Here is a 56249-nt window from a genome sequence, read left to right as displayed (position 1 = left end):
CATCAAGATCTGCGGCCTGACGCGCGACGAGGACGTGCGCGCGGCGGTTGACGCTGGCGCTGACGCAATTGGCCTGGTCTTCTACGACAAGAGCCCGCGCCATGTGGATGTGGCGCATGCCGCGGCGCTTGCCGAGCAGGTGCCGCCGTTCGTGTCCGTGGTCGGCCTGTTCGTCAATGCCGATGCCGAGGAAGTGGCCCATGTGGCCGAGCGTGTGCCGTTGACGCTGCTTCAGTTCCACGGTGACGAGACGCCGCAGCAGTGCTCCGACATCGCGCGCCGTTGCCGGCTGCCATACATGCGCGCCGCCCGTGTCCGCCCGGGGCTCGATTTGGTAGAATTCGCCGATCAATATCGTGACGCCTCCGGCCTGTTGCTCGATGCCTTCGTGGAAGGCTATGGCGGTGGCGGCCACGTCTTCGACTGGACCCTGATTCCTGCTCAATGGCAAACGCCCAATCCTGCCAGTCCGCACGCAAACGGCGCTCCTCGCATCGTTTTGAGTGGTGGATTGAACGTGCAAAACGTCGCTGGTGCGATTGAACGCGTGCGGCCCTACGCTGTGGATGTCAGCAGCGGCGTGGAGGCTGCCAAGGGTGTGAAGGACCACGCCCGTATTGCCGCATTCGTGCGCGCCGTTCGCATGGCCGACGCAGGGCGATCCGCAGGGTGATTTTCCCAAGCAGGATTTCCCCGGCCCCCGGTTGCGCCACCCCCGATACCCGCGCGTCACGCCACGATGGCCGTGACGTGCCACCTGAGAGCCTGGACATGTACGACCTGCCCGATTCCCGTGGCCATTTTGGCCCCTATGGCGGTACTTTCGTTTCCGAAACCCTGGTTCATGCACTGGACGAGCTGCGCGAAGCCTATGCGCGGTACCAGAAGGACCCTGACTTCGACGCCGAATACCGCCGCGAGCTGAAGCATTTCGTCGGCCGCCCGTCGCCGATCTACCACGCGCAGCGCTGGAGCGAGACGCTCGGCGGCGCGCAGATCTACTTCAAGCGCGAAGACCTGAACCACACCGGCGCCCACAAGATCAACAACGTGATCGGGCAGGCGTTGCTTGCCAAGCGCATGGGCAAGAAGCGCGTGATTGCCGAGACCGGCGCGGGCCAGCACGGCGTGGCCACGGCCACGATCGCCGCGCGCTTCGGCATGGAGTGCGTGGTCTACATGGGTGCCGAGGACGTGCGCCGCCAGGCTGCCAACGTCTATCGCATGAAGCTGCTGGGCGCCACCGTGGTGCCCGTGGAAAGCGGCTCGCGCACGCTCAAGGACGCGCTCAATGAAGCGATGCGCGACTGGGTGACCAATGTCGAAACCACGTTCTACATTATCGGCACCGTGGCTGGCCCGCACCCGTACCCGATGATGGTGCGCGATTTCCAGTGCGTGATCGGCGAGGAGGCCAAGGTGCAGATGCCGGAACTGGCCGGCCGCCAGCCCGATGCCGTGATCGCCTGCGTGGGCGGCGGATCGAACGCGATGGGCATCTTCTATCCATACATCGAACACAAGGATGTGCAACTGATCGGTGTGGAAGCGGCCGGCGACGGCCTGGACACGGGCCGCCACGCGGCATCGCTGATCGGCGGCACGCCGGGCGTGCTGCATGGCAACCGCACGTATCTGCTGCAGGACGCCAACGGCCAGATCATCGAGACGCATTCGGTGTCGGCCGGGCTGGACTACCCGGGTGTCGGCCCTGAACACGCATGGCTCAAGGACATGGGCCGCGCGCAGTATGTGCCGATCACCGATGAGGAAGCATTGAAGGCCTTCCACGACTGCTGCCGCATCGAGGGCATCATCCCGGCGCTGGAATCGAGCCATGCGATTGCGTACGCGTGCAAGCTGGCGCCGACGCTGGGCCGCGACAAACTGCTGCTCGTGAACCTGTCCGGTCGTGGTGACAAGGACATGCACACGGTGGCCGAACGCGCGGGGTTGAAGCTCTGATGCGCGCATTGCCTCCCAACACATCGCTGCCCCAGTCCGAAGAAGGCGGGGCAGGTTCCGAACCGTTCGACATCCTCGATACGGCCACGATGCGCCTCTACCAGGAGGACGCGCTGGAAGGGATCAAGCGGATCCCCGACGGCTCGATCGACCTGGTTGTGGCGGACCCGCCCTATGGCCTGGGCAAGGACTACGGCAACGACTCCGACCTGCTGTCGGGCGACGCCTATCTCGAATGGTCCGAGCGCTGGATGGATGCGATCGTGCCAAAGATCGCGCCGCGCGGCACGCTGTACCTGTTCTGCACGTGGCAGTACTCGCCCGAGCTGTTCGTCATGCTCAAGCGGCGCATGACGATGATCAACGAGATTATCTGGGACCGCCGCGTGCCGAGCATGGGCGGCACCACGCGCAAGTTCTCGTCGGTGCACGACAACATCGGCTTCTTCGCCCGTCAGCGCGACTACTACTTCGATCTCGATCCGGTGCGGATTCCGTACGACGCCGAGACCAAGAAGGCCCGTAGCCGTCCACGCTTCGAAGGCAAGAAGTGGCTCGAAGTGGGCTACAACCCGAAGGACCTGTGGAGCGTGCCGCGCATTCACCGTCAGGACCCGGAGCGCGCCGACCATCCGACGCAGAAGCCGCTCGAGATCGTCGAGCGCATGGTGCTGTCGTCCTGCCCGCCGGGCGGCATCGTGCTCGATCCGTTCACGGGTAGCGGTACGACCGCCGTGGCCTGTGTACGGCACGGCCGCCGCTTTGTCGGGTTCGAGATGAATCCGCAATACGCGGGACTGGTGCGCGATCGCGTGACCGCTGCGCAGCCCGTCTACGCGCCGCTCAGGCCCGAAGTGTCCGAAGCGCCTGAAGTTGCCGCCGCCGCCAATGACGATGCCGAAGACGCATCGCCCGTGCAACGCCTTATCTGATTGCCACTGACATGTCCCGTATCCAGAAGACTTTCGCGGCACTGACCGCGCAGCAGAAGAAGGGCCTGATTCCGTTCATCACCGCCGGCGATCCGGCGCCCGGGCTGACCGTCGACCTGATGCACGCACTGGTGGCCGGTGGCGCCGACGTGATCGAACTCGGCGTGCCTTTCTCGGACCCGATGGCCGACGGCCCCGTGATCCAGCGTGCTTCCGAGCGCGCACTGGCGCAGGGTGTATCGCTGACCCAGGTGCTGGGCTGGGTGGCGGAGTTCCGCAAGACCAACGCCACCACGCCCGTGGTGCTGATGGGCTATGCGAACCCGATCGAGCGCATGGGCGAGGAAGCGTTTGCCAAGGCGGCAAGCGCAGCTGGCGTGGACGGCGTGCTGGTGGTCGATTATCCGCCCGAGGAATGCGAGTCCTTCGCCACGCTGATGCGTGCGAACCAGATGGACCCGATCTTCCTGCTGGCGCCCACCTCCACCGACGACCGCATCGAGGCCGTGGCGAAGGTGGCCAGCGGCTACCTGTACTACGTATCGCTCAAGGGCGTGACTGGTTCGGCAACGATCGACCTCGACAGCGTGGCCGCGCGTCTGCCGCTGATCAAGCAGCACGCCAACCTGCCGGTGGGCGTCGGCTTCGGCATTCGCGATGCGCAGACGGCCCGCGCCATTGGCAGCGTGGCCGATGCCGTGGTGATCGGCAGCCGCCTGGTGCAATTGCTGGAAGACGCGCCGCGCGAGAAGGCCGTGGAGTCGCTGCGTGCCTTTATCTCCGAGATCCGCCAGGCACTGGACGCCTGAAATCGTGTCCAACGCCTGACGTGCTGCTGAAAAAAACAGCGCCAATTGTGATCCAAAATGCACAGTTGGCGTGTTTTGCTTAGGCTTGACGTGCCGGGCGTGGTAAATTCGCGGCCTGATTCCCTGCGGTCCCTGTATTCGCCCCTCCCGAAGGAGGCTGGCGCGCGGATCGCAGTTATCCGAAAGGAGCTTTCATGAGCTGGTTGGATAAACTCCTGCCTCCCAAGATTCAACAGACCGACCCGTCCACCCGCAAGGGCATTCCGGAAGGGCTGTGGGTCAAGTGCCCGTCGTGCGAGGCTACGCTGTACCGTACCGACGTCGAGGCAAATCTGCACGTCTGCCCGAAGTGCGACCACCATATGCGCATCGGTTCGCGCGAGCGTCTGGACAAGCTGCTCGACGCCGAAGGCCGCTATGAAATCGGCCAGGAAATCGTGCCGGTGGACGCGCTGAAGTTCAAGGACACCAAAAAGTACCCGGATCGCATCAAGGCCGCCATGGATGACACTGGCGAGACCGATGCAATGGTGGTGATGGGTGGCGCGATCCACACGATCCCCGTGGTCGTGGCCTGCTTCGAATTCGAGTTCATGGGCGGTTCGATGGGCTCGGTGGTGGGCGAGCGTTTCGCGCGTGGCGCCCAGGCGGCGCTGGAGCAGAAGGTGCCGTTCATCTGCGTGACCGCCACGGGCGGTGCGCGCATGCAGGAAAGCCTGCTGTCGCTGATGCAGATGGCCAAGACCACGGCCATGCTCAATCAGCTTTCGAATGCCAAGCTGCCGTTCATCAGCGTGCTGACCGACCCGACGATGGGCGGTGTTTCGGCAAGCTTCGCGTTCCTCGGTGATGTCGTCATCGCCGAACCGAAGGCACTGATCGGCTTTGCCGGCCCGCGCGTGATCGAGCAGACCGTGCGCGAAAAGCTGCCGGAAGGCTTCCAGCGTGCCGAGTTCCTGCTGCAGAAGGGCGCCATCGACATGATCCTCGATCGCCGCAAGTTGCGCGCGGAACTGGCCCAGCTGCTGGCGCTGCTGCAGAAGCAGCCGGCCGACGCGGTGGCCTGACGCGACAGTACGTTTTGCAGGACAATGGCGCGGGTGCCTGATACCCGCGCCATTTTGCTTTTATAGCCTCAACCAGCATGCCCATCTTCCACAATCTCCCCGACTGGCTCGCACATCTGGAAACCGCTCACCCCGTGGGCATCGACATGGGCCTGACGCGCATCACGCGCGTCAAGGAAGCGCTGGGCCTGCGCATCGACGCCGTGGTCTTCACGGTGGGGGGCACGAACGGCAAGGGGTCGACCTGCGCGATCCTCGAACGCATCCTGCTGGAAGCTGGCTACAAGGTGGGCCTGCATACCTCGCCGCACCTGATCACGTTCAACGAACGCGCGCGCATCAATGGCGAGCAGGCCACCGACGCCCAACTGCTGCCGCACTTCGAGGCTGTCGAACGTGCCCGCATGAGCTTTGCGGACCCGGTCAGCCTGACCTACTTCGAATTCACGACGCTAGCGATCATTCACATGTTCGCCGCGGCCGGACTTGACGCGATGATCCTTGAAGTCGGCCTTGGCGGCCGGCTCGATGCGGTCAATGTGATCGATACGGACTGCGCGGTCATCACCAGCGTCGACATCGACCATACCCAGTACCTCGGCGACACCCGCGAGAAGATCGGCTACGAGAAGGCCGGCATCTTCCGGCCACACAAGCCTGCGATCGTGGGCGACCCGGTGCCGCCGCAGTCGCTCATCGACCACGCCGAGGCAATCGGCGCGAACCTGTGGCTCGTGGGCCGCGATTTCCGACACCAGGCCGCTCCGGGCCAGGAACGCCAGCAATGGGACTGGGCCAGTCGCGAGCGCAAGCTGAATGGCCTGGGCTATCCGGCGCTACGCGGGGCCAACCAGTTGCTGAACGCCTCGGCCGCGCTGGCTGCGCTGCAGGCCATGCGCCCGCAGCTGCCCGTGAGCGCGCAGGAAGTGCGCAATGGCCTGGCTTTCGTCGAGTTGCCGGGCCGGTTCCAGGTGCTGCCAGGCCGTCCGGCAGTGATTCTCGATGTCGCCCATAACCCGCACGCCGCGGCCACGCTGGGCCAGAACCTCGAGAACATGGGCTTCTTCCGCTACACCTATGCGGTATTCGGCGCCATGCACGACAAGGACATCGCGGGCGTGCTCGCCCATGTGGCCGACAAGGTCGATCACTGGTGCCTGTGCGACCTGCCAACCGACCGCGCCGCCACGGCTGCGGACCTGCGCGAGAAGCTGGACGCAACCGGCTTCCGCGAGGGCCCGGACAATACCGCGGCGTGCTTTTCCAGCCCGGAAATGGCCTATCGCGATGCTGTCGAGCGAGCCACCGAGGATGATAGAATTCTGGTCTTCGGCTCGTTCTACACAGTGGCCGGCGTGATGGCATATCGTGCCACGCAGGCCAACTGATCCGAAACGGCATCGCACCGAACACCACTCTTTGGGCATCTATGGGTCTGCTTTCGCTGTTCTCGTCCCGCAAGGGCACTGATCCGGCACCCGAACGCGGTCGCCGCACGCGCGCAGAACCGGGCGCCGGTATTGGCGCGTCGCGCCGGCTGGCCGAGGATTACGCCGACGATACCCTCGATCCCGACTTTCCCCAGAAGCAACGTGCACGGCGCCGTCTGATCGGTGCAGTGGTGCTGCTGGCGGCGGCGATCATCGTGTTGCCGATCGTGTTCGAGCACAAGCCGCGCCCTGTCTCGGAAGACGTGGCCGTGAGTGTGGCGAACGGGCAGGGCGCCGCGCAGAAGCCGAAGGTTGAAGCGCGCAAGGCCGCACCGCTGCCGCCGTCCGCCAGCGCCAGCCGCAATGACGCGGCGCTTGATGCGGGCGAGGAAATCGTCAGCGCACCTGCCGCGGATAAATCGGACAAGCCCAAGGCCGACGTGAAGGCTGATGTGAAGGCCGACAGCAAGGCCGACAGCAAGGCTGCCGAGACTAGGGTCGCCGATACCAAGCCGGCTGACAAGGCGGACAAGCCTGCCGCGAACACCAAGTACCTGATTCTGATTGGCGCGTTCGCTTCGGAAGATCGCGCGAAGAACTGGCTGGCCAAGCTCAAGGAGAGCAAGGTGCCCGCCTATGTGGAAAAGAAGATGCTGGCCGATGGCGAGCGGAACCTGCTGCGAGCGGGCCCGTTCACCAGTCGCGAGGCCGCCGATGCGGCGGACAAGAAGGTCAGGTCGATCGGACTGACCTCGAAGATCGTGGAGCAGTAACGGCTCGTGTCGCAGGACGGTAGTCCGCTTCGCCCCCCATCTGACAGGAACGCATCGGACTGGCGCCAGACGCATGGCTTTCACTTTTTTTGATTACGCGGTTGCATTCATCGTTGTGGCTTCGGGCCTGATCGGCGTGTTGCGCGGGCTGGTGCGCGAAGTGCTGGCGCTGGTGGGCTGGGTAGTGGCCTTTGTGCTGGCCTATCACTTTGGCGGCATGGCCGCGCAGTGGATGCCAGCGTCGCTGCCGGGCGGTGAACTGACACGCAGCGCGCTGGGCTTTCTAGCCGTATTCTTCGGAACATGGATCGTTTCGGCGCTTGCCGGAGCGGTGCTGGGCCAGTTGCTTGAATCCACCGGCCTCAAGCCCGCGGACCGCGGCCTTGGGTTGGTGTTCGGGCTGGCGCGAGGCGCGCTGGTCGTGATGCTCGTCGTTGTGCTGGCGGGGCTCACGAAGCTGCCAGAGGAGCCTTTCTGGCGGGACGCAGTGTCGCGCCCCTATGTGATGCAGGCCATGGACGAACTGCGGCACTGGCTGCCGCCGGACCTGGCCAAGTATGTAAAGACGTGAGCGCCTCCGCGCAGGATGCACTCGCGGCGTAGTGAACGCAGATCCCGTTTCCCCATGACGGGAGTGCGCCCCTGAATCAATTGCCTTTCCTGGGAGTTCGGCATGTGCGGTATCGTCGGTGCGGTTTCCACCAGCCCTGTCAACCAACTCATTTATGACAGCCTGCTGCTGTTGCAACACCGCGGACAGGATGCAGCCGGCATCGCCACGGCCAATGGCAGCACCTTCCACATGCACAAGGCCAACGGCCTCGTGCGCGATGTGTTCCGCACGCGCAACATGCGCAGCCTGCCCGGTAACTCGGGTATCGGGCAAGTGCGTTATCCGACGGCCGGCTCCGCTTCGAGCGAGGAAGAGGCCCAGCCGTTCTACGTGAACGCGCCGTACGGCATCATCCTGGCCCACAACGGCAACCTGACCAATTCGGAACAGCTTCGCGAAGAAATGTTCCGTCGCGACCGTCGCCACATCAACACGCATTCGGATTCCGAAGTGCTGCTGAACGTGCTGGCCGATGAACTGCAACGTGGCAGCAACGGCAACGCACTGGACCCCGAGACGATCTTCAAGGCCGTGTCCGGCATGCACCGCCGCGTCAAGGGCGCCTATGCGATCACGGCCCAGATCGCCGGATATGGCCTGCTGGCCGTGCGCGATCCGTTCGGCATTCGCCCGCTGTGCATCGGCAGCGTCGACACGCCGACCGGCAAGGAATACCTGATCGCATCGGAATCGGTGGCCCTGGAAGGCATGGGTTACCGCATGGAGCGGGATGTGGCCCCGGGCGAGGCGATCTTCATCGATCTCGATGGCAAGTTCCACAGCAAGCAGTGCGCCGACAATCCGGTGCTTACGCCGTGCATTTTCGAGTACGTCTACCTGGCGCGTCCGGATTCGTGCATCGATGGCGTGCCCGTCTACGACGCGCGTCTGCGCATGGGCGACTACCTGGCCGAGAAGATCCGCCGCGAAGTGCCGGCAGGCGATATCGACGTGGTCATGCCGATTCCCGATTCAAGCCGTCCGGCTGCCATGCAGGTGGCCAACGCGCTGGGCGTGCCGTACCGCGAGGGCTTCTTCAAGAACCGCTATGTGGGCCGCACGTTCATCATGCCGGGCCAGGCCGTTCGCAAGAAGTCCGTGCGCCAGAAGCTCAACGCGATGGGCGTCGAGTTCAAGGGCAAGAATGTGCTGATCGTCGACGACTCGATCGTGCGTGGCACCACGTCGTTCGAGATCGTGCAAATGGCGCGCGATGCGGGTGCCAAGAAGGTTATCTTCGCCTCGGCCGCGCCGCCGGTGAAGTTCCCGAACGTGTACGGCATCGACATGCCGACGCGCGCAGAACTGGTGGCCCATGGCCGCACCGACGAGGAAGTGGCACGCATGATCGGCGCGGACCAACTCGTGTACCAGGACGTGGAAGCCATGAAGCAGGCCGTGCGCGATATCAACCCGAACCTGCGCGACTTCGATGCATCTTGCTTCGACGGCAAGTACGTCACCGGCGATATCGACGAAGCCTATCTGGATCGCCTTGAGACCGCCCGCAGCCAGGCGGACCGCGAAGGCACCAATGGTGGTGAAACCGAACGTTCGCAGTTGCACCTGCAGCGCTCGGGCGGCAACGAATAACGACAATCTTCGGAAGGCAGCAGAGCACCATGAGCGAACCGTTCAACCCCGATTCCTACGGCATCGATACCCTCGGCGTGCGCGCCGGCACGCTGCGTACCGGCGAGTTCATGGAGCACTCCGAGGCGATGTACCTGACCTCGAGCTTCTGCTTCAACAGCGCCGCCGAGGCCGCGGCGCGCTTTGCCAACTCGGAAGAGGGCTACACCTACTCGCGCTTCACCAACCCGACCGTGTCGATGTTCCAGTCGCGCCTGGCCGCGCTGGAAGGCGCCGAGGCGTGCATGGCCACGGCATCGGGCATGAGCGCGATCCTGTCGGTGGCGCTTGCTGCGCTGCAGGCCGGAGATCATCTGGTCAGCTCGCGCTCGATCTTCGGATCGACGATGACGCTGTTCAACACGATCCTGGGCAAGTTCGGTGTGGAGACGACCTACGTCGACGGCACCGATCTGGCGGCCTGGCGTGCTGCCGTGAGGCCGAACACGAAGCTGTTTTTCCTGGAAACGCCGTCGAACCCGCTGACAGAGGTGTCGGACATCGCTGCGGTCGCCGACATCGCCCACAACGCCGGTGCGTTGTTCGTCGTTGATAACTGCTTCTGCTCGCCGGCCCTGCAGCAGCCGATCAAGTTCGGCGCGGATGTGATCGTGCATTCGGCGACGAAGCATATTGACGGCCAGGGGCGCGTGCTGGGCGGTGCGGTGCTGGGCAAGCACGATTTCATCATGGGCAAGGTGTTCCCGTTCGTGCGCACGGCCGGCCCGACCCTGTCGGCGTTCAACGCCTGGGTGATGCTCAAGGGCATGGAGACGCTGGCGATCCGCATGGAGCGTCATTCGCAAAGCGCGCTGGCCATCGCCGAGTTCCTGGAAGCCCATCCGGCAGTGAACCGCGTGTTCCACCCGGCGCTGAAGTCGCATCCGCAGTACGAGATCGCGCAGCGCCAGCAGAGCGGCGGTGGGGCAATCGTGTCGTTCGAACTGAAGGGCGCAACGCCGGAAGCCATGCGTGAGAATGCCTGGCGTGTGATCGACAATACGAAGCTGTGCTCGATCACCGGCAATCTTGGCGACACGCGCACGACGATCACGCATCCGTACACCACGACGCACGGGCGGGTGGCCCCGGAAGTGAAGGCGGCCGCGGGCATCAGCGAAGGCCTGATCCGTCTGGCCGTCGGCCTGGAATCGGTGGAAGACCTGAAGGCCGATCTGCTGCGCGGCCTGGGGCAGTAAGCCAATGTTTGCTCCCCTCTCCCACGTCGTGGGAGAGGGGAGTCCTCTCACCGCAGCATCCTCTTCCTCAGCAGTACCAGCGCTACCGTCAGCGCCACCACTGCATACACGGCCAGCACGGCAACGTGCAGCACCACATTCTCCACCGGCCGGCCCAGCATCAACGGACGAATCAGTGCCACGGCGTGCGCCAGCGGCAGTACCTGCGTGGCCACCTGTGCGCCCTGGGGCAATTGTTCGAGCGGAAAGAACACGCCCGAGAGCAGCAGCATCGGCGTCATGACCAGCGTCTGGTAGAACATGAAGAAGTCGTAGCTCGGCGCCAGCGCGGTCACGATCATCGCCAGGCTGGCAAACGCGACGCCTGCCAGCACGATGACCGGCAGCGCCCAGAGTGCGCCAGGGAACTGCGCATAGCCGAGTAGACCCGCCACAAGCATGATCGCCACGCCGGACAGTACGGCCTTGCTGGCGGCCCACAGCACCTCGCCCAGTACCACGTCACCGAGTGTCAGCGGCGCGTGCATGATCGCCTCCCAGGTGCGTTGCACATGCATGCGCGAGAACGCCGAGTACATTGACTCGAAGCTGGCTGACATCATGACGCTCGACGCCGTCGTGCCGGCCGCGAGAAACGCGATATACGACACGCCGTGCACATTGCCGACCAGCAGCCCGAGCCCGAGACCCAGGCCGAACAGGTAGATCATCGGATCGGCCAGGTTGCCGATCAGCGACGGAATGGCCAGCTTCTTCCAGACCATGTAGTTGCGATACCAGACCATCATCCAGTTGCGCGCATTGCGTGGCAGCAGCGGCTGGGGATAGTGCTGGTGGGCCTGCGCGGCGCCCGATGCGCTGGCGACGACGGCGTCGGGCCTGCGTGGTGGGTCAAGTTTGGGGTCAAGTTCGGGGTCAAGTTCGCTCATCTCAATCCCTCATCTCGCGGCCGGTCAGTTTGAGGAACACGTCCTCCAGGTTGGCCGGGCGGTGCAGATAGCGCACGCCACCGTTGCCATGCAGCGCCGCCAGCAGTGGCGCAGGCTCACGTACATAGCAGAACAGCGTTTCGCCGCGCATTTCGGTACGCTCGGCCAGCGGCGTCAGTGTGGCGCGCAGCGGGTCGAGTTCGTCGCCGTAGACTTCCACCACATCACAGCCGATCTCGCGGTCGATCAGTTCGTGCGGCTTGCCCTCGGCAATCTTGCGGCCTGCGTCGATCACACACAGATGGTTGCAGAGCCTTTCCGCCTCTTCCATGAAGTGCGTGGTCAGCAGGATCGTCTTGCCGGCGGAAAGCAGCGACTTGAGCCGCTCCCAGATCAGATGGCGGGCCTGCGGATCAAGGCCCGTGGTCGGCTCGTCCATCACCAGCAGGTCGGGATCGTTGATCAGCGCGCGTGCCACGGTCAGGCGCCGGCGCATGCCTCCGGAAAGGTCGCGCACCTGCGCGTCGGCACGGTTCTCCAGTCGCGCAAATTCGAGCAGCTTCGGCACGCGCCGAGAGATTTCGGCGGAGGAAAGGCCGAAATAGCGGCCGAAAATCCGGAGGTTCTCGATCACCGAGAAGTCAGGATCGAGGTTGTCGAACTGCGGCACCACCCCGACGCGCATGCGGGCCTGGGGGGCGCGCTGCGGAATCGGTTCGCCACACAGCATCAGCGTGCCCGATGCAGGGGTGGTCAGGCCAAGCAGCATCCGCAGCGTGGTGGTCTTGCCGGCGCCGTTGGGGCCCAGCAGGCCATAGCACTGGCCCGGCTGGACTTCCAGGTCGAGGTTGTCGACCACTACGTGGTCGCCATAGAGTTTGCGCACGTTGCGCATCTGGAGGATTGCAGTCAAGGCGAGGCCCCGAGGATGCGATATCTGCCATTATGCAGGGCATCGCGCGGCGCATTGTTGGCGAATCGCGGCGAGACAATTCCATTTGCGGCGCCGCGGGCCCGCTGGCGGCGTTGTGGCGTTCGGCGTACGCTTGGCGTTCCGGAAAAAGGGTGATCGCTCATAGGTGGCGCGCGACTGGGCGACAGGGACGAAAAGGGGACGAAAAAGAAAAGGGACGAAAAAAAACCGCCAGCATGCTGGCGGTTTTTTTGGGCAATGCGCGAATCAGTAGAGCTTCTTCGGCAGCATTTGCATGCGCAGACGCTTGCGCAGGCGGGCCTCGGCAGCCTTCTTCTTGCGCTTGCGCTCAGTCGTCGGCTTTTCGTAGGCGGTGCGGCTCTTCAGTTCCACGATCAGGCCAGTCTGCAGAATGGCGCGACGGAAACGACGCATTGCAACTTCAACGGGCTCGCCCGGTTTCAGAACGATCTTAGTCAATTCAGTCCTTCGGAAATTACCGCCAGGGGCGGTGGGTTCATAGGGGGAAACGTGTCACGTCGGGCTCCGGAGCCTTTCGCGACGGTGGTAGTGCACACAGCGGCGAATGCCGTGGTGCGCCCCTAGAACCTGCTGTGGACCGAGATCCGTACTGCCTGTGTCAGGGGTGATGGGCCAAATTTTCCTAGCTAGGTAAAAACTTGGCGGGCTACCTGTTTCCGTGGATATTGCGCAAGAAATACGCCGGTAAGCTTTTACAGGTATACCGGGGATGAGTCAAGTAAATCAGGGCAATCGAACATCATACACCAGGAAATGTGCGCGGGAACCACCAAACTCCGGATTGGCATTACTGCAACAGGCTGCACCATGCCGAGACCAGCAGCACGAGTGCCATGAGGCGATCAAAGCGCTTCATCAGCGCCGGCGAGCGGATGAAGCGGGTGGCGCCTGCGCCGAGGGCCGCCCACGCGCTCATGCATGGTAGTGAGACGACGAAGAAAATGAGCGACAGAAGCATCACTTGATGCGACTTGTCGGTGCCGTGGCCTGCGAAGACGCTCACGACAGCCAATGCCATCATCCAGGTCTTCGGATTCACGAGTTGCAGTCCCGCTGCGCCCATGAAGCCCAGCGGGCGCTTGCTGTCGCCGCTGATCTCCACGCCTGCGGCAGGGCTGCTCCAGATCTGCCACGCAAGCCAGGTGAGCCAGAGTACGCCGGTCCAGGCCATCACGCGCTGCACGAGCGGGTGGGCCACCAGTATGTCGCCGATGCCGATGCCAACGGTCAGGACAAGCAGTGCGGCGCCGCCGCAGCCACCGAGGATGATTGGCAGTGTCGCTACCACGCCGCGGCGCGCGCTGTGGCTCAGCACGATAACGTTGGTCGGGCCGGGCGTGATCGATGCAACGATTGCGAAGAGCAGGAAAGGGACGAGGGGCAGGGTATCAAGCATGTGGCCATTGTTGCGGCCGATGCTTTATGCGTCTGGAAGATTTGAGCAGCGCTTTCGATAGTGCGCGGGCGTCAGGCCATAGGCGCGGCGGAACCAGCGGCCCAGATGGCTCTGATCGGCGAAACCGAGCGCGACAGCGACATCGGCTGGCGTGGCGCCGCGAGCAAGCAGATGGCGCGCGCGGGCCAGTCGCAACTGCACCAGATAGGCATGCGGTGCGAGCCCGAACGCCGCCTTGAACGCGCGTGTCAGGCGATAGCGATCCACGCCGCAGACCGTGGCCAGATCATCGAGCCCAATGTCCTGGTCAAGGTGATCGTGCAGATAGTCGCGTGCGCGCTGTGCCACCAGGGGCAGGCGGGGATCGACACCATGGTTCGCGCGCCAGTGCAGATGCGCGGTCAGTTCGGTTAGCAGCGCATCGAGCGCAGATTGGCGGACGATGCGCAGCTCGGGCTGCTGCAGCACGTTGTATGCGCGGCCGATGGCCGTGATCAACGCGGGATCTTCCCTCAGGGTTTGAGAAAAGCCAGGTTTGCAATGTGCCGGAGCTTCCTCGAACAGCGCGCGCAATTCGCGCTCCATCCATTGCGCATCGAGGTAGAGCATTGAATAGGTGAAACCCTCGGGCGCAACCGCGTAGCCGTCGTGAATCTCGCCCGGTTCAAGTGTGAAGACCTTGCCAGGCGTGCTGCGCTGGATTTCGCGGCGGCAGTGGAATTGCTGGATGCCTTGTTCGGTGTAGCCCACCAGGTAGCTGTCGTGCCAGTGGGGATCATATGCATGACCGGTGAAGTGGGCGCGAATCGTCTCGATGCCTGTGTCGGCATCCTGCTTGAGTTCGATCCAGCTTTGGGGGTTCACTGCGGTTCTACGTTCCGGTTCGGCTGTGGATCATCATATCCGGGGCGGTGCGAACTTTCTGGAACGTTTGTGCGAGGGGGAAGGGGCGCGGGCGCAGAAAAAGAAAAAGGCCGATGCTTTCGCATCGGCCTTCATCTTCTATCGGTTGGCTCCCCGACCTGGGCTCGAACCAGGGACCTACGGATTAACAGTCCGGCGCTCTACCGACTGAGCTATCGGGGAACAGCTGAGAAAGAAATTATAACCAGCTTCTCTTCGTTTCGTCAACAACTTTCTAACGTTTTGTTTTCGTTGGAACTTGTTGCCAGAACTCTGGTTCGCCTCGAAACCGGCCTGCAGCGGGCGTTTCCACCGTTTGCAGCGTTGCCGTGCTCAACAGCGAGGCCGCATTATAGCCAGCTTTTTGATTTACGCAAACAAAAAAACCGCCCGGGGGCGGTTTTTTTGCGTCGGTCTCGGAGATCAGTCGAAAACCGGTGTTTCCACGCCGAGCACCTTGTGCAGCTTCGGCGAAGTCGTCGTGTACTGCATGTGGATCTTCTTATCCGGGAAGATGTACGGCGCAGCGCCGAACGCAGCCAGCGCGGCCTCGTGGAAGCCCGACAGGATCAGCTTCTTCTTGCCCGGGTAGGTGTTGATATCACCCACGGCGAAGATGCCCGGGATGTTCGTTTCGAACTTCTCGGTATCCACCTTGATCTGCTTGCGCTCGAGGTCCAGGCCCCACTCGGCGATCGGGCCAAGCTTCGGCGACAGACCAAAGAACACCAGCACGTCGTCAACGGGCATGCGGCGCGTCACGCCGTCGCCGCCGGTCACCTTGATCCCGGTGAGCACGCCGTCCTTTTCTTCATAGTCGCCGATCTGGCCAACCAGGAATTGCATTTCCATCTGTTCGCACAGTTCGCGCATCTTGGCTACCGATGCCGGGGCAGCGCGGAAGCCGTCGCGACGGTGGATCATCACCACCGACTCGGCCTTGCCGACCAGGTCCAGCGTCCAGTCCAGCGCCGAATCCCCGCCGCCGACGATGACCAGGTTGCGGCCATGGAAGCGGCTCGGCTCCTTGACGCGGTAGAAGAGTTGCTTGCCTTCGAACTTGTCGATGCCTTCCACCTTCAGCGTGCGCGGCTGGAACGAGCCAACGCCGGCAGCAATGAAGATGGTCTTGGTGATGAAGCGGGTTCCGAGCGAGGTTTCGACGAAGAACCGGCCGTCTTCGCGGCGCTCGACGACGCTCACTTCCTGGCCCAGGTGGAACGTCGGCGAGAACGGCTCGATCTGCTTGAGCAGATTGTCGGTCAGTTCCTGGCCCGTGCAGATGGGCACGGCCGGGATGTCATAGATGGGCTTGTCCGGATACAGCTCGACGCATTGGCCGCCCACTACCTTGAGCGAGTCGATCACGTGCGCCTTGATTTCGAGCAGACCCAGTTCAAAGACCTGGAACAGGCCAACCGGGCCAGCGCCCACGATCAGTGCATCGATTTCCAGCGGCTGGCCGCCGGGGTTTCCGCCAGCCTGATGGGTTGCGGCGGCCACGGGATTTGGAATGCTCAAGTCCATATTCGTCCTGATACGTTGTGGGCACGCGGGTGCCCGGCATTGCTGGAAAGCGTGGGGGACAGCTTTCCGTATTTTCTTAGCGCTGCAGGTATTGCAGCTTGTCGGTGGTGTCCTTCCATTCCTCGGCTTCGGCCAGCGGGGCCTTGGTCTTGGTGATGGACGGCCAGTTCCGGGCCAGCTCGGCGTTCAGGTTGATGAACTGCTGCTGATCGCCCGGAACGTCTTCCTCGGCGTAGATCGCGTTGACCGGGCATTCGGCCACGCAGACCGCGCAGTCGATGCATTCGTCGGGGTCGATGGCCAGGAAGTTCGGGCCTTCGCGGAAACAATCGACCGGACACACATCAACGCAGTCGGTGTAGCGGCAACGGATGCAGGATTCGGTGACAACGTGAGTCATTTCGGTTCCAGAAAAACGGATTCGGTCTTCGATGGGGTGGTCCAAGGCCGCATTCTTGCCCGACGTTCTTGCCTGTCACCCGACTTGCGTCAATGCTGACGCATGTCAATCGGGATAACTCGGGGCGAACGGGGGCCGTGGCCTTTCAGAGACCGATATTGTAGCCGAGCCTTCTGGCAAGGATAGCGAGTCTATATAGCTGGGTCAGATAGTTTTCTTATTTCTTTATGTACTTTCGTCGCAATTCGAGTCGCAAACCGGCCTGCAGGGCGATTTCCTTGGCACCCGGGCATCGAAACCTGCACCAAACGGCTACTATTCCCCTGTATTGCCAGTGGCTTTTGGGGAGGCGGTGTGTGCTGCCTCATGCTCTTCCGGAATTCAAACCACGCACCTTTCGAACGGGGTTACACGCCATGCCGGCTCGTTTTTCGAACCGCCTTGCAGTTTGCCTGCTTGCCGCCGTCCTGATACCGCTACCGCTGGTTGCCCAGACACTGGCGCCGGCGGAGGGGCGCGCGGCACCCATGTCAGACAGCGTGGTTTCGCGGCTGGTAGCGTGGCGCGCGCGGACCGATCAACCGGTGATGCTCTCGTCGCTGACGGCGTTCGAATGGGATAGCTTCAGCGTGATCCGCACCGCCGCTGGCGACGCCATGGCCAATTGCAATCGCGAGGGCTTCCTGCCGTGCGCGCCAGACCTTCAGCCGCCACCCGGCACGTTGATCCAGGTGCTGCGCTTCGATCGCGCGGGGCGGCCGGTCTATCAGGAGCGCATCATGGTCGCGTCGGCCAATTTTGCCGATCCGCTGCCGACTTCGGTGCCGCGTGCGCGAGCCACGCTTGTCACGTGTCCGGACGGGCAGGGCCAGCCACGCTGGTGCGTCCAGTCGCAAGACGGGCAGCCGCAACGGCTGCGCTCGCTCGATGGCGGGTGAGCGGCTTCCACAGGCGGCGCGACGGCGCAAGGCCACACGACTGCCACGGCACTTTCGGTTAGCATGATGGCCTGACTTTAGGTACGCCCCGCCTGGTTTCACTATGATCATCCGCACCCTGCTCGACACCGATCTGTACAAGTTCACAATGATGCAGGTGGTGCTGCACTACTTCCCGCAGGCCCAGGTCGAATACCGCTTCAAGTGCCGCAACGCAGGGGTCGACCTGACCCCCTACGTCGACGAGATCCGCGCGGAGATCGCCCAGCTCTGCCAGTTGCGATTCACCGAAGAGGAGCTTGGCTACCTGCGCAGCATGCGCTTCATCAAGAGCGACTTCGTCGATTTTCTCGCGCTGTTCCACCTGAACGAGAAGTACGTGCAGGTCCAGCCGTCGCCCAAGGGCAATGGCGAGATCGACATCATCATCAAGGGGCCGTGGCTCCATACGATCCTGTTCGAGATCCCGCTGCTGGCGATCGTCAACGAGGTGTATTTCCGGCGCACCCACCCCAGCCCCGATCTGCCGGAAGGGCGCCGCCGCCTGGAAGCCAAGCTGGCGCTGCTGAAGGCGCCGCCGTATGCCGATTGCGTGATTGCCGACTACGGGACGCGCCGCCGGTTCTCGCGCGACTGGCAGGAGGAAGTCCTGCTGTCGGCGCGCAATATCCTGGGTCCGCAGCTTGCCGGCACCAGCAATGTCCATTTCGCGCGCCTGCACGGCATGACGCCGCTCGGCACGATGGCGCATGAGTATCTTCAGGCCTGCCAGGCATTGGGGGCGCGCCTGCGCGACTCGCAGGTCTACGCGCTGGAACGGTGGGCGCAGGAGTATCGCGGTGACCTCGGTATCGCGCTGTCCGATACCTACGGCTTCGACGCGTTCCTGCGTGATTTCGATCTGTACTTCTGCAAGCTGTTCGATGGCGTGCGCCACGATTCGGGAGACCCGTTCGAGTGGGGCGAGCGGATGGTCGCGCATTACTCATCGCACAGGGTGGACCCGCGCGGCAAGACGCTGATCTTCAGCGACGCGCTTGATATTCCGAAAGTCATCGAACTCTACGAACGGTTCCGTGGCCGCTGCAAGCTGGCGTTTGGCGTGGGCACCAACCTGACCAACGATCTCGGCTACACGCCGCTGCAGATCGTGATCAAGATGGTGCGATGCAACGGCCAGCCCGTGGCCAAGCTGTCCGATACCCCCGAGAAGACGATGTGCGATGACCCGGGCTACCTGGCGTACCTGCGTCAGGTGTTCACGGTTCAGGCCGCTGCTTAACCATATTCAGCCGCGTGTGCCGCGGCGCTTCCTATTGCTTCCTATAATCGGCCTGTCCAATCAACCGAGACGCATCCAATCGCCATGGAAACCAATGCCGCCCGCGACCGCATCTTCGCCCGTATCCGTGCCGCCCAGGGCAGGGGGAGCAAGGTGACAGATGGTGAACGCGATGCCGTGGCGGACTACCTCGCGCGTCATCCGCAGGGGCCGCAACCGCCCGTGGGCGACGATCTCGCGCAGGCGTTTATCGTGCAGGCGCAGAAACTGGCCTCGACCGTGGATCGCGTGGCTACGATGGCCGATGTGCCGGCCGCCGTGGCAAGTTATGTCGATGGGCTCAAACTCGAACGGCGTGCCGTTGCGTGGACCAGCCTGGGCGACCTGCCATGGACCGCGCAGAATCTGACCGTCGAATGCCGGCCTCCGGTGCGCGATCCGCAGGGCGATCACGACCATGGCGACCTGATCGGCATCACCGGCTGCTTCGTGGCGATTGCCGAGACCGGTTCGCTGATGCTGCTCTCGGGCCCTGACACATTCGCTTCGGCCGCGTTGTTGCCGGAGACCCATATTGCCGTGGTGCCGGTGTCGCGCATCGTGGCCAATCTCGAAGAGGCATTCGCACGCATGCGGGCCGAGCACGGCCAGCTGCCGCGCGCCACCAATATCATCAGCGGCCCGTCTCGCACGGGCGATATCGAGCAGACCATCGTGCTGGGCGCACATGGTCCGTACCGGGTGCACGTGATTCTCGTCGATCAGGCGTGATCGCAGCCAGAAGCGCGACGGAAGGCGCATTTTGAGACCTTTCTCGCTGGGGTTTGCTTTACACTGGCCCCTTCACGAGAAAGGAGAACCCCGCACGATGCGACGTGTCAGCACACTGCTTCCCCAATTCCTGTTTGCGCTGATGGCGCTGTCGCCGGCATTGAGCCACGCGGCGGACTTTGACGGTGCAACGCTCACGCCAATCTGGGGCCTGCCGTTTGCCGGCATTCTGCTGTCGATTGCGCTGTTTCCGCTGATCGCGCCGAAGTTCTGGCACCATCACTACGGCAAGATTGCAGCGGTCTGGGCCGTGCTGTTCCTGGCGCCGTTCGCCATGAAATTTGGCGTGCATGCCGCGGCGGCCAACACCGTGCACGCGATGCTGTCCGAGTACATCCCGTTTATCGTGCTGCTGACCGCGCTCTACGTGGTGGCGGGCGGTATCTGCGTGCGCGGCAATCTGCACGGTACCCCGCGCCTCAACACGGGCATTCTTGCGCTGGGCACGCTGCTCGCCAGCTTCATGGGCACTACCGGCGCGGCGATGCTGCTGATACGCCCGCTGCTGCGCGCCAACGACAATCGCCGCCACGTTGCGCATGTGGTCGTGTTCTTCATCTTCCTGGTTGCCAATGCGGGCGGCGCGCTGACGCCACTCGGTGACCCGCCGCTGTTCCTCGGGTTTCTGAAGGGCGTGGATTTCTTCTGGACCATGCGCAACATCCTGCCCGAGACGATCTTCATGTGGGTAGCGTTGCTGGTGCTGTTCTATCTGGTCGATCGCCATTACTACCTGAACCGCGAAGAGGAGTTGCCGGTCGCCCAGGACCCGACACCCGATTCGGCGGGCATCCGCATCGAAGGCAAGGTGAATTTCGTGCTGCTGCTGGCCGTGATCGGCCTGGTGCTGATGAGCGGACTCTGGAAGCCCGGTATCGCATTCGACGTGATGGGTACCGAGGTGCCGCTGCCCGCGCTAGTGCGTGACGGCCTGCTGATTGTGGTGACGGTGCTGTCGCTGGTCGTCACGCCACATGCGGCGCGTTCCGGGAACGAGTTCAACTGGGAACCGATTCTCGAGGTCGGCAAGCTGTTCGCGGGGATCTTCCTGACAATCATCCCGGTGATCGCCATGCTGAAGGCAGGCACGGATGGCGCCTTTGCCGGCGTGATTCGTGCCGTGAGCGACGGCAATGGCCAGCCGATCGACAGCATGTACTTCTGGGCCACGGGTGTACTGTCATCGTTCCTTGACAACGCGCCGACCTACCTTGTGTTCTTCAACACCGCCGGTGGCGATCCCGCAACGCTGATGACGCGCGACGCCGCGACGCTGGCGGCGATTTCCGCAGGGGCGGTGTTCATGGGTGCCAACACCTATATCGGCAACGCGCCCAACCTGATGGTCAAGGCGATTGCCGAAAGCCGTGGCGTGCGCATGCCGAGCTTCTTCGGCTACATGGCATGGTCATGCGCCGTGCTGGTGCCTCTGTTCCTGGTGATGACGTTCATCTTCTTCCGCGCATAACAGTCATGAAGCCCTCAGTCCTGGTCACCCGTGCGATCTTTCCCGACGTCATCGAGCGGCTTGCACAGTATTTCGATGTCGACGACAACCAGCAGGATCTGGTGCTCGACGGCGCCGCGCTCCGCGCGCGGCTGGCAGGCAAGACCGGGGTGCTGGCAAACGCGGCCGACCGGATCGACGGCGAGTTGATTGCAGCGCTTCCGCAATTGCGCGCCGTCTGCAACATGGCGGTTGGCTACAACAACCTCGACCTGCCGGCGCTGACGGCTGCAGGCGTCGTGGCCACCAACACGCCTGACGTGCTGACCGAAACCACAGCCGACTTTGGCTGGGCGCTGCTGATGGCTACCGCGCGCCGGGTAACCGAAGGCGAGCACTACCTGCGCGCGGGCAAGTGGGAGCGCTGGAGCTACGACATGCTGGTCGGCATGGATATCTGCGGCAGCACGCTGGGCATTCTCGGCATGGGGCGCATCGGCCAGGGGCTGGCCCGGCGCGCGGCGGGCTTCGATATGCAGGTGCTCTATCACAACCGCAGCCAGTTGCCGGCCGATGTCGAGCGCTCGCTCAATGCGCGCTACGTCACGAAGGCGGAGCTGTTGCAGCAATCGGACCATCTCATCCTGGTGTTGCCGTACAGCGCGGAAAGCCACCACACGATCGGCGCTGCGGAGATCGCGCAGATGAAGCCAACCGCGACGCTGATCAATCTGGCGCGCGGGGGCATCGTCGATGATGCGGCGCTTGCGGCGGCGCTCCACGCGCGCAAGATCTTTGCCGCCGGTCTCGACGTCTTCGAAGGCGAGCCAAGCGTGCATCCGGATCTGCTGACCGTGCCGAACATCGTGCTGACGCCGCATATCGCCAGCGCTTCGGAGAAGACGCGTAGGGCGATGGCCAATCTGGCGGCCGACAACCTGATCGCGGCACTCGACGCGGGCCCGCAAGCCGGGAATCCGTCGACCGTAATCAACCCCGAAGTCATGGCGAGTCGCCGCCGCTGACCGTTCCGCTCCCGGTTTATGTCACTGATTTCCGTTCTGACGTTCGCTGCCGCTGTCGCGGCGGTGCTTTTGCTACTGGTGCTGGTGTGGCGCATGCGCGGAGGCTCCTCGGACGATGGGCTGCTGCCGATGCTCGGGAACCTGCGAGACGATGTGCGCGAGGACACCGCGCGTGGGCTGGAGCGGCTTGAACGGGAACTGCGTACGGAAATCGCCGAAAGTGCGCGCGCCAATCGCGGTGAGGCGGGGCAGCAGATGCTGCGCTTCCAGCAGACGTTGTCGACGCATCTGACGAGCATCGCCACGGTGCAACAGCAGCAGCTCGCGCAGTTGTCGGAAGCGAATGACCGACGCATGGCGGAGGTGCGTGCGACGCTTGAACAAAAGCTGCGTGATATCGAGGCCAACAACGCGGCCAAGCTCGAGGAGATGCGCCGCACCGTCGATGAAAAGCTGCACGCCACGCTGGAGCAGCGGCTCGGAGAATCATTCAAGCTGGTGTCGGACCGACTCGAACAGGTGCATCGGGGGCTGGGCGAGATGCAGTCGCTGGCCCAGGGTGTTGGCGACCTCAAGCGCGTGCTGACCAACGTGAAGTCGCGCGGTACGTGGGGCGAGGTTCAGCTTGAGATGCTGCTCGAGCAAATGCTAACGCCCGAGCAATATGGCAAGAATGTTGAAACCGTGCGCAATTCTGGCGCGCGCGTCGAGTTTGCCATCCGGTTGCCGGGGCGTGAGCTGGAAAGCGGGCCCGTCTGGTTGCCGATCGATGCAAAGTTCCCGAAAGAGCAGTACGAACGCCTGATAGACGCGCAGGAGCGCGGCGATCTGGATGGCGCGGCCGGCGCGAGCCGGGAACTGGAAGTGGCGGTACGGCGGGAAGCGCAGACGGTTGCAGAGAAGTACCTCTCGCCGCCCGCCACGACCGATTTCGCGATCCTCTTCCTGCCCACCGAGGGGCTGTACGCCGAAGTGCTGCGCCGCCCGGGGCTGACCGACCTGCTGCAACGCGATTTCCGCGTGACGGTGGCCGGCCCGACCACGCTGACCGCTCTGCTCAACAGCCTGCAGATGGGTTTCCGAACGCTGGCGCTGGAAAAGCGTTCTAGCGAAGTGTGGGAGGTGCTTGGCGCCGTGAAGACCGAGTTCGGCAAGTTCGGCGAAGCTCTGGCCAAAACGCGTGACACGCTGGTGCGCGCGGCACGCAATATCGAACAGGCGGAGGTACGTACCCGGCAAATGGAACGCAAGCTGCGTACCGTGGAGGCATTACCGGGAGATCTTGCGGAGCAGTTGCTGGGGACGGCGGAAAAGCCAACCTTGGAGCCGGCGCCACCTGAGCAGAATCAGGCCGAAGGGCTGTAGTTGGCCTGTTGTAGTTGCCCTGCAATTGGGCCGTATTCGGGTCGTACTCGGGCCGCATTCGGGCCGTACTTGGGCCGCATTTTCCGCTGGATTTGGCCTCTCTCCGGCAAGCGGGGGAGAGGGCAAGCGCATCAACGGCCGGCCACGCATACATTCATGCGCGGCGGCCAAAGTGGCTCAATGCTGGTCTTCAGGGGTCAGTTCGCGCACGTGCACTTCAATCCCGCCAAAACGGGCTGCCACCCAGTTGTATGCCTTGCAGCCGAGCCATAGCAGACCGAAACCGATCAGTGCATTGAGGATCAGGGCCGTGAAGACGGCGATGCCGGGCAGATCACCATAACGGATGAAGGCCACGAACAATCCCATGGCCACGATCGGCACGGAGAAGCAAAGATAGACCAGCACCAGCGCGCGCGCGGTCTTGACGGGGTGGAGGTACGCGATCTCCTGGTTCATGACGACAGACAAGATATTGGGGAATTCGGTTTTTCGTGCTGCAAGTGTAGCGACTGGGGCCTGCGACGCCTAGTCTGCCCTCCTTATGGATGGGCAATTCGGAACGTCGGCCGGGACTTTCGCTGCCGAGTGCGGCACAAAAACGACACCCTGGCCGCCCTGTCGAGCCCTGCCGCGTCGCGCCAAGCTGTTCAGATCAGCCCGTCAAACAGCATCACTTCCACACTGTCGCCCGCGGCCACCGAGCCCTGTTCGTGCGCAAGCACGATGAAGCAGTTGGCTTCGCTCATGGAGCGCAGCACGCCAGACCCCTGCTGGCCCGTGACACGCACTTCAGGAGCGCCGTCGGCGCCTGCGGCAAGGATGCCGCGCTGGTATTCGGTCCGACCCGGCTTCTTGCGAATTGCACTGGCGCTCCGCACGCGCATCAAAGGCAGCGGTGCGACGTTGGCGCCCATCTGCCGGTGCAGCGCCGCGCGGACGAAGTGGTAGAAGGTGACCATCACCGCCACGGGGTTGCCGGGCAGGCCGAAGAGCAGCGCTTCCCGGCCATTCGACGCAATCCGTCCAAATGCCATCGGTCGGCCGGGACGCATCGCAATCTTCCAGAACGTGACGTCGCCAAGCTGGGCCATGATCTGCTTCGTATAGTCGGCTTCGCCAACAGAAACGCCACCCGAGGTGATGATCGCGTCGGCGTTCTCGCAGGCGCTGCGGAATGCGGCCTCCAGCGCGGCCGGATCGTCGCGGACCACTCCCATGTCGATCAGGTCCACGTTCATTCGCCGTAGCATGCCGTGCAATGTGTAGCGATTCGAGTCGTAGACGCAGCCTGGATCCAGCGGCTCGCCGATCGAGCGCAGTTCGTCGCCAGTGGAGAAAAACGCCACGCGCAGGCGACGGCGCACCTTCACTTCTGCCACGCCGAGAGATGCCAGCAGGCCGATGTCGGCCGGCTGCAGGATTCGTCCCGCTGCCAGGGCAGCCTGTCCGCGTGCCAGGTCCTCGCCGCGCAGCCGTCGGTTGTCGCCAGCGCGCACGGCATCGGCCGCAAATCGGATCTGGTTGCCGCCGGCCTGAGTCTGGACAAACTCCTGCGGCACCACCGTATCGCACCCGTCAGGCATGATCGCACCCGTCATGATGCGCACCGCCTGGCCGGACCCTGCCGGAAGGCCGCAGGCACTGCCTGCGTAGGCCGTGCCGATGACATCGAGCAATACGTCGCCTCCGGCACCGGACAGCGCGGCGCTGGAGAACGCATAGCCATCCATTGCCGAGTTGTCGTGTGCAGGTACGTCGATCGATGAAATCACGTCCTCTGCCAGCACGCGCTCCAGCGCCGAGCGGATTGCCAGTTGTTCAACGCCGCGCACGGGCTCGACCACGTCGCCAATGATGGCGTTGGCCTGCTTCACGGGCAACGCGGATGGATCGTAGTCGGACAGGCAGGAGATGACGGATTGCAGAGAAGGCATGGATCGGTCTCGTGGCGCGCTTGGCGGGTCGAAACAGGGAACGCTCGAAAGCGATGGATAGCGACGGCAGGCGACGATAAACAATAAGTGGACGATTCGAAGTCTAACCGGGACGTCCCGCGCCTTCGTGCATGCGTAGTTCGTCGAGCGTATTGATGTTGGCGAATGCGGCCGCGTCGTCGAACAGCACCTCCGCTAACCGATGGCTCGCCGCCCAGGTTTCAATCTTTCGGCCACCACCGTTGAGGTAGGCGATCAGGCTATCGATGGCCGCAGCGGGCATCAGGCAGAACACGGGCTGCGTCTGGCGTTGGCCGTCCGCGTCGATCGTGACCGGAATCGCCAACTCGGCGCCTTCGGTTTCGATCGCCTTGGCCAGGCGCTGGACCAGATCCGTCGGCAGAAAGGGCGAATCGCAAGGCGCGGTAACCATCCAGCCGGTCTGGCACTGCTCGAGCCCGGCCAGCATGCCGGCGAGCGGTCCGGCGAAGTCGGGCACGGAATCGGTAACCACCGGCACGCCGAACGATTCGTAGGCAGCCAGGTTGCGATTCGCATTGATCAGCATCGCGCCTGTCTGCGCGGACAGGCGCATCAGCGTATGCATGGCCATCGGTACGCCGCGCAGCGGCTGCAGGCCCTTGTCGGTGCCGCCCATGCGGCTGCCTCGGCCGCCGGCCAGGATCAGGCCGGTGATGTCGTCGCGTGAAATCATCGAAATCAATGGAAATGCGCGATAGGAAATGCGCGATACCCGTGTAGGTATCAGCCGCCGATATAGGACATCTCGATCTTGTGTTCGGCGCGCGCCGCGCGTACCGCCGGGTCGCTGCGCTGTTCGGAATAGTTGTCGGTGCGGCCTTGCCAAACCTGGGCGATTGCATTGGCAATCTCCAGATCGCTGTGCCCGCCGCGCAGCAGCGCCCGCAGGTCATAGCCCTCGGTGGCAAACAGGCACAGGTAGAGCCGGCCTTCAGTCGACAGGCGGATGCGGCTGCAGTCGCCGCAGAACGCATGCGTAACGCTCGAAATCACGCCGATTTCGCCACTGCCGTCACGATAACGCCAGCGCTCGGCAGTCTCGCCCGAGTAGTTGGCTGCCACGGGTTCCAGCGGGAAGACTTCGTCAATGCGGCGCACGACTTCGGCCGACGGCAAGACCTCGTTCATCTGCCAGTGGTTGCTGGCGCCAACGTCCATGAACTCGATAAAGCGCGTGATGATGCCGGTGCCGCGGAAATGGCGTGCCAGCGGCACGATCTCGGCATCGTTGGTGCCGCGCTTGACCACCATGTTGACCTTGATCGGCGCCAGTCCTACGGCCTGCGCAACCTCGATGCCATGCAGCACGTCGCGCACGGCAAAGTCCACGTCGTTCATCTTGCGGAACGTGGCATCGTCGATCGCATCCAGGCTCACGCTGACGCGTGACAGGCCGGCATCGCGCAACGATTGCGCCTTGCGCGCGAGCAGCGATGCGTTGGTCGTCAGCGTCAGGTCCAGCGGCTTGCCCGATGCGGTCTCGATGCGGGCGAGCATCTCCACCAGGCTCTCGATGTTCTTGCGCAGAAGCGGCTCGCCGCCGGTCAGCCGGATCTTTTCGACGCCCTGCGACACGAAGATGCGCGCTGTGCGCTCAATCTCCTCGAAACTCAGCAGCTCGGAATGGGGTAGGAACGTGTAGTCCTTGTCGAACACTTCCTTCGGCATGCAGTAGACGCAGCGGAAGTTGCAACGGTCGGTGACTGAGATGCGCAGATCGTGCAGCGGGCGGCCTCGCGTATCGGACACGAGTCCGCCCGGCGCGATGAGTTGCGACGGAATGCTCGGCACCATCGATCGGTATCGATGGTCACGCAGGTCGAGAATGGGGATGACAGTATCGGTCATGGCCTGGGGTAGGACGGTGGCCCGCCGGCGTGTTGGCATCCGGAGGCCCTTCTGCTAGCCATTCTAGCCGAGTGGGGCTCGTCGCACGTGGGTGCGACTGCCGTCACGGGATCACAAATCGCCGCGCGCCACAGCGGTACAGTGTGCGGCGTTGCATCAAGTCAAGGCATCCGGCAACGAAAAAGGGACGGCCTCGGCCGTCCCTTCCTTGCTTCGTCAGCGTGCAGCTACCGCGCGGGTATTACTGCTGTTGTTGCTGCTGCGCCATCTCGCGCTGTGCGTTGCCGCCGGTCTCGACGAGGATCATCGGACCTTCGGGCAGCGGCGGCAGCGGCTTGCGCTCGCGCTGCACACGCGGCGCCGGCGCGACACGTGCAGCGGCTTCCTGCGAGGCACGGTGCTTGTCGCTGTCCGTCTGGACCCACTGCAGGCCAGCCGCAGCCAGCATCGGCTCGAGCGTCGATGCGCTCAGCGAGGCGGCTACTGGCGCGGCGGCGGGCGCTGCTGCGGCAGCTTCCACAACCGTTTCTACCGGCGTGGCAACCGGCGCGGGCACGACATCAGGCGTCACAGCCACGGGCTCGGGCATCACAGGGGCTGCGGCAACCGGGGCGGGCGCAGCCTCGACCGGTGCCACGTACGCGGGCGCAACCTGGGCAGGCGCGGGTGTCACGACCGGTGCGGCTTGCGGTTCAGCCACGGCCGCGAAGACCGGCTCGGCGGCCACCGGCGTTGCCGGAGCAGCTTCCACGTGCGCCACGGCTGCTGCCGTTTCGGGGGCCGTCACAGTCTCGACCACGGCAGGCTGGAAAGCTGCCGGCGCCGATTCCATTTCCGATTCCGATTCCGATTCCGTCACGCCAGCGCTGACTTCGGCCAGGTTGGCTTCGTTGCCATCGATTTCTTCGCCACGGCCGGCGTCGTCGCGTTCACGGCGATAGCGGTTGCGGCCACGGCGATTGCGGCGGCGGCGTTCCTCGCCTTCACCGCTTTCGGTGCCTTCCGCGCCTGCCGGCAGTTCCGAAGCGGTGGCTTCAGCAGCGACGGCAGTGACAGCAGCAGCGGCAACCGGCAGTGCAGGTGCGGCTTGCGCCGCTTCCAGCGCGGTCTGCGGTGCTTCAGGGTTCAGTGCCTCTTCGGTCTCGCGGGCTTCATTGCGCTCACGCTGGCGTTCGCGCTGACGCTCGCGGCGTTCCTGGTTGCGGTCGCGGCGGCCTTCCTGACGTGCCTCGGCACGCTCTGGCTGGGCGATTGCCGGGGTGGCCTGGCCTTCGCGCGGTGCACGCGCCGGGCGCTCGCCACGCTGTTCACGGGGCTCGCGCTGCTCGCGTTGTTCGCGCTGGTCACGCTGTTCACGCTGTTCACGCTGTTCACCGCGCTGGGGCTCGGCACCACGCTGTCCTCGGCCCTGACGGTCGCCGCGTTGTTCGCCACGCTGGCCACGGCCTTCGCGACTCTCACGGGTCTCGCGGCCCTCACCACGGCCTTCGCCGCGCTGGCCACGCTCACCGCGCTCGCCGCGTTCACCACGCTCGCGGCGGCTATCGCCGCGCGGCTGGGCTTCGGCTGCCGGCTTGACCGGCTCTGCTGCGGGTGCCGCCGGCTTGGCGCCGAACAGGCCCTTGAGCCAGGCGATGAAGCCGCCGCTGGCCACCTGCTGGGTAGCCGGGGCGGGGCGTGCCGCAGGCGCCTCGGCGCGCGCGCGCTCGGGGCGCGGCACCGAAACCGGGGCCGGTGCGTCGGGCGTGATGCCCTTGACGGCGGCTTCCTGGCGCGGACGCGCGTCTTCCTTCTTGCGGCTGCTGTAGCTCGTGTCGGCTTCGAGTTCCTTGGCGGCTGCTTCGGCCATGCGATAGCTGGCGGTCGATTCTTCCAGGCGCGGATCGTCGTGGCGCAGGCGCTCGAGCTTGTAATGCGGGGTCTCGAGGTGCTTGTTCGGGATCAGCAGTACGTTGACCTTGAAGCGCAGCTCGATCAGGTTGATTTCCTGGCGCTTTTCGTTGAGCAGGAACGCAGCCACTTCCACCGGCACCTGGCAGTGGATGGCGGCCGTGTTTTCCTTCATCGCCTCTTCCTGGATGATGCGCAGCACCTGCAGGGCGGACGATTCGGTATCGCGGATGTGACCTGTTCCATTGCAGCGCGGGCAGGTGATGTGCGAGCCTTCGGACAGTGACGGACGCAGGCGCTGGCGCGACAGTTCCATCAGGCCGAAACGGCTGATCTTGCCCATCTGCACGCGGGCACGGTCGTGACGCAGTGCGTCCTTCAGGCGCGTTTCCACGTCCTTCTGGGCCTTGCCGGACTCCATGTCGATGAAGTCGATCACGATCAGGCCGCCCAGGTCACGCAGGCGAAGCTGGCGGGCGATCTCGTCGGCCGCTTCCAGGTTCGTGCGCAGCGCGGTTTCCTCGATGTCCGCACCCTTGGTGGCGCGGGCCGAGTTCACGTCAACGGAAACGAGGGCTTCGGTATGGTCGATCACGATGGCGCCGCCGGACGGCAGCATCACCATGCGCGAGTACGCCGATTCGATCTGGTGTTCGATCTGGAATCGCGAGAAGAGCGGCACGTCGTCGCGGTACTTCTTCACGCGGTTCATGTTGTCGGGCATGACCACGCTCATGAAGGCGCGGGCCTGCTCGTAGATCTCGTCGGTATCGATCAGGATCTCGCCGATATCGGGCTGGAAGTAGTCGCGGATCGCGCGAATCACCAGGCTCGATTCCAGGTAGATCAGCAGCGGTGCCTTGTTGTCGCCCGCGGCGCCGTCAATGGCCTTCCACAGTTGCAGCAGGTAGTTCAGGTCCCACTGCAGTTCCTCGGCGGCACGGCCGATACCGGCGGTGCGCGCGATGATGCTCATGCCTTCCGGCACCTGGAGCTGCGCCATCGTTTCGCGCAGTTCCTGGCGGTCTTCACCCTCGATGCGGCGCGACACACCGCCGCCACGCGGGTTGTTCGGCATCAGCACCAGGTAGCGGCCGGCCAGCGAGATGAACGTGGTCAGGGCCGCACCCTTGTTGCCGCGCTCTTCCTTTTCGACCTGGACGATCAGTTCCTGGCCTTCGTGCAGGGCGTCCTGGATGCGCGCGTTGCGCACGTCCACGCCGTCCTTGAAGAACGCGCGGGCCACTTCCTTGAACGGCAGGAAGCCGTGGCGCTCTTCGCCGTAGTTGACGAAGCAGGCTTCCAGCGAGGGCTCGATCCGGGTGATGACGCCCTTGTAGATGTTGCCCTTGCGCTGTTCGCGCCCGGCAGTTTCGATGTCGATATCGATCAGTTTCTGACCATCGACGATGGCGACGCGCAACTCCTCCTGTTGCGTCGCGTTGAACAGCATGCGTTTCATCGCAATACCTCACTCCAGTGTCGCGGGTGCCAATGGGTCATGAATCGGTCATGCCCGCGACGGTCCAGGGAGCACGCGAGGAAAGTGAGCGAGGGCGGGAGAATTGCCGAAGACGCCGGCGCGTACAACGACGCTGCCGGCTGGGCGCGGGTGAAAGGAGAGGCTGTCGGCGTTTTGGCCGTCCCGGTGGACGGGCAGTCTGCTGGGTCCGGGAGAGCGATGTGACACTGCTCCAGATTCAGCGACCTCTGGCGGATGCCGGCTGGCCGGGGGCGACGGGAGATGTCTGCCGTGCTTGCAGCACAGGCATCGCTTCCCATCGCGGCCGGGCCGGGATGGCCAAGACGCGTCAAAGAGCAAGTAATCCGGACGCGGCATGCGCGTGCCTGTACCAATCTGACCTGTCTGCCGGCGGGCGCGCCGCGGCTTTTTGGCGTTCTGCGTCCGGGCGCCAGACGATTCGGGTTTGATCCACAAACTACGCCGAATCGCGGCCGATACTGCAGGTCAGTTGGCAGGTTCGCCTGCCGGGCCGGCACCGATTCCCGGTGCGGGCGGTCTTCTCTCACCGATGCGGATGCCTGATGGCAGGCATCCGCATTGAATTCTTTTCTACCTGAACACTCAGTTCCCACGTGTCGGCCGGCTGAAAGCCGAAGTTGCCTATGGGCAACTTCCTGCGCGCCGGCGCGGCGCGTGCGTGCTGCTGATTGCCACCATTTGCCTGTCTGGCGCCGCGCGGGGTACGCAACATGCGGGAGACAGGCCGGGTTGGCGGCAACCCGAAGTGTAAAATGCGAAATCTCGCGCGGATACTGGTGGGACTACCCAAGACAATGTGTCGGGTGGCCCGCATATTCCTTGCCGATGCGCCACAAAAAAGGCTGGTAAATCGGGCAGGACAATCAGGGTTCGCGCCAAACCTTGCTTACACAGGTCGTGCGTTACCGGTCTTTAGCCGGTAACGGCCGGGAAATTATATTGAAAATGAATGAGTTACGCCATCAAATTGAAATGGAGCCGCGCTCGCGCCCGAGTGGCGCCCAGGTGGCGTATGTGACGGTCGACGAGAGTTCCGAAGGGCAGCGCATCGACAACTTCCTGCTCAAGATCGCCAAAGGCGTGCCCAAGAGCCACATTTACCGTGTGCTGCGGTCGGGCGAGGTGCGTGTCAACAAGGGCCGCGTCGATGCGACATATCGCCTGCAGATTGGAGACGTCATCCGCATTCCGCCGATCCGAGTGGCGGAAAAGCCTGCCGAAGCCAGCGGTTTCGTGCCGGCGGCCGATTTTCCGGTGCTGTTCGAGGACGCCCACCTGCTGATTATCGACAAGCCTGCCGGCGTGGCCGTGCATGGCGGGTCGGGTGTTGCCTTCGGCGTGATCGAGCAATTGCGCCGCGCCAGGCCCGAGGCGAAGTTCCTGGAGCTGGTCCATCGGCTGGATCGCGAAACGTCTGGCGTTCTGGTGCTGGCAAAGAAACGCTCCGCGCTGGTCCATCTGCACGAGCAGATCCGTGGCAATGGCATGGACAAGCGCTATTTCGCGTGCGTATCGGGCGAGTTTCCCAATGCCCGGCAGCACGTAAAGCTGCCTCTATATAAATACAGCACCGCGGATGGCGAGCGCCGTGTGCGCGTGCAGGCGGATGGTTTGCCGTCGCATACCGTCTTCAACCGTGTCGAAGCCTTCGATGGCTACACCTTGCTCGAGGCCGAGCTGAAGACCGGACGGACGCACCAGATTCGCGTGCATCTGCAATCGACTGGCTTCCCGATTGTCGGCGACGACAAGTACGGCGATTTTGCGCTCAACAAGGCACTTTCACGCAGCGGTGTGAAACCGGGGCTCAAGCGCATGTTTCTGCATGCACATCGGCTCACGCTCACTCACCCGGGCACTGGCGCACCGATTACGGTGTCGGCGCCGCTGCCCGCCGAATGTGTTGAATTTCTGCAACAATTGCGGCAGGGGCGGCAAGCCCGCGCCACGGACTGACCCGGGCGCAACCACACTCAAGGCATCAACCAAGGACCGCAATGGCCAGGCAGCGCTTCGATCTGATCGTTTTCGACTGGGATGGAACCCTGATGGATTCCACGCCCACCATCGCCAAATGTATACAGTTGGCCAGCCGTGACCTGGGCCTGCCGGTTCCCGATGACAGTGCGGCCAGCCATGTGATCGGACTCGGCCTGAAAGATGCGCTCTCGTACGCAGTGCCGACGCTCGATCCGGCCGACTACCCCCGGCTGGCGGAACGCTACCGCTTCCATTTCCTGACGCGGGATGCCGAACTCGTGCTGTTCCCCGGCGTGCGCGAAATGCTTGAGGCGCTGCATGCGGAGCATTACTTCCTGGGCGTGGCCACCGGCAAGACGCGCGTTGGCCTGGAGCGCGCACTGGCAACGACCGGCCTCGGCAAGCTGTTCGATGCCACGCGTTGCGCCGATGAGACGTTCTCGAAACCTCATCCGGCGATGTTGCATGAACTGACGCGCGAGCTTGGGCAGGACGTCGGGCGCACCGTGATGGTTGGCGATACGACCCACGATCTCCAGATGGCCATCAACGCGGGCGCACATGGTCTGGGCGTGTCCTATGGCGCGCATCCGGAGGAATCGTTGCTGGCACTGTCGCCAGTGCATTGCGCCAGCTCGATTGCAGATCTGCAGCAGTGGCTGCTCGCGCATGCCTGATACCGGGATGGAGCCGCAACGCCTGTGTGCGGCCGACGCGCTTGTCGAGGGCGGCGTGGGTATCCGCTTCGCGGTCCGGTTCGGATCGCGCGAGATTGGCGCCTTCGTCGTGCGATACGAAGGTGCCGCGCATGGCTACCTGAACCAGTGCGCCCACGTGCCGATGGAACTCGACTGGCAAGAAGGCCAGTTTTTCGATAGTGCGGGCTTATACTTGATGTGCGCTACTCATGGCGCGACCTACGCGCCTGACACCGGCCTTTGCGTAGGCGGCCCTTGCCGGGGCGCCGCGCTGGCGAAACTCCGGATCGAGGAGCGCGAGGGCGCGGTGTTCTGGCTGCCCGAGCCACCATTTTTCCCGTCCGGCACCGAATAAGGCGGAGCCAGGCGGTCACCTGACTTTACCGAGTCCATTCGCATGACAGAACAGCAAAATCCGCCGAACGAACCGGGTCAACCGCAGGATCGTCCTGACGACAGCGGCAAGCTCGAAACGGCGAAGCAGGCAGACTATCCGCTGGAGCGCGAGTTGCAGGCTGGCGACGAAGCCACGCGGCGTGAAGCCGACGAGCGCCGTGCCCGCATGGCCGGCAAGGGTGGTCCTGTCGGCGGGGCCAGTGCCGGCGGAAGCTGGGAGCGCGACGTGCTCGAGAAGGTGCTGATGGCCAGCCTGCGCGAGCAGCGCGCGGCACGGCGCTGGAAGATCTTCTTCAGGTTTGTCGGTCTCGCCATCATCGCCCTGATTCTCTATGCGGCGATCGACTTCAAGGGCGACGTGCTGACCTCCACGTCCGGCCGTCACACGGCGATGGTCACGCTCGATGGCGAGATTGCCGCCGGCACGCCGGCCAGCGCCGATTCGATCAATGCGTCTCTGCAGGCAGCCTTCGCCGATACGTCCGCAGCCGGCGTGATCCTGAAGATCAATTCGCCGGGCGGCTCGCCTGTGCAGGCCGGCATCATCAACGACGAGATCCATCGCCTGCGCAAGCTGTATCCGGACAAGCCGTTCTATGTTGTGGTCGAGGAGATCTGCGCTTCCGGCGGCTATTACGTGGCCGCCGCGGCTGACAAGATCTATGTCGACAAGGCGAGCATCGTTGGCTCGATTGGCGTGCTGATGGATGGCTTCGGCTTCACGGGCCTGATGGACAAGGTCGGTGTCCAGCGTCGCCTGTACACGTCTGGCGCCAACAAGGGCATGCTCGATCCGTTCTCGCCGGAAGTGCCGCGCCAGAAGGGCTATGCCGAGGCCATGCTCAAGGAAATTCACCAGCAATTCATCAACGTGGTGAAGGAAGGGCGCGGCGATCGGCTCAAGAGCGACCCCGAACTGTTCTCCGGCCTGTTCTGGTCCGGTGAGCGTGCCGTGGAACTGGGGCTGGCCGATGGCTTGGGCAGCGCTGACTACGTGGCGCGCGACCTGTTCAAGGCCGAGGACATTGTCGATTACACGGTCAAGGAAAACATTGCCGAGCGCGTGGCCAAGCGCTTTGGCGCCGCAGCGGGATCGGCGGCGATGAAGGTGATGCTGATGAGTGCCAGCGTGCCGTCGGTGCGATAACGCGGCAGGCAGCAAACGCAAAGGCCCCCGGTTTTCACGGGGGCCTTTGTCGTTATTGGGCCAGCAGGGAGAAGATTGCCGGCCGTTTGTGCAGTTCCAGCCGGTCCGGGCGCCAGGCCGAAATTGGCTGAGTGACGATGGTCTCCGTCGGCAGCGTCAGGTCGACGGCGATCGACAGCAGCGTCGTGCCCGAGCAGTGCTGGCGCAGCGCGTCCAGCAGCGCGCCGTTTCGGTAGGGCGTTTCGATCCACACCTGGGTTTGCTGCGCCTTGCGTGAGCGCTGTTCAAGCTCGCGCAGCTTCTGCGCGCGGGCATCGGTGTCGACGGGCAGGTAGCCATTGAAGGCGAAGCTCTGGCCGTTCAGGCCTGAGCCCATCACCGCCAGCAGGATCGAACTTGGGCCAACCAGCGGGCGCACTGTGATCCCGCGGGAATGCGCCAGACGCACCAGGTCGGCACCGGGGTCCGCAACGGCCGGCACGCCGGCCTCGGACAGCAGCCCTCCGTCGTGGCCAGCGGCAATCGGGTCCAGCAGCGCAGCCAGCGCCTCGGCACGCGTATTGATGTTCAATTCGCGAATTTCGATCTGCTGGATCGGATGGGCCAGCGGGGCCGTTTCGCTCAGCTTCTTCAGGAACGCGCGCGCGGTCTTGGCGTTTTCGGCGACGAGGTAGTCGAGCCGCGCTGCAACCTGCTGCACGCCGACGGGGATCACATCCATGACCGGATCGAATTCGTCGCGTTTGCCCAGCGTATTGGGAATCAGGTAGAGGGTGCCAGCCATCGATCAGGCTCCAAAGAACGGATAGCCGGCGTGGCGCAGCATGCTGGTCAGTGCGATCAGCGGCAGGCCGATCAGTGCGGTGGGGTCATCGGATTCGACGCGCGACAATAACGCGATGCCAAGCCCTTCGGCCTTGGCGCTGCCAGCGCAATCGTAGGGGGTTTCAAGACGCAGGTAGGCGTCCAGTTCGGCATCGGACAGGTCGCGGAACGTGGCTCGCGTCTGGATATCTGCAACCTGGGCTTCGCCGGTGCGGCTGTCGAGCAGGCAGAGGGCCGAATGAAATGTGACCGTTTTGCCGCGCATTAGCTGAAGCTGCGCCAGCGCTTTTTCGTGCGAACCGGGTTTGCCGATCTGCTGGTCGTCGCCGAGCGTGCAAACCTGATCGGAGCCGATGACCAGTGCGCCGGGGTGGCGTGTTGCGATCGCCTCGGCCTTGAGGCGGGACAGGCGCAGCGCCGTGTCGGCGGGACGCTCGCCGGCAAGCGGCGTCTCGTCGATATCCGGCGTGGCGACTTCGAAAGGGATGTGCAGGCGCGTGAGCAGTTCGCGCCGATAGGGGGAGCTCGACCCGAGGATCAGGGCAGGGCGGGCATCGAAAGACATGTTGTGGATCTGATTGGAAGGTATGGCGGCGGGTGTGGCGAATGGTATACGGCGTGTATACTTTGACCGCTCCGCAGTTTTCAACGTATAATCGCGCGTTTTAGCCGCACAGGCACGCTCGATGCCGGGATTTGTGTGGCAGACAAGGCATTTTGAGCGATTCAGCCAGTATGAGTCAGCTGACCCAGCCTGCGGCGTCCGCCGGGGCATTCGATCTGCGCGAAACCGATCTTTTCGCCTTCTGTCGCAAGGGCGGCAACGCGGCGGGGGATGTGGCCATGCGCGATTTGCCGCGCATCTTAGCCGAGACGGCCGCGGATGCGCCAGCGGCGGCCCCGGACGAGACGTTCCACTTCACGGTGGCTGGCTTCGTCCGCGAGGAAGCCGTGGCGCCCGGTGCACCCGTTTCGCAGCGGATGTTCCTGGATGTGACGGTCGATGGCCGTGTCTGGCTGGATTGCCAGCGCTGCCTTGGGGTGTATCCCGAACCGATCGCCACGAGCATGCGTTTTGAAGTGGTAGCCAGTGAAGCGGCTGCCGATGCGGCACCGATGGATGATGACGAGACCGATGTGATCGTCGGATCGAAGAAATTCTCGGCGCTGGAACTGATTGAAGATGAAGTGCTGCTGGCATTGCCGACAGCACCGAAGCATGAAGTCTGCCCCGCGGTACACGAGTCGCTCGTGACCGGCGCAGACGGCGAGGTGGAGCCTGAGGCTGCACCCGAAGAAGAAAAGCGGCCATCGCCCTTCGCGGCGCTGGCCGGCCTGAAGACGAAGCACTGACGCCGCATGGGGCGGCGTCGCCAGTAGTCTTTCTGGTAGCTGGTAAAGCATCCGGCCGGGCCCCGGCTACGCCTTGCGCAGGATGCGTGTGTTAATATCGCAAAATTCTCGAAGGAGTCATCATGGCTGTTCAACAGAACAAAAAGTCGCCGTCCAAGCGCGGCATGCACCGTTCGCACGATCACCTGTCGGCCGCGCCGCTGGCCGTCGAACCGACCACGGGCGAAACCCACCTGCGTCACCACATCAGCCCGAACGGCTACTACCGTGGTCGCAAGGTCATCAAGACCAAGAACGACTGACCAGGTCGTCTGGCGTGACCCTGTGTCTCGCTCGCGCACGTTGTCAGGTGTAAAACAGGAAAGCGGCAAGCTCGTTGCCGCTTTTTTGTTGGGCGCTCGGCGCCCGCACGGCAGCGTATTCGCGCGTCCGGCTGATTGCGCCCCCGCGAACCGAGGCGGCGGGTGCCGGCGCGCTTTCCGTATCAGGAAACAATGACGATCAAACTCGCTATCGACTGCATGGGCGGCGATCACGGTGTATCCGTGACGGTGCCGGCGGCGATCAGTTTTCTTTCCAGTCACGACGACGCCGAGATGATCCTGGTCGGCTTGCCCGACGCCATCGGCGCGCAGCTCAAGAAGCTGCATGCAACGGATCATCCGCGCGTGACGGTCGTGGCCGCGACCGAGGTCATCACAATGGATGACCCGGTGGAAGTGGCGCTGCGCAAGAAGAAGGATTCCTCGATGCGCGTGGCTGCCACGCAGGTCAAGGAAGGCAAGGCCGATGCCTGCATCTCGGCCGGCAACACCGGCGCGCTGATGGCGGTATCGCGCTATGTGCTCAAGACGCTTGAAGGCATCGAGCGTCCGGCAATTGCCACGACGATTCCCAACGAGCAGGGCTGGGGCACCACGGTGCTGGACCTGGGTGCGAATGCCGATTGCGAGCCCGGGCACCTGCTGCAGTTCGCACGCATGGCCGAGGCCATGGTGTCTGTCGTGGATCACAAGGAGCACCCGACGGTAGGGCTGCTCAATATCGGCGAGGAAGTGATCAAGGGTAACGAGGTGGTCAAGGCCGCCGGCGAACTGCTGCGCGCTTCCGAGCTCAACTTCTACGGCAACGTGGAAGGCAACGACATCTTCAAGGGTACGACCGACATCGTCGTCTGCGACGGCTTCGTCGGAAATGTGGCGCTCAAGAGCACCGAAGGCCTGGCCAAGATGATCGGCAGCATGATCAAGGAAGAATTCACGCGTTCGTGGTTCACCAAGCTGCTGGCGGCGGTGGCCATGCCCGTGCTGTCGCGCCTGGCGCGCCGGCTCGATCCGGCCCGTTACAACGGCGCCTCGCTGCTGGGCCTGCGCGGGCTGGTGATCAAGAGCCACGGCTCGGCCGACGCCCATTCTTTTGAGTGGGCGATAAAACGCGGGTATGATGCCGCCAGAAACGGCGTCATCGAACGCATAGCAAGGGCCTTCGCCCACAAGTCAGGCGCCGCAGGCGGCCCGACTGGCGGCCCGGAGACAGACGCACCCGACCCACATCCCGATACTCGCGCCGCCTGAGGCCACTCGCTTGCCGACTGCGGGCAGCCGACGCGCCCGCACGGGGGGGCGGCCTGGCGATCATCACGATCCGACACGACATGACCAAGTACGCAAAAATCATCGGTACGGGGAGCTACCTGCCTCCGCGGCGCGTCACGAATGACGAGCTGGCAGCCCAGCTTGCCGAGAAAGGCATTGAGACCAGCGACGAGTGGATCGTCTCGCGCAGTGGCATCTCGGCGCGGCACTGGGCCGAGCCCGACGTCACGTCCAGCGATCTGGCCGTCAAGGCGGCCGAGCAGGCGATCGCCGCGGCAGGCATCGACCGTCAGGACATCGACCTGATCATCGTTGCCACCTCGACGCCCGACTACGTATTCCCGAGCGCCGCCTGCCTCGTGCAGCAGAAGCTCGGCATCACCAACCATTGCGCGGCATTCGACCTGCAGGCCGTGTGCTCGGGTTTCGTCTATGCGATGGCGACGGCGGACAAGTTCATCCGCAGCGGCTCGCACAAGAACGTGCTCGTGATCGGTTCCGAGGTGTTCTCGCGCATCCTCGATTTCACCGATCGCACCACCTGCGTGCTGTTCGGCGACGGTGCGGGCGCCGTGGTGCTGACCGCTTCGGATGAGCCGGGCATCCTGTCGTCGGCAATGCATTCGGACGGCAACCACGTGGACATCCTCTGCGTGCCCGGAAACGTGTCCGGCGGCGCGATTACCGGCAATGCGTTCCTGCGCATGGATGGCCAGGCCGTATTCAAGCTGGCGGTCACCGTGCTCGACAAGGTGGCGCGCGAAGCGATCTCGGCCGCCGAGATGCAGGCCAGCGAGATCGACTGGCTGATTCCGCACCAGGCCAATATCCGCATCATGCAAGGCACGGCCAAGAAGCTCGGCCTGCCGGCGGAGCGCATGGTCGCCACCGTGCACGAGCACGGCAATACTTCCGCAGCGTCGATTCCGCTGGCGCTGGACGTTGCGGTGCGCGATGGCCGCATCAAGCCGGGCCAGACCGTGCTGATGGAAGGCGTTGGCGGCGGCTTCACCTGGGGCGCGGTGCTGCTGCGCATGTAATATGCGGCCGGCGCGCTCGCGTGGATGCGCGGCGCGCCGGCTTGAAAGATGAACTGCTAGGACTGGATTTCAGATGAAATTCGCATTCGTATTCCCCGGACAGGGTTCGCAGTCGGTCGGCATGCTCAACGCATTCGCCGAAAACCCGGTAGTACGCGCCACGCTCGAGGAAGCCTCGACGGCGCTGGGCCAGGATATCGGCAAGCTGATTGCCGAAGGCCCGGCCGAAGAACTGAACCTGACCACCAACACGCAGCCGGTGATGCTGACGGCCGCCGTGGCCGTGTATCGCGCCTGGCTGGAAGCCGGTGGTCCGGCGCCGGCCCTCGTGGCAGGCCACAGCCTGGGCGAGTACTCGGCGCTCGTGGCTGCAGGCGTGATTCCGTTTGCCGACGCCGTGCCGCTGGTGCGATTCCGCGCGCAGGCGATGCAGGAAGCCGTGCCGGTTGGCGAGGGCGGCATGGCCGCGATCCTGGGGCTGTCCGATGACGACGTGCGTGCCGCGTGCGCCGAAGCCGCTGCGGCAGGCGCAGGCGTGGTCGAGGCCGTCAACTTCAATGCGCCGTCGCAGGTAGTGATCGCCGGCAACAAGGCTGCCGTAGAGAAAGCTTGCGAAATCGCCAAGGCGAAGGGCGCCAAGCGCGCGCTGCCGCTGCCGGTTTCGGCGCCGTTCCATTCGTCGCTGCTCAAGCCGGCGTCGGATCGCCTGCGCGAGCGCATGGCCGGTCTTGCGTTCTCGGCCCCGGCAATCCCGCTCGTGAACAACGTCGACGTGGCGATCGTCAATGATCCCGCGCAAATCAAGGATGCGCTGGTCCGCCAGGCCGCTGCGCCAGTGCGCTGGGTCGAGTGCGTGCAGAAGATTGCCGCCGAAGGCGTGACCCATGTAATCGAATGCGGTCCGGGTAAAGTGCTGGCCGGTATGACCAAGCGCATCGACGGCAACCTCGTTGGTGGTGCAATCTTTGATCCGGCGTCGCTGCAGGAAACGCTGGCGCTGCTGAAGTAAGACCAAGGAACAAACGCAACATGAGCAAGACTCTCGAAAATCAGGTCGCGCTGGTGACCGGCGCCTCGCGCGGCATCGGCCGTGCCATCGCGCTGGAACTCGCGCGGCAGGGCGCCACGGTGATTGGTACCGCCACGAGCGAAGCTGGCGCGGCCGGGATCGCCGAGTATCTGTCCGGTGAAGGCCTGAAGGGCAGCGGCGTGGTGCTGAACGTGAACGATCCCGCCCGCTGCGAGGCCGTGATCGACGAGATCATCAAGGCCCATGGCGGTCTGAACGTGCTGGTGAACAATGCTGGCATCACCCAGGACCAGTTGGCCATGCGCATGAAGGACGAGGACTGGAGCGCAGTCATCGACACGAACCTGACCGCCGTGTTCCGTCTGGCGCGTGCCGTGCTGCGTCCGATGATGAAGGCCCGCGGAGGCCGCATCATCAATATCACTTCGGTGGTCGGCTCCACGGGCAACCCGGGTCAGATGAACTACGCGGCGGCCAAGGCCGGCGTGGAGGGCATGACCCGTGCGCTGGCGGCCGAAATCGGCAGCCGCAACGTTACCGTCAACTGCGTGGCACCCGGTTTTATCGATACCGACATGACCAAGGTGTTGTCGGAAGAGCAGCATGCGGCGCTGAAGACCCGGATTCCGCTGGGTCGTCTCGGCCAGCCGGAAGACATCGCCAATGCGGTGGCATTCCTGGCCGGTCCGCAGGCAGCCTACATCACGGGCACTACGCTGCACGTGAACGGCGGGATGTACATGAACTGATGATGTCGTTCGGTTTCGGTTTCGAGGGAGAAGCCTGAAAAAGCCGGACGAAGCTGTTGTTTTTCAAACCAAACGGGTGCGTTTCTTGCAAAGATTGGCAGGCGGATTTTTTGTGGTCCAAACCTGCTAAAATGCGCCCACTTTTTGTCGAACTTCCCTGGAGGGTTACATGGACAATATCGAACAACGCGTCAAGAAAATCGTTGCTGAGCAGCTTGGCGTGGCCGAGGCAGACATCAAGAACGAATCGTCGTTCGTGAACGATCTCGGTGCGGACTCGCTGGACACGGTTGAACTCGTGATGGCGTTGGAAGATGAATTCGGCATGGAAATTCCCGATGAGGAAGCCGAAAAGATCACGACCGTGCAACAAGCCATCGACTACGCCACCGCGCACGTCAAGGCCTAAGCCGTCGTCTTCGCATTCCGAGCCACAGAAGGCAGATCGATGGGACCATCATGGTCCCGTCATGCTGTTTTCTGTGGCTTTCGTCTGTTCGACGAAGCAGAATCGGAATGATCTTGACCCGTTTGGCCCGCAGGCAAACGCCTGGCGGCAGAACAGGCGAGATCGTGAATCAATCCAATTCCGCTTCACGCACTCGTAGGAAAATATAGTGAGCCGTCGTCGCGTCGTCGTCACTGGGCTTGGCCTTGTGTCTCCGGTCGGAAACACGGTTGCCGAAGGCTGGGCCAACCTGGTTGCCGGCAAGTCCGGCATCGCCACCATTACCAAATTCGATCACTCGCCGTTTGCAGTACATTTTGCTGGCGAAGTGAAGGGCTTCAATGCCGAGGATTACATCCCGGCCAAGGAAGCCCGCAATATGGATACGTTTATCCATTTCGGCATTGCGGCGGGTTCGCAAGCGCTCAAGGACAGCGGTCTGGAAATTACCGAGGCCAATGCAGAGCGCATCGGCGTGCTGGTAGGCTCGGGCATCGGCGGGTTGCCGATGATCGAAGACACGCAGATGACGCTGGCCGAACGTGGTCCGCGCCGGATTTCGCCGTTCTTCGTGCCGGGTTCGATCATCAACATGATCTCCGGCCACCTGTCGATCATCCATGGCCTCAAGGGGCCGAACCTGGCTGCAGTGACGGCTTGCACGACGGGCCTGCACAGCATTGGCCTGGCTGCCCGCCTGATCCAGGCCGGTGATTGTGATGCCATGCTGGCCGGTGGCGCCGAATCGACGGTATCCCCGCTCGGTATTGGTGGCTTTGCTGCGGCTCGCGCCCTGTCCACGCGCAATGACGATCCCGCAGCGGCGTCGCGTCCGTGGGACAAGGATCGTGACGGCTTCGTGCTGGGCGAGGGTGCCGGTGTGATGATGCTCGAAGAGTACGAGTCGGCCAAGGCGCGCGGCGCGCGTATCTATGCCGAACTGGTAGGTTTCGGCATGAGCGGTGACGCGTTCCACATGACTGCCCCGAACACCGATGGTCCGCGCCGCTGCATGGTGGCCGCGATCAAGGATGCTGGCATCAATCCGGACGAGGTCAACTACCTCAATGCGCACGGCACCTCGACGCCGCTGGGCGACAAGAACGAAACCGACGCCGTCAAGCTGGCATTCGGCGATCACGCCTACAAGATGGTGGTCAATTCGACGAAGTCGATGACCGGCCACCTGCTGGGCGGCGCCGGCGGTCTGGAATCGGTATTCACGGTTCTGGCGATCCACAACCAGGTTTCGCCGCCGACCATCAACATCTTCAACCAGGATCCCGAATGCGACCTGGACTACGTTGCCAACACGGCACGTGAGATGAAGATCGATGTGGCCGTGAAGAACAATTTCGGCTTCGGCGGCACCAACGGTACGCTTGTATTCCGCCGCGTTTGATTACGCGCGTTCCGCATGACTTGGGGCCTGTCCATGGCGGACGGCCCCGGTCCCATTTCTGCCTTTCCCCCGCCTTGCCCGCACCCTTGGGGGTTGCACGCAGGTGCAACCACGAGTGCCGGGTTGGAACCATCTTGCGCAGTTGTGGTCACAGAATGCGCTTCGCGACACGCGATAACGCCGGAATCGTAGGTAAAATACAACGCTTGTATTGACGACGAAACCAAGAGATACACTGCAGCAGGTGAACCATACGTGAGCGAACGCGAAGCCGATCAGCTTCTAGTTGAACGCGTCCAGCAGGGCGACAAACGGGCATTTGAATTGCTGGTGACCAAGTACCACCGCAAGATCATTCGCCTGATCTCTCGCCTTGTCCGGGACCCCGCGGAAGTTGAGGATGTGGCGCAGGATGCCTTTATCAAGGCATACCGCGCTCTGCCCCAGTTCCGGGGCGACTCCGCTTTCTACACGTGGCTGTACCGGATCGCCGTAAACACCGCCAAGAACTACCTTGCCACCCAGGGTCGGCGGCCGGAAGCGTCCAGCGATATCGATGCTGAAGAGGCTGAAACTTTTGCGGACGGTGAACAACTAAGGGATATCAATACGCCGGAGTCGATGCTCCACACGCGCCAGGTAGCCGATACGGTGAACCGGGCGATGGAAGCTTTGCCGGAGGAATTGCGCACCGCCATCACGCTGCGCGAGATCGAAGGCCTCAGCTATGAGGAGATCGCGGAGGCGATGGGGTGTCCGATCGGTACGGTGCGCTCGCGGATTTTCCGGGCGCGCGAAGCGATCGCCGAAAAGTTGCGCCCGCTGCTGGGAACGGCAGAGGGCAAGAGGTGGTAAGAGACGCTGACAAGTTGTTGGTGCTGGCGTCTCGCGTTTTTCGCGTTATGAATGTCGTGCAGCCAGCGTTGCAGCCTATTCCTGCATCGATAAACGACAAGCGGTAGTGACGGGATTTATCGGTGTTCAATGGAATTTCTTGGGGTTGGAAATGGGTCAGGCTCATAAGCAGTCGGTTCATGTGATGGAAGCCGCGGAGCAGATCTCCGCATTGATGGACGGCGAGCTGGCGCCGCACGATATCGACACAGCGCTTGGCCTTGCCAAGGGCAACGCGGGAATGGCGGACTGGTCGATGTACCAGTTGATCGGCGACTCGCTGCGCTCTGAAGAGCTGACGCACTCTGGCTCGACCGAAGCCTTTCTCTCCCGTTTCTCCGTACATCTGGAAGCAGAACCGCACGTGCTGGTCCCGGCCGTGGCGGCTGCCGGTCGTCATCGACTGCTGGTACGTCCTTCCTGGGTGCGCCGCGTGGTGCCCGGTACGGCCATTGCCGCGGCCGTGGCTGCGGTGAGCTGGGTCGTGGTGCCGCAGATGCGCGGCCCGGGTGACGTTGGTGCTCCCGATGCCGTGGTCGCTCGGGTCGAGCAGCAGCCTGGCGCGCCAGTAAAGGCCAGTGCCACTGCCCCGGCCGCAGGCGGCTCGATCGTCGCGGTCTCGGCTGACAATACCCAGATGATTCGCGATCCTCGCCTGGACGAATACCTGCGCGCCCATCGCACATCGGTTGCAACGGACGCCTTTGTGCCGACCATGCGCACGGTGGCCAATGGTGCCAATTTCTCTCAGGACAATTCGCAGGAATAATGCCGGACATGCATAAAGGACCGTCGCTCGCCAATGTAGCGGGCGTACACGGAAAGAAGGGCCTGCGCAGGTCCTTTTTTCTGGCCTTGTGTCTGACCGCTGCTGCCGCGACTGCGCAGCCGTCTGACAATACGCTGAACCGCCGCGACGCCACGGCGTGGCTGAACAAGATCCATCGTGCAGCGCAGCGCGAAAACTATGTCGGAACGCTGATCTATCAGCGCGGCAGCGTCATCCATGCTTCGCGCATCCAGCATTACAGCGATCTCGCGCACAACGAGTACGAACGGCTGGAAACGCTCGACGGCAAGCCGCGTGAGGTGCTACGCCAGAATGACGTGGTGCACAGCCTGATCCCGGAAGCCAAACTCGTCGTGGTGGAGAAGCAGGAGGCGAAGGATCGCTTCCCTGCGCTGCTGGCCACGAACAAGAGCGACGTGCTTGATCTCTATGACATGCACAAACTGCCCGCCGAGCGTGTGGCCGGTGTCGAGTGCGAGGTGTTCTCCCTCGAGCCGCATGACGCAGCGCGCTATGCCGTGCGCCTGTGGGCGGACAGAAACTCTGGTCTGCTGATGCGGGCACAGACGATCGGCGAGGCCGGGAAGGTGCTCGAGCAGGTGGCGTTCTCGCAGGTCGATATCGGTGTGCCGTCGGAAAAGCAGCGCATCCTGAATGCAATCAAGGGTGCCAGTTCCTGGAACCACTACGAGGTTACCTACCAGTCGGCGAATATTGCCGACGAAGGTTGGACGATCAATACCTCCCTCAAGGGTTTCCAGAAAATTCGTGAAGTGCGGCGTCCGCTAGGCGAGCTGCATGCGCCGACGCCTGGCAACAGCAAATCCGAGCAGGTCTTCGAGGTATTGCAGGTCGTCTACAGCGATGGCCTGACGGGCCTTTCGATCTTTATCGAGCCCGTTTCCGAACAACGCGCCCGCCGCGAAGGCGTGGCGTCGCTCGGTGCCACGCAGGTAGTGGTGCGTCGTGTGGCCGATTTCTGGATCACCGTGGTCGGCGAGGTGCCGGCTGCAACGGTGAGGCAGTTTGCGGCCGGCGTGGAGTACCGCCCCCCCAAGGCGGCGGTACACTGAGCGAAACTGGTGTGCCGGCGACGAGGCAGCAGTCTCGTACCGGCCCGCCAGGCAGTGCGCTTCGCAGGCGTCCCCGGTTTCATGTGCTGCGAAGCATCCGTTTCTCGCTGATCTCCGGGAGTTTTGTCGATGATTTCCAGATCCCCAGCCCTGGCGCGGGTCGTGGTCATGGTGGCCATGCTCGTGTTCGGTCCGGCTGTTTCCGAATTGGGGCATGCCCAGGCGGCTGCCCAGAACTACAACCTGCCTGACTTTACCGATCTGGTCGAAAAGGCTAGCCCGGCGGTTGTGAATATTCGCACCACGGAGCGTGTGCGCTCCCGCGGCGGCAATTCTCCCGACGATGACGAAATGGCGGAATTCTTCCGCCGCTTCTTCGGCGTGCCGATGCCGGGCATGCCTACCCCGCCGCGCCGCGGCCAGCCTCCGCAAGGTCAAGGCCAAGGCCAGGGGCAGGGCGAAGAACAGAGTCGTGGTGTTGGTTCGGGCTTCATCATCAGCCAGGACGGCTATGTCATGACCAACGCCCACGTGGTGGCCGACGCCGATACCATCTACGTGACCTTGCCGGACAAGCGCGAATTCAAGGCCAAGCTGATTGGCTCGGACAAGCGTACGGACGTGGCGCTCCTCAAGATCGATGCGACGGGTCTGCCCCGTCTGCCGCTTGGTGACTCGGACAAGATCCGCCCGGGCGAATGGGTGCTGGCGATCGGCTCGCCGTTCGGTCTCGACAACAGCGTGACCGCGGGTATCGTTTCGGCCAAGGGCCGTGATACCGGCGACTACCTGCCGTTCATCCAGACCGACGTGGCGGTGAACCCTGGCAACTCGGGCGGCCCGCTGATCAACCTGCGTGGCGAAGTCATCGGTATCAATTCCCAGATCTACAGCCGTAGTGGCGGTTACATGGGCATCTCGTTTGCAATTCCGATCGACGAGGCCATGCGCGTGACCGAGCAACTGAAGGCGACGGGCAAGGTGACGCGCGGCCGCATTGCAGTGGCTATTGGCGATGTGACCAAGGAAGTGGCGGATTCGCTCGGCCTGGGCCGCGCGCGTGGCGCCCTGGTTGGCAGCGTCGAGCCTGGCGGTCCGGCCGAGAAGGCGGGCATCGAGCCTGGCGACATCATCCTGAAGTACAACGGCCGCGATATCGAAAAGGCTTCGGACCTGCCGCGCATGGTCGGCGATACCAAGCCCGGCGCGCGCGTACCGATGCAGGTGTGGCGCAAGGGGCAGTCGCGCGAGGTGATGATTACCGTGACCGAACTCGAGCCGGATAATGCGCGCACCGCGTCCCGGCGTGGCGACAAGCGCAATGGCAGTGGCGAGGACGTCGCCCCGGCGCCGAAGCCGAACGCGCTTGGGCTGATCGTCAACGATATCCCCGAGGCGCGCCTGCGTGAGCTCAAGGTCAAGTCGGGTGTCGAGGTCGATACGGCGGACGGCCCCGCCGCGCGCGCCGGAATTCGTCCGGGCGACATCATCCTGCGGCTCGGCGATACGGACGTGACCGGCTCGAAACAGTTCAACGAACTCGTCAAGGGCCTGGACAAGAACAAGATGGCTGCCGTATTCGTGCGGCGCGGCGATGCCACCCAGGTGCTGACGCTGCGTCCGACACAGGCGCGCTGACGCTTCTGGCCGAAGCCAAGAGATCGCGCCGGACAACCTCCGGCGCGATCTTTTTTTGATGGGTGCGTCAAGCTGCATTCCGGTGGGGCTGCAGGAGGCACGGCCCCGATCATTTCGCGGACGGAAGTCCTTGAAAATCCTGTAAAATCCCGGATCGGCGCGCGTTGCGCGTCCCACCTTTTTCCAGCTCCTGCGCCCGACTGACCCACCTGGGCCGCGCCGGTGCTTCCCAGAACGTTAGATGGACCATATTCGTAATTTCTCGATCATTGCCCACATCGACCACGGCAAATCCACCCTGGCCGACCGGATCATTCAGCGCTGTGGCGGGCTGTCCGATCGCGAGATGGAAGCGCAGGTGCTCGATTCGATGGACATCGAGAAAGAGCGCGGCATCACCATCAAGGCCCAGACGGCCGCGTTGAGCTACCAGGCGCGTGACGGCAAGGTCTATAACCTGAACCTGATCGATACGCCGGGACACGTCGACTTCAGCTACGAAGTCAGCCGCTCGCTGTCGGCATGTGAAGGTGCGCTGCTTGTGGTCGACGCCTCGCAGGGCGTGGAAGCGCAGACCGTGGCGAACTGCTACACCGCCATCGAACTCGGCGTGGAAGTGGTGCCCGTTCTCAACAAGATCGACCTGCCGCAGGCCGATCCCGACAACGCGAAGCAGGAAATCGAAGACGTCATCGGCATCGATGCGAGCGACGCAACCCCCTGTTCCGCCAAGACCGGGCAGGGCGTGGAGGACGTGATCGAGGCGCTGATCGCCAAGGTTCCGCCGCCCAAGGGCGATCCCGCCGCGCCGCTGCAGGCACTGATCATCGACTCGTGGTTCGACAACTACGTGGGCGTAGTGATGCTCGTGCGCGTTGTCAACGGCACGCTGCGCACCAAGGACAAGATCCTGCTGATGGCCACCGGCGCCCAGCACCTGGTGGAGCAGGTCGGTGTGTTCTCGCCGAAGTCGGTTCAGCGTGACGAACTGACGGCCGGGCAGGTAGGCTTTGTGATCGCCGGCATCAAGGAACTGAAGGCTGCCAAGGTTGGCGACACGATCACCACCACGAATCGCCGCGCCGAAGCGCCGCTGCCAGGCTTCAAGGAAGTCAAGCCGCAGGTGTTCGCGGGCCTGTATCCCGTGGAGTCGAACCAGTACGAAGCGCTGCGCGAATCGCTGGAAAAGCTGCGCCTGAACGACGCATCGCTGCAGTTCGAGCCGGAAGTCTCGCAGGCACTCGGCTTCGGCTTCCGCTGCGGCTTCCTGGGCCTGCTGCACATGGAAATCGTGCAGGAACGCCTGGAGCGTGAATTCGACATGGACCTGATCACGACCGCGCCGACCGTGGTCTACCAGGTTCAGCTCCGTGACGGTTCCATGGTGACCGTCGAGAACCCGGCCAAGATGCCCGATCCGAGTCGGATCGAGGCCATTCTCGAACCGATCGTCACGGTCAACCTGTACATGCCGCAAGACTATGTCGGCTCGGTGATCACGCTGTGCACGCAGAAGCGTGGCAACCAGATCAACATGAGTTACCACGGCAAGCAGGTGCAGCTCACCTACGAGATCCCGATGGCGGAGATCGTGATGGACTTCTTCGACCGGCTGAAATCGGTGTCGCGCGGTTATGCGTCGATGGACTACGAGTTCAAGGAATATCGCCAGTCGGATGTGGTCAAGGTCGATATCCTGATCAACAGCGACAAGGTCGACGCGCTGTCCGTGATCGTGCACCGTTCGAATTCGCAATACCGCGGCCGCGAAGTGGCTGCCAAGATGCGTGAGATCATTCCGCGCCAGATGTACGACGTTGCCATCCAGGCCGCGATCGGCTCCAACATCATTGCGCGTGAGAACGTCAAGGCGCTGCGCAAGAACGTGCTGGCCAAGTGCTACGGCGGTGATATTTCCCGAAAGAAGAAGCTGCTGGAAAAGCAGAAAGCAGGCAAGAAGCGGATGAAGCAGGTGGGCACCGTCGAGATCCCGCAGGAGGCGTTCCTGGCCATCCTGCAGGTGGACGACAAGTAAACGCATCCAAGCCATAACAAGACATCGACATCACTCGAAGCCGTCATGAATTTTGCACTGATCCTTTTTGTGCTGGTGGTCATTACGGGCATTGCCTGGGTCGCGGACAAGCTGGTGTTCGAACGCCAGCGCCGCAGCGTAGCGCAGCTTGCGCTTGCCGAGTTCGACGCACGGCGTACCGACATGCAAGCCATGCAGGGTGCGTCCGATCTGGACAAATCGCGCGCCAAGCTGGCCGAGGAAAAGTTGCGCCAGCCTTGGTGGCTCGAGTACTCGGCGAGCTTCTTCCCTGTGATCCTGGCCGTATTCGTGCTGCGATCGTTCGTGGTGGAACCGTTCAAGATCCCGTCCGGATCGATGATCCCCACGCTGCTGATCGGCGACTTCATCCTCGTCAACAAGTATGACTACGGTATTCGCCTGCCGGTGGTGAACAAGAAGATCATCAACGTGGGCGAGCCGCAACGCGGCGATGTCATGGTGTTCCGCTATCCGAAGGATGAGTCGCTCGACTACATCAAGCGCGTGATCGGCGTTCCCGGCGACGTGGTGAAGTACGAGAACAAGACGCTGACCATCAATGGCAAGCCGGCCGATTACAGCGCCTTGCCTGATTATCTCGATGAGGAGCGCCTGGCATACTCGAAGCATTTCGTCGAAAAGCTGCCGGGCGGCCCCGAGCATGGCATTCTCAACGACACCGATCGCCCGGCCTTCGTGGCTGGCGCGGATCCGGATTTTCCGTTCCGCGAGAACTGCACTTACAATCAGCAGGGTGTGACGTGTAAAGTGCCGGAAGGTCACTATTTTGTAATGGGTGACAACCGGGATAACAGCCTGGATTCCAGATACTGGGGTTTCGTGCCGGACCAGAACATCGTCGGCAAGGCGTTCATGATCTGGATGAATCTGGGTAATTTCGGACGCGTAGGGTCGTTCAAATAACGAACTGGCGGCTTTGCGCGGCGCAAGACACTCAATAAGAGGGAAGCGCAACATGGGTCAAAAGCTTTTGGGTTTTGGGGGAAGTGCTCGCGTTGGTGTGATTCGAAAATCACGCGGGTTCTCGTTGGGATCGCTTCTGGTTGTCATCATTATCGTGGGAGCGGTGGCGCTGCCTGCGATGAAGACGATTCCCAGTCTGCTGGAGTATTTTTCCGTCAAGCGAGCGGCCAAGTACGCCATGGACACCTCGAGCAATCGGGCGGACGCCATCGCCAATTTCAACAAGCAGGCCTATATAGATCGCATTACTTCGATCAAGGGCGACGATCTGGACATCACCGAGGATGAAGGTGGCCGGATTCGCTCGATCGGTTTCGAGTACCGGACCGAAGTGCCAATCTACGGTCCGTTGAGCTTTTTGATTACCTATTCGGGAACGTAGTAACCACATGACCCTCGACGCCTTGCAGCAACGTCTCGGCTACCGATTCAGCAAGCCCGAATTGCTGCAGCAGGCGCTCACGCATCGCAGCCATAGCGCCCAGCACAATGAGCGCCTTGAGTTCCTGGGCGACTCGGTGCTGAACTGCGCGGTGGCCGATATGCTCTTTGGCATGTTCGGCAAGCTCGACGAGGGCGATCTTTCCCGTGTGCGCGCCAATCTGGTCAAGCAGCAGGCGCTATACGAGATTGCACAGATGCTACAGCTTTCCGATGCGTTGCGGCTGGGTGAGGGCGAACTCAAGAGCGGCGGGTTCCGCCGCCCTTCGATCCTTGCCGATGCGCTCGAGGCCATCGTCGGCGCCGTATTCCTCGATGCGGGTTTCGACGCGGCACGCGCGCTGATCCGCAAGCTGTATATCCCCATTCTGGAGCAGGTGGACCCGCGCACGCTGGGCAAGGACGCCAAGACGCTGCTCCAGGAGTATCTGCAGGGCCACAAGATTGCCCTGCCACAGTACAACGTCATCGCCACGCACGGTGCGGCGCACAGCCAGCAATTTGAAGTCGAATGCATCGTGCCTAAACTGGAGGTACGCGTGTTCGGTACAGGCGCGTCGCGCCGTGCCGCCGAACAGGCTGCAGCCAAGCTTGCGCTCGACGAAGTTCAGAAACTGGTGCCGCAGCTGCTCAAGCGCAGCCGTGCCGAGCGTACGGGCAAGACGCGCAAGCAGCCTGCGCCGCCAGATCCCCAGTTGTCTCTCAGGTTGAAGGAATGACCGATTCTCTCCCTCCGCAGCAGGATGCGGCGGACCCGTCCGGCGCCGCGGTATTTCGCTGCGGCACGGTGGCCATCGTTGGCCGTCCAAATGTTGGCAAGTCCACGCTGATGAACGCGCTGGTCGGCCAGAAGATCAGCATCACGTCACGCAAGGCGCAAACCACGCGGCATCGCATCGTTGGTATCCAGACCACGGACGACGCCCAGTATGTGTTCGCCGACACGCCGGGTTTCCAGACCCGGCATGCCAGCGCGCTGAACCGTTCGCTGAATCGCGCGGTCACGTCGACGCTGTCATCTGTCGATGTCGTGCTGTTTGTCGTCGAGGCCGGCTATTTCGGTGCCGACGACGAAAAGGTGCTGTCGCTGTTGCCGAAGAACGTCCCGGTGCTGCTGGTCTGCAACAAGCTCGACCGTATCGGCGAAGGCCGCTACGAAGTGATGATGCCGTTCCTGGAGCAGATGGGGCAGCGCTTCCCGTTTGCGGAAGTGGTGCCGATGTCCGCCAAGACGCGCGATCACATCGAGCGTCTGCTGGCGATCATCCGTCCGTACCTGCCGGAAGGCGAGCCAATGTACGACGTGGACGCGATGACCGATCGCAGCGAGCGCTTCCTGGCTGCGGAGATCATCCGCGAAAAGGTGTTTCGCTGGACCGGCGACGAGTTGCCGTACACGAGCACCGTGGTGATCGACAAGTTCGAGACCGAAGGGCGCCTGCGCCGGGTCTTCGCGACGATCCTGGTCGAACGCGATGCGCACAAGGCGATGATCATCGGGAACAAGGGCAGCAAGCTCAAGCAGATATCCACCGAGGCACGCCTCGACATGGAGAAGCTGTTCGATGGCAAGGTCTACCTGGAGATGTGGATCAAGGTCAAGAGCGGCTGGGCCGATAACGAAGCCGGACTGCGCGCCTACGGCTACGAGTGAGCAAGATGCCTGACGTGCGCCGCGCCGCTTCGTCGCGTACGCGCAGCGCCGATCCGATTGCCGAGGAGGCTGCCGAGTTGCTGGGGTCGGGCGCGGTCCCGGCCATGAGCGCGGCGGTCAGCCCGGCAGTGGCAGCCGGCCGCGAAATGATGGACCGCGCGATGCGCATCGTGCCCGCACGGTCGGAGTTGCGCGTTACCAGCGAAGCAGGCTTCGTGCTGCACGCGCATCCCTATCGCGAAACCAGCCTTGTCCTGGATGTATTCACGCGCGATCACGGCCGCGTGGCGATGGTCGCGAAAGGCGCCAAGCGCCCGCATTCGGCGCTGCGCGCGGTGCTTCAGCATTTTCATCCGATTGCGCTGTCCTGGAGCGGGCGCGGCGAGGTCAAGACGCTGACCAAGGCCGAGTACGTCGGCGGCATGCTGCCGCTGGCCGGCGATGCGCTGCTTTCCGGCTTTTACCTGAACGAACTGCTGCTGCGGTTCTGCCCGCGCGAAGACGCGCATCCGGCACTGTTCCGCCATTACATGGTGACGCTGACGCGCCTTTCGCATGGCGAGCCGGCCAGCTTCGTGTTGCGCAGCTTCGAGCGTGTACTGCTGCAGGAAACGGGGTTCGCCGTGGCGTTCGACCAGTGCATCACTTCGGGCGAGCGCGTGCTGCCCGGTATCGACTACGTCTACCAGCCCGAACGCGGCGTGCGGCGCGCTCAGGCAAGCGACCCATCGAGCTGGCCAGTGGTGTCGGGCCAGACCTTGCTCGATATGGCGCAGGACGACTACTCGCGCGCGCAGACCGGATTGCAAAGCCGTGCGCTGATGCGGTTTCTGCTGCATTATTATCTGCAGGGCGCGCCGCTGAAAACGCGCCAGATCCTGATCGATCTGCAGTACCTTTGATCCCCCAATTTTTCTGAGCAAGCCGGCATGATCTTCCACGCGAACCCCGGTGTTATCGACCTTGGCGTCAACATCGACCATGTCGCCACGCTGCGCAACGCGCGCGGCACGGTCTATCCCGATCCGATCCAGGCGGCGCTGCAGGCCGAAGAGGCCGGCGCGGACCTGATTACGCTGCATCTGCGCGAGGACCGCCGCCACATTCGCGATGCCGATGTGCGTGCGCTGCGGCCGAAGCTGGCCACGCGCATGAACCTTGAATGCGCGATCACGTCCGAGATGCTCGATATTGCCTGCGAGATCAAACCGCAAGATGTCTGCCTGGTGCCCGAGAAGCGCGAGGAAGTGACTACCGAGGGTGGTCTGGACGTGGCGGGTCATTTCGAGCAGGTCAGCGCCGCGTGCCGTCAGCTTGCCGATGCCGGCATCCGCGTCTCGCTGTTCATTGATGCGGACCCGGTTCAGATTGCTGCAGCGGCCGCGTGCAAGGCGCCCGTGATCGAGATCCATACCGGCCGTTACGCGGATGCACACACCCCTGACGAGCAGGCTGCGGAGTTCCGTCGTGTGGCCGAGGGCGTGGAGGCAGGGCAGAAGCACGGCCTGATCGTCAACGCCGGCCACGGCCTGCACTACACGAACGTGCAGCCGATTGCGGCGCTGCCCGGCATCAAGGAACTGAACATCGGCCATGCGATCGTCGCGCATGCGGTGTTCGTCGGCTGGCAGAACGCCGTGCGCGAGATGAAGGCCATCATGGTGGCTGCGCGGCTTGGCACGCGTTACCCCGTACCGGGTCAGCCGGCGTGATCTACGGCGTCGGCACCGACATCATCCAGATCGACCGCGTGCAGGGCGTGATGGAACGCACGCGCGGCCGCTTTGCCGAGAAAGTGCTCGGGCCGCGCGAACTGAAGATCTATCACGCACGCAAGGCGCGCTCCGAGAAGCGCGGTCTGGCCTTCCTGGCCACGCGCTTTGCCGCGAAGGAAGCATTCTCGAAAGCGATCGGCCTTGGTATGCGCTGGCCAATGACATGGCGCGCGATGGAATTGCTGAACCTGCCGTCGGGCGAGCCCACGCCGCAATGCACTGGCGAACTGGCGGACTGGGTGCGGGAACGTGGCCTGGCGATCCGTGTCAGTGTCAGTGACGAACATGACTATGCGGTCGCGTTTGCGATCGCCGAGCGGACCGGTCAGCCGACTGGCCCGCAATCCGAACCTGCTTCGAACTGAATCAATATGAACAAGAAAGTGTCCGGCAAGCGGCCGGGTCCGGTAGTGCTCGATGTGGTAGGCAAGGCGCTGACGGCCGATGATGAGCGTCGCATCGCGCATCCGTTGACGGGCGGTGTGATCCTGTTCGCGCGCAACTTCGAGTCACGCGCGCAACTGGTGGCGCTGACGCGGGCAATTCGCGATGTCCGTGACGATGTGCTGATCTGCATCGACCATGAAGGCGGCCGCGTGCAACGCGCAAAGACAGATGGCTTTACGCACCTGCCGGCGATGTCCCGGCTCGGCGAGCTGTGGGATCGTGATGTGCTGGTGGCCACCAAGGCGGCGATCGCCTGCGGCTATGTGCTGGCCGCCGAGTTGCGTGCCTGCGATATCGACCTGAGCTTTACGCCGGTGCTCGATCTGGACTACGGCCGTAGCGGCGTGATTGGCGATCGCGCATTCCATGCCGATCCGCGCGTCGTGACCATGCTGGCCAATCACTTGACCCATGGCCTGCTGCTGGCCGGCATGGCCAACTGCGGCAAGCACTTCCCGGGCCACGGCCATGTCGAAGCCGATTCGCACGTGGCGGTGCCGGTTGACGAGCGCACGCTCGAAGAGATCCTGTCGCAGGACGCACGGCCGTACGACTGGATGGGACAGGCGCTGGCGTCCGTGATGCCCGCCCACGTGATCTACCCGAAGGTCGATCCGAACCCAGCCGGTTTCTCGCGCTTCTGGCTGCAGGATATCCTGCGCACCCAGCTTGGCTTTGAGGGTGTGATCTTCAGCGACGACCTCAGCATGGAGGGCGCCAGCGTGGCCGGTACCGTTACGCAGGCCGCGCGTGCCGCGCTTGAGGCGGGCTGCGACATGGTGCTGATCTGCAACCACCCGGAACGCGCGGACCAGTTGCTGGGCGAACTCGATGTGGCAGGCAGCAAGGTATCGCAACGGCGCATCCGCAAGCTGTTTGGCCGCCGTAGGCCGCTGGACTGGAACAAGCTGCAGCAGGAAGCCGAGTATCGCGCGGCGCTGCGTCAGCTCAAGGAACTGGAACTGATCAAGTAAACCGCTGGCGATCGGCGGGCAACAAAAAAGGCAGCCGAAGCTGTAATGCCGTTCAGTTAAGGCTGAACGGCATTTTTCATTTTTAGCGCAGAAGCGGTTGTAAACCGTGAGCCGCAGTGTTAACTTTGCGGCGCCGTGTTATCCGCTCACCTCAACTATCTCCTGGAAGCCCAGCTACCGTGCGACTTCGGTCGGCTCGGCCAGCATTTGCCCTACGAGTG

55 protein-coding genes and 1 tRNA gene (1 of these 56 running past the window's edge) are annotated in these 56249 nt (G+C 63.3%); 41 read left to right on the top strand and 15 right to left on the bottom strand.

Going from position 1 to position 56249, the window contains the following annotated elements:
* From B552_RS0110875 to B552_RS0110830, 10 genes are all read left to right on the top strand, one after another.
* A protein-coding gene (locus B552_RS0110875) for a phosphoribosylanthranilate isomerase (protein ID WP_019449049.1) crosses the window boundary here: on the top strand, window positions 1-673 show its 3' portion. It extends 35 nt beyond the left edge of the window; 673 of the gene's 708 nt are visible here — the last part of the coding sequence; its start codon lies beyond the left edge, outside the window; it ends in the stop codon at window positions 671-673.
* Between the two features lie 98 nt (window positions 674-771).
* On the top strand, window positions 772-1965 hold the full coding sequence (trpB, locus tag B552_RS0110870; RefSeq protein WP_019449048.1) for a tryptophan synthase subunit beta: 1194 nt from the start codon (window positions 772-774) through the stop codon (window positions 1963-1965).
* Complete coding sequence (locus B552_RS0110865) at window positions 1965-2897, top strand: site-specific DNA-methyltransferase (protein WP_019449047.1); 933 nt, start codon at window positions 1965-1967, stop codon at window positions 2895-2897. Before trpB ends, B552_RS0110865 begins: the two co-directional genes overlap by 1 nt.
* Window positions 2898-2908: 11 nt before the next feature.
* Window positions 2909-3706, top strand: a complete 798-nt coding sequence (gene trpA, locus B552_RS0110860; RefSeq protein WP_019449046.1) for a tryptophan synthase subunit alpha — start codon at window positions 2909-2911, stop codon at window positions 3704-3706.
* 194 nt (window positions 3707-3900) lie between these two features.
* Window positions 3901-4773 carry an acetyl-CoA carboxylase, carboxyltransferase subunit beta gene (accD, locus tag B552_RS0110855; RefSeq protein WP_019449045.1) on the top strand — a complete coding sequence of 291 codons (873 nt, stop codon included), beginning with the start codon at window positions 3901-3903 and terminating at the stop codon, window positions 4771-4773.
* Window positions 4774-4850: 77 nt separating this feature from the next.
* Complete coding sequence (folC, locus tag B552_RS0110850) at window positions 4851-6161, top strand: bifunctional tetrahydrofolate synthase/dihydrofolate synthase (RefSeq protein WP_019449044.1); 1311 nt, start codon at window positions 4851-4853, stop codon at window positions 6159-6161.
* Window positions 6162-6202: 41 nt separating this feature from the next.
* Window positions 6203-6976 carry an SPOR domain-containing protein gene (locus tag B552_RS0110845; protein WP_019449043.1) on the top strand — a complete coding sequence of 258 codons (774 nt, stop codon included), beginning with the start codon at window positions 6203-6205 and terminating at the stop codon, window positions 6974-6976.
* A gap of 73 nt (window positions 6977-7049) precedes the next feature.
* Complete coding sequence (locus tag B552_RS0110840; protein WP_019449042.1) at window positions 7050-7547, top strand: CvpA family protein; 498 nt, start codon at window positions 7050-7052, stop codon at window positions 7545-7547.
* A 102-nt stretch (window positions 7548-7649) separates the two neighbouring features.
* The gene (purF, locus tag B552_RS0110835; protein ID WP_019449041.1) at window positions 7650-9182 is read left to right on the top strand and encodes an amidophosphoribosyltransferase; all 1533 of its coding nucleotides are present in this window, start codon (window positions 7650-7652) and stop codon (window positions 9180-9182) included.
* Window positions 9183-9211: 29 nt separating this feature from the next.
* Window positions 9212-10420 (top strand): O-succinylhomoserine sulfhydrylase, encoded by a 1209-nt coding sequence (locus B552_RS0110830; protein ID WP_019449040.1) that lies wholly within the window; start codon window positions 9212-9214, stop codon window positions 10418-10420.
* A 47-nt stretch (window positions 10421-10467) separates the two neighbouring features.
* Here B552_RS0110830 and B552_RS0110825 read toward each other — a convergent pair whose 3' ends face one another.
* The 8 genes from B552_RS0110825 to fdxA all read right to left on the bottom strand — a co-directional run bounded on the left by B552_RS0110825 (window position 10468) and on the right by fdxA (window position 16530).
* Complete coding sequence (locus B552_RS0110825; protein ID WP_019449039.1) at window positions 10468-11349, bottom strand: ABC transporter permease; 882 nt, start codon at window positions 11347-11349, stop codon at window positions 10468-10470.
* 1 nt (window position 11350) lies between these two features.
* Window positions 11351-12262, bottom strand: coding sequence for a nodulation factor ABC transporter ATP-binding protein NodI (gene nodI / locus B552_RS0110820; RefSeq protein WP_035879707.1), 912 nt, complete (start codon window positions 12260-12262; stop codon window positions 11351-11353).
* Between the two features lie 267 nt (window positions 12263-12529).
* Window positions 12530-12742, bottom strand: a complete 213-nt coding sequence (gene rpsU, locus B552_RS0110815; protein ID WP_008648415.1) for a 30S ribosomal protein S21 — start codon at window positions 12740-12742, stop codon at window positions 12530-12532.
* Between the two features lie 349 nt (window positions 12743-13091).
* A complete protein-coding gene (locus tag B552_RS0110810; protein WP_019449037.1) occupies window positions 13092-13700 on the bottom strand; it encodes a LysE family translocator in 609 nt (202 codons plus the stop codon).
* Window positions 13701-13724: 24 nt separating this feature from the next.
* Window positions 13725-14564, bottom strand: coding sequence for an AraC family transcriptional regulator (locus B552_RS0110805; protein WP_019449036.1), 840 nt, complete (start codon window positions 14562-14564; stop codon window positions 13725-13727).
* A gap of 146 nt (window positions 14565-14710) precedes the next feature.
* Window positions 14711-14786 (bottom strand) — tRNA-Asn (locus B552_RS0110800).
* 240 nt (window positions 14787-15026) lie between these two features.
* Window positions 15027-16130: an NAD(P)/FAD-dependent oxidoreductase gene (locus B552_RS0110795; RefSeq protein ID WP_019449035.1), complete on the bottom strand. Its 1104-nt coding sequence runs from the start codon at window positions 16128-16130 to the stop codon at window positions 15027-15029.
* 76 nt (window positions 16131-16206) lie between these two features.
* The gene (fdxA, locus tag B552_RS0110790) at window positions 16207-16530 is read right to left on the bottom strand and encodes a ferredoxin FdxA (RefSeq protein ID WP_019449034.1); all 324 of its coding nucleotides are present in this window, start codon (window positions 16528-16530) and stop codon (window positions 16207-16209) included.
* A 416-nt stretch (window positions 16531-16946) separates the two neighbouring features.
* Here fdxA and B552_RS0110785 point away from each other — a divergent pair, with 416 nt between their 5' ends.
* The 6 genes from B552_RS0110785 to rmuC all read left to right on the top strand — a co-directional run bounded on the left by B552_RS0110785 (window position 16947) and on the right by rmuC (window position 23418).
* Complete coding sequence (locus B552_RS0110785) at window positions 16947-17468, top strand: hypothetical protein (protein WP_019449033.1); 522 nt, start codon at window positions 16947-16949, stop codon at window positions 17466-17468.
* Between the two features lie 103 nt (window positions 17469-17571).
* Window positions 17572-18750, top strand: coding sequence for a nicotinate phosphoribosyltransferase (gene pncB, locus B552_RS0110780; RefSeq protein ID WP_019449032.1), 1179 nt, complete (start codon window positions 17572-17574; stop codon window positions 18748-18750).
* Between the two features lie 84 nt (window positions 18751-18834).
* The gene (locus B552_RS0110775) at window positions 18835-19521 is read left to right on the top strand and encodes a lactate utilization protein C (RefSeq protein WP_019449031.1); all 687 of its coding nucleotides are present in this window, start codon (window positions 18835-18837) and stop codon (window positions 19519-19521) included.
* Between the two features lie 97 nt (window positions 19522-19618).
* Window positions 19619-21049, top strand: coding sequence for a sodium:proton antiporter (locus tag B552_RS0110770; protein WP_019449030.1), 1431 nt, complete (start codon window positions 19619-19621; stop codon window positions 21047-21049).
* A gap of 5 nt (window positions 21050-21054) precedes the next feature.
* Window positions 21055-22053 carry a D-glycerate dehydrogenase gene (locus B552_RS0110765; RefSeq protein WP_019449029.1) on the top strand — a complete coding sequence of 333 codons (999 nt, stop codon included), beginning with the start codon at window positions 21055-21057 and terminating at the stop codon, window positions 22051-22053.
* An 18-nt stretch (window positions 22054-22071) separates the two neighbouring features.
* Entirely contained in the window at window positions 22072-23418 is a 1347-nt protein-coding gene (gene rmuC / locus B552_RS0110760; RefSeq protein WP_019449028.1) for a DNA recombination protein RmuC, read from the top strand.
* Between the two features lie 177 nt (window positions 23419-23595).
* Here rmuC and B552_RS0110755 read toward each other — a convergent pair whose 3' ends face one another.
* The 5 genes from B552_RS0110755 to B552_RS0110735 all read right to left on the bottom strand — a co-directional run bounded on the left by B552_RS0110755 (window position 23596) and on the right by B552_RS0110735 (window position 30597).
* Window positions 23596-23877, bottom strand: a complete 282-nt coding sequence (locus B552_RS0110755) for a hypothetical protein (RefSeq protein WP_019449027.1) — start codon at window positions 23875-23877, stop codon at window positions 23596-23598.
* A 191-nt stretch (window positions 23878-24068) separates the two neighbouring features.
* Entirely contained in the window at window positions 24069-25355 is a 1287-nt protein-coding gene (gene glp, locus B552_RS0110750; RefSeq protein ID WP_019449026.1) for a gephyrin-like molybdotransferase Glp, read from the bottom strand.
* A 103-nt stretch (window positions 25356-25458) separates the two neighbouring features.
* On the bottom strand, window positions 25459-26070 hold the full coding sequence (mobA, locus tag B552_RS0110745; RefSeq protein WP_026035536.1) for a molybdenum cofactor guanylyltransferase MobA: 612 nt from the start codon (window positions 26068-26070) through the stop codon (window positions 25459-25461).
* 50 nt (window positions 26071-26120) lie between these two features.
* Window positions 26121-27245 (bottom strand): GTP 3',8-cyclase MoaA, encoded by a 1125-nt coding sequence (moaA, locus tag B552_RS0110740; RefSeq protein ID WP_019449024.1) that lies wholly within the window; start codon window positions 27243-27245, stop codon window positions 26121-26123.
* Window positions 27246-27486: 241 nt separating this feature from the next.
* The gene (locus tag B552_RS0110735) at window positions 27487-30597 is read right to left on the bottom strand and encodes an Rne/Rng family ribonuclease (protein WP_026035535.1); all 3111 of its coding nucleotides are present in this window, start codon (window positions 30595-30597) and stop codon (window positions 27487-27489) included.
* Window positions 30598-31584: 987 nt separating this feature from the next.
* Between B552_RS0110735 and B552_RS0110725 the strand changes: the two genes are divergently transcribed.
* From B552_RS0110725 to B552_RS0110710, 4 genes are read left to right on the top strand one after another with little or no spacing between them, the layout of a single operon-like run.
* On the top strand, window positions 31585-32595 hold the full coding sequence (locus B552_RS0110725; protein WP_026035534.1) for an RluA family pseudouridine synthase: 1011 nt from the start codon (window positions 31585-31587) through the stop codon (window positions 32593-32595).
* A gap of 41 nt (window positions 32596-32636) precedes the next feature.
* Window positions 32637-33296 (top strand): HAD-IA family hydrolase, encoded by a 660-nt coding sequence (locus B552_RS0110720; protein ID WP_019449021.1) that lies wholly within the window; start codon window positions 32637-32639, stop codon window positions 33294-33296.
* Window positions 33289-33672 carry a Rieske 2Fe-2S domain-containing protein gene (locus B552_RS0110715; RefSeq protein WP_026035533.1) on the top strand — a complete coding sequence of 128 codons (384 nt, stop codon included), beginning with the start codon at window positions 33289-33291 and terminating at the stop codon, window positions 33670-33672. Before B552_RS0110720 ends, B552_RS0110715 begins: the two co-directional genes overlap by 8 nt.
* Window positions 33673-33714: 42 nt before the next feature.
* Window positions 33715-34860, top strand: a complete 1146-nt coding sequence (locus B552_RS0110710) for a S49 family peptidase (RefSeq protein WP_019449019.1) — start codon at window positions 33715-33717, stop codon at window positions 34858-34860.
* A 52-nt stretch (window positions 34861-34912) separates the two neighbouring features.
* Here the strand turns inward: B552_RS0110710 and B552_RS0110705 are convergent, their stop codons facing one another.
* Both B552_RS0110705 and B552_RS0110700 read right to left on the bottom strand, forming a co-directional pair.
* Window positions 34913-35644, bottom strand: coding sequence for an SAM-dependent methyltransferase (locus tag B552_RS0110705; protein WP_019449018.1), 732 nt, complete (start codon window positions 35642-35644; stop codon window positions 34913-34915).
* A 3-nt stretch (window positions 35645-35647) separates the two neighbouring features.
* Window positions 35648-36250 carry a Maf-like protein gene (locus B552_RS0110700; protein ID WP_019449017.1) on the bottom strand — a complete coding sequence of 201 codons (603 nt, stop codon included), beginning with the start codon at window positions 36248-36250 and terminating at the stop codon, window positions 35648-35650.
* A gap of 170 nt (window positions 36251-36420) precedes the next feature.
* On the opposite strand from B552_RS0110700, the gene B552_RS0110695 reads away from it, so the two are divergent.
* The 21 genes from B552_RS0110695 (at window position 36421) to nagZ (ending at window position 56028) form a co-directional block, all read left to right on the top strand.
* Complete coding sequence (locus B552_RS0110695; protein ID WP_019449016.1) at window positions 36421-37038, top strand: DUF177 domain-containing protein; 618 nt, start codon at window positions 36421-36423, stop codon at window positions 37036-37038.
* 122 nt (window positions 37039-37160) lie between these two features.
* Window positions 37161-37340: a 50S ribosomal protein L32 gene (gene rpmF, locus B552_RS0110690; RefSeq protein WP_019449015.1), complete on the top strand. Its 180-nt coding sequence runs from the start codon at window positions 37161-37163 to the stop codon at window positions 37338-37340.
* Between the two features lie 192 nt (window positions 37341-37532).
* Window positions 37533-38612 (top strand): phosphate acyltransferase PlsX, encoded by a 1080-nt coding sequence (gene plsX, locus B552_RS0110685; RefSeq protein WP_019449014.1) that lies wholly within the window; start codon window positions 37533-37535, stop codon window positions 38610-38612.
* A gap of 80 nt (window positions 38613-38692) precedes the next feature.
* Window positions 38693-39673 (top strand): beta-ketoacyl-ACP synthase III, encoded by a 981-nt coding sequence (locus B552_RS0110680; RefSeq protein ID WP_019449013.1) that lies wholly within the window; start codon window positions 38693-38695, stop codon window positions 39671-39673.
* A gap of 73 nt (window positions 39674-39746) precedes the next feature.
* Entirely contained in the window at window positions 39747-40682 is a 936-nt protein-coding gene (fabD, locus tag B552_RS0110675; protein ID WP_019449012.1) for an ACP S-malonyltransferase, read from the top strand.
* Window positions 40683-40702: 20 nt separating this feature from the next.
* Complete coding sequence (fabG, locus tag B552_RS0110670; RefSeq protein WP_019449011.1) at window positions 40703-41452, top strand: 3-oxoacyl-ACP reductase FabG; 750 nt, start codon at window positions 40703-40705, stop codon at window positions 41450-41452.
* A gap of 169 nt (window positions 41453-41621) precedes the next feature.
* Window positions 41622-41861, top strand: a complete 240-nt coding sequence (acpP, locus tag B552_RS0110665) for an acyl carrier protein (protein ID WP_008644813.1) — start codon at window positions 41622-41624, stop codon at window positions 41859-41861.
* A 208-nt stretch (window positions 41862-42069) separates the two neighbouring features.
* A complete protein-coding gene (gene fabF, locus B552_RS0110660; protein WP_019449010.1) occupies window positions 42070-43302 on the top strand; it encodes a beta-ketoacyl-ACP synthase II in 1233 nt (410 codons plus the stop codon).
* A gap of 255 nt (window positions 43303-43557) precedes the next feature.
* A complete protein-coding gene (rpoE, locus tag B552_RS0110655) occupies window positions 43558-44157 on the top strand; it encodes an RNA polymerase sigma factor RpoE (protein ID WP_019449009.1) in 600 nt (199 codons plus the stop codon).
* 151 nt (window positions 44158-44308) lie between these two features.
* A complete protein-coding gene (locus tag B552_RS0110650; protein WP_026035531.1) occupies window positions 44309-44965 on the top strand; it encodes an RseA family anti-sigma factor in 657 nt (218 codons plus the stop codon).
* An 8-nt stretch (window positions 44966-44973) separates the two neighbouring features.
* Window positions 44974-46059, top strand: coding sequence for a MucB/RseB C-terminal domain-containing protein (locus B552_RS0110645; RefSeq protein ID WP_026035530.1), 1086 nt, complete (start codon window positions 44974-44976; stop codon window positions 46057-46059).
* 129 nt (window positions 46060-46188) lie between these two features.
* On the top strand, window positions 46189-47697 hold the full coding sequence (locus B552_RS0110640) for a DegQ family serine endoprotease (protein ID WP_019449006.1): 1509 nt from the start codon (window positions 46189-46191) through the stop codon (window positions 47695-47697).
* A gap of 241 nt (window positions 47698-47938) precedes the next feature.
* Window positions 47939-49732 (top strand): translation elongation factor 4, encoded by a 1794-nt coding sequence (gene lepA, locus B552_RS0110635; RefSeq protein WP_019449005.1) that lies wholly within the window; start codon window positions 47939-47941, stop codon window positions 49730-49732.
* A 45-nt stretch (window positions 49733-49777) separates the two neighbouring features.
* Window positions 49778-50677, top strand: coding sequence for a signal peptidase I (lepB, locus tag B552_RS0110630; RefSeq protein WP_019449004.1), 900 nt, complete (start codon window positions 49778-49780; stop codon window positions 50675-50677).
* Between the two features lie 52 nt (window positions 50678-50729).
* Window positions 50730-51119 carry a DUF4845 domain-containing protein gene (locus B552_RS0110625; protein WP_026035529.1) on the top strand — a complete coding sequence of 130 codons (390 nt, stop codon included), beginning with the start codon at window positions 50730-50732 and terminating at the stop codon, window positions 51117-51119.
* A 7-nt stretch (window positions 51120-51126) separates the two neighbouring features.
* Window positions 51127-51897 (top strand): ribonuclease III, encoded by a 771-nt coding sequence (rnc, locus tag B552_RS0110620; protein ID WP_019449002.1) that lies wholly within the window; start codon window positions 51127-51129, stop codon window positions 51895-51897.
* Window positions 51894-52832 (top strand): GTPase Era, encoded by a 939-nt coding sequence (era, locus tag B552_RS0110615; RefSeq protein ID WP_019449001.1) that lies wholly within the window; start codon window positions 51894-51896, stop codon window positions 52830-52832. The genes rnc and era overlap by 4 nt, the downstream gene beginning before the upstream one ends.
* 5 nt (window positions 52833-52837) lie before the next feature.
* Window positions 52838-53734: a DNA repair protein RecO gene (gene recO, locus B552_RS0110610; RefSeq protein WP_035879705.1), complete on the top strand. Its 897-nt coding sequence runs from the start codon at window positions 52838-52840 to the stop codon at window positions 53732-53734.
* 27 nt (window positions 53735-53761) lie between these two features.
* Complete coding sequence (pdxJ, locus tag B552_RS0110605; protein ID WP_019448999.1) at window positions 53762-54544, top strand: pyridoxine 5'-phosphate synthase; 783 nt, start codon at window positions 53762-53764, stop codon at window positions 54542-54544.
* Window positions 54541-54972 (top strand): holo-ACP synthase, encoded by a 432-nt coding sequence (gene acpS, locus B552_RS0110600; RefSeq protein ID WP_019448998.1) that lies wholly within the window; start codon window positions 54541-54543, stop codon window positions 54970-54972. The genes pdxJ and acpS overlap by 4 nt, the downstream gene beginning before the upstream one ends.
* 6 nt (window positions 54973-54978) lie before the next feature.
* Window positions 54979-56028: a beta-N-acetylhexosaminidase gene (gene nagZ, locus B552_RS0110595; protein WP_019448997.1), complete on the top strand. Its 1050-nt coding sequence runs from the start codon at window positions 54979-54981 to the stop codon at window positions 56026-56028.
* Window positions 56029-56249 lie beyond the last annotated feature (221 nt).

The organism is Cupriavidus sp. BIS7, from assembly GCF_000292345.1.
Lineage (GTDB): Bacteria > Pseudomonadota > Gammaproteobacteria > Burkholderiales > Burkholderiaceae > Cupriavidus.
This window is presented reverse-complemented; position numbering and strand designations above follow the sequence as displayed.

Excerpts from the sequence above, each read along its gene's own strand:
- trpB (WP_019449048.1), top strand. The coding sequence starts at position 772 with ATGTACGACCTGCCCGATTCCCGTGGCCATTTTGGCCCCTATGGCGGT.
- B552_RS0110865 (WP_019449047.1), top strand. The coding sequence starts at position 1,965 with ATGCGCGCATTGCCTCCCAACACATCGCTGCCCCAGTCCGAAGAAGGC.
- trpA (WP_019449046.1), top strand. The coding sequence starts at position 2,909 with ATGTCCCGTATCCAGAAGACTTTCGCGGCACTGACCGCGCAGCAGAAG.
- accD (WP_019449045.1), top strand. The coding sequence starts at position 3,901 with ATGAGCTGGTTGGATAAACTCCTGCCTCCCAAGATTCAACAGACCGAC.
- folC (WP_019449044.1), top strand. The coding sequence starts at position 4,851 with ATGCCCATCTTCCACAATCTCCCCGACTGGCTCGCACATCTGGAAACC.
- B552_RS0110845 (WP_019449043.1), top strand. The coding sequence starts at position 6,203 with ATGGGTCTGCTTTCGCTGTTCTCGTCCCGCAAGGGCACTGATCCGGCA.
- B552_RS0110840 (WP_019449042.1), top strand. The coding sequence starts at position 7,050 with ATGGCTTTCACTTTTTTTGATTACGCGGTTGCATTCATCGTTGTGGCT.
- purF (WP_019449041.1), top strand. The coding sequence starts at position 7,650 with ATGTGCGGTATCGTCGGTGCGGTTTCCACCAGCCCTGTCAACCAACTC.
- B552_RS0110830 (WP_019449040.1), top strand. The coding sequence starts at position 9,212 with ATGAGCGAACCGTTCAACCCCGATTCCTACGGCATCGATACCCTCGGC.
- B552_RS0110825 (WP_019449039.1), bottom strand. The coding sequence starts at position 11,349 with ATGAGCGAACTTGACCCCGAACTTGACCCCAAACTTGACCCACCACGC.
- B552_RS0110810 (WP_019449037.1), bottom strand. The coding sequence starts at position 13,700 with ATGCTTGATACCCTGCCCCTCGTCCCTTTCCTGCTCTTCGCAATCGTT.
- B552_RS0110795 (WP_019449035.1), bottom strand. The coding sequence starts at position 16,130 with ATGGACTTGAGCATTCCAAATCCCGTGGCCGCCGCAACCCATCAGGCT.
- fdxA (WP_019449034.1), bottom strand. The coding sequence starts at position 16,530 with ATGACTCACGTTGTCACCGAATCCTGCATCCGTTGCCGCTACACCGAC.
- B552_RS0110785 (WP_019449033.1), top strand. The coding sequence starts at position 16,947 with ATGCCGGCTCGTTTTTCGAACCGCCTTGCAGTTTGCCTGCTTGCCGCC.
- pncB (WP_019449032.1), top strand. The coding sequence starts at position 17,572 with ATGATCATCCGCACCCTGCTCGACACCGATCTGTACAAGTTCACAATG.
- B552_RS0110775 (WP_019449031.1), top strand. The coding sequence starts at position 18,835 with ATGGAAACCAATGCCGCCCGCGACCGCATCTTCGCCCGTATCCGTGCC.
- B552_RS0110770 (WP_019449030.1), top strand. The coding sequence starts at position 19,619 with ATGCGACGTGTCAGCACACTGCTTCCCCAATTCCTGTTTGCGCTGATG.
- B552_RS0110765 (WP_019449029.1), top strand. The coding sequence starts at position 21,055 with ATGAAGCCCTCAGTCCTGGTCACCCGTGCGATCTTTCCCGACGTCATC.
- rmuC (WP_019449028.1), top strand. The coding sequence starts at position 22,072 with ATGTCACTGATTTCCGTTCTGACGTTCGCTGCCGCTGTCGCGGCGGTG.
- B552_RS0110755 (WP_019449027.1), bottom strand. The coding sequence starts at position 23,877 with ATGAACCAGGAGATCGCGTACCTCCACCCCGTCAAGACCGCGCGCGCG.
- glp (WP_019449026.1), bottom strand. The coding sequence starts at position 25,355 with ATGCCTTCTCTGCAATCCGTCATCTCCTGCCTGTCCGACTACGATCCA.
- mobA (WP_026035536.1), bottom strand. The coding sequence starts at position 26,070 with ATGATTTCACGCGACGACATCACCGGCCTGATCCTGGCCGGCGGCCGA.
- moaA (WP_019449024.1), bottom strand. The coding sequence starts at position 27,245 with ATGACCGATACTGTCATCCCCATTCTCGACCTGCGTGACCATCGATAC.
- B552_RS0110735 (WP_026035535.1), bottom strand. The coding sequence starts at position 30,597 with ATGAAACGCATGCTGTTCAACGCGACGCAACAGGAGGAGTTGCGCGTC.
- B552_RS0110725 (WP_026035534.1), top strand. The coding sequence starts at position 31,585 with ATGAATGAGTTACGCCATCAAATTGAAATGGAGCCGCGCTCGCGCCCG.
- B552_RS0110720 (WP_019449021.1), top strand. The coding sequence starts at position 32,637 with ATGGCCAGGCAGCGCTTCGATCTGATCGTTTTCGACTGGGATGGAACC.
- B552_RS0110715 (WP_026035533.1), top strand. The coding sequence starts at position 33,289 with ATGCCTGATACCGGGATGGAGCCGCAACGCCTGTGTGCGGCCGACGCG.
- B552_RS0110710 (WP_019449019.1), top strand. The coding sequence starts at position 33,715 with ATGACAGAACAGCAAAATCCGCCGAACGAACCGGGTCAACCGCAGGAT.
- B552_RS0110705 (WP_019449018.1), bottom strand. The coding sequence starts at position 35,644 with ATGGCTGGCACCCTCTACCTGATTCCCAATACGCTGGGCAAACGCGAC.
- B552_RS0110700 (WP_019449017.1), bottom strand. The coding sequence starts at position 36,250 with ATGTCTTTCGATGCCCGCCCTGCCCTGATCCTCGGGTCGAGCTCCCCC.
- B552_RS0110695 (WP_019449016.1), top strand. The coding sequence starts at position 36,421 with ATGAGTCAGCTGACCCAGCCTGCGGCGTCCGCCGGGGCATTCGATCTG.
- rpmF (WP_019449015.1), top strand. The coding sequence starts at position 37,161 with ATGGCTGTTCAACAGAACAAAAAGTCGCCGTCCAAGCGCGGCATGCAC.
- plsX (WP_019449014.1), top strand. The coding sequence starts at position 37,533 with ATGACGATCAAACTCGCTATCGACTGCATGGGCGGCGATCACGGTGTA.
- B552_RS0110680 (WP_019449013.1), top strand. The coding sequence starts at position 38,693 with ATGACCAAGTACGCAAAAATCATCGGTACGGGGAGCTACCTGCCTCCG.
- fabD (WP_019449012.1), top strand. The coding sequence starts at position 39,747 with ATGAAATTCGCATTCGTATTCCCCGGACAGGGTTCGCAGTCGGTCGGC.
- fabG (WP_019449011.1), top strand. The coding sequence starts at position 40,703 with ATGAGCAAGACTCTCGAAAATCAGGTCGCGCTGGTGACCGGCGCCTCG.
- acpP (WP_008644813.1), top strand. The coding sequence starts at position 41,622 with ATGGACAATATCGAACAACGCGTCAAGAAAATCGTTGCTGAGCAGCTT.
- B552_RS0110650 (WP_026035531.1), top strand. The coding sequence starts at position 44,309 with ATGGGTCAGGCTCATAAGCAGTCGGTTCATGTGATGGAAGCCGCGGAG.
- B552_RS0110645 (WP_026035530.1), top strand. The coding sequence starts at position 44,974 with ATGCATAAAGGACCGTCGCTCGCCAATGTAGCGGGCGTACACGGAAAG.
- B552_RS0110640 (WP_019449006.1), top strand. The coding sequence starts at position 46,189 with ATGATTTCCAGATCCCCAGCCCTGGCGCGGGTCGTGGTCATGGTGGCC.
- lepA (WP_019449005.1), top strand. The coding sequence starts at position 47,939 with ATGGACCATATTCGTAATTTCTCGATCATTGCCCACATCGACCACGGC.
- lepB (WP_019449004.1), top strand. The coding sequence starts at position 49,778 with ATGAATTTTGCACTGATCCTTTTTGTGCTGGTGGTCATTACGGGCATT.
- B552_RS0110625 (WP_026035529.1), top strand. The coding sequence starts at position 50,730 with ATGGGTCAAAAGCTTTTGGGTTTTGGGGGAAGTGCTCGCGTTGGTGTG.
- rnc (WP_019449002.1), top strand. The coding sequence starts at position 51,127 with ATGACCCTCGACGCCTTGCAGCAACGTCTCGGCTACCGATTCAGCAAG.
- era (WP_019449001.1), top strand. The coding sequence starts at position 51,894 with ATGACCGATTCTCTCCCTCCGCAGCAGGATGCGGCGGACCCGTCCGGC.
- recO (WP_035879705.1), top strand. The coding sequence starts at position 52,838 with ATGCCTGACGTGCGCCGCGCCGCTTCGTCGCGTACGCGCAGCGCCGAT.
- pdxJ (WP_019448999.1), top strand. The coding sequence starts at position 53,762 with ATGATCTTCCACGCGAACCCCGGTGTTATCGACCTTGGCGTCAACATC.
- nagZ (WP_019448997.1), top strand. The coding sequence starts at position 54,979 with ATGAACAAGAAAGTGTCCGGCAAGCGGCCGGGTCCGGTAGTGCTCGAT.